This window comes from Pseudomonas sp. Sample_23, assembly GCF_004307595.1.
Taxonomy (GTDB): Bacteria; Pseudomonadota; Gammaproteobacteria; order Pseudomonadales; family Pseudomonadaceae; genus Aquipseudomonas; species Aquipseudomonas atacamensis.
This window is the reverse complement of the sequence record NZ_RCNX01000083.1, coordinates 98,084-155,754: the sequence shown is the minus strand read 5'-3', so window position 1 is coordinate 155,754 and position 57,671 is coordinate 98,084. Positions and strand designations below refer to the sequence as shown.

Sequence of the window (57,671 nt, the reverse complement as noted above, 5' to 3'; positions counted from 1 at the left end):
ATCGCTGATCGCCCTGATCGTTGGCGTCGTTGTGGTACTGGTGGGCTGGAATTGCTTCTACATCGTCGCTCAGACCGAGCGCGCGGTGCTGCTGCAATTCGGTCGTGTGGTTCAGGCCGATGTCCAGCCGGGTCTGCATGTGAAGGTGCCTTACGTCAACCAGGTGCGCAAATTCGACGCGCGTCTGCTGACGCTGGATGCACCGACGCAGCGCTTCCTGACTCTGGAAAAGAAAGCCGTGATGGTCGATGCCTACGCCAAGTGGCGGGTGAAAGATGCCGAGCGCTTCTACACCGCGACTTCGGGTCTGAAGCAGATCGCCGACGAGCGTTTGTCCCGTCGTCTCGAATCGGGCCTGCGTGACCAGTTCGGCAAGCGCACCCTGCACGAAGTGGTGTCGGGTGAGCGTGATGCGCTGATGGCTGACATCACTGCGTCGCTGAACAAGATGGCGGAAAAAGAGCTGGGTATCGAAGTCGTCGATGTCCGGGTCAAGGCCATCGATCTGCCGAAGGAAGTGAACCGCAGTGTGTTCGAACGTATGAGCACCGAGCGTGAGCGTGAAGCTCGCGAGCACCGCGCCAAGGGTAACGAGCTGGCCGAAGGCATCCGTGCCGACGCCGATCGTCAACGCCGCGTGCTGCTGGCCGAAGCCTATCGTGAATCCGAAGAGGTTCGCGGTGACGGTGACGCCCAGGCTGCTGCGATCTACTCCAAGGCCTACGGCCAGGACCAGGAGTTCTACGGTTTCTACCGTAGCCTGCGTGCCTACCGTGAAAGCTTCGCGAACAAATCCGACGTCCTGGTCCTCGACCCAAGCAGCGACTTCTTCCGTTATCTGGAAAAAGCCAAACCTTGATACGACGTTGACCTGAATCAGTCCGCCCGGCGGCTAAAACCTCGGGCGGGGTGATCCTTTCGGAAAACGTGTGTATGATGCGGCAGCCGGGAAATTCCCGGCTTTTTTGCGTCTGCACGTTTGATTGCTGTTTTTGTTGCAGACGTCGGGTTTGAATAGCCCGAGCGTTTTTCGAGGAAAGTGATGGGCGAAGCCGCCAGCCGGCCTTTCGCTGCGTCGTTCATGCGCGTGCGTTTTGAACGCCCCGATCATTTTCTGCTTCACTCAAGGCTCGCCCTCGTGCTGGCCGCCCGGATCAAAGGGGAATGGCGTAATGGCAACGGTAGACCGCTGGCTGCTGCCAGATGGCATCGAAGAAGTACTGCCACCGGAGGCGGCGCGCATTGAAGTCGCGCGTCGTCAGGTGTTGGATCTGTTCCAGAGCTGGGGTTACGAGTTCGTCGTGACTCCCCATATCGAGTACCTGGAATCCCTGCTGACCGGCGCGGGCCAGGACCTGGATCTGCGTACCTTCAAGGTCATCGACCCGCAATCGGGCCGGCAGATGGGTTTCCGCGCCGACATCACGCCGCAAGTGGCGCGCATCGATGCGCACACCCTGCGTCGCGAAGGCCCGAGCCGTCTGTGCTACGCCGGCAGCGTCCTGCATGCCCAGCCGCGTGCATTGTCGTCCTCGCGCAGCCCGATCCAGCTGGGCGCCGAGCTGTACGGCGACGCCAGCCCGAGCAGCGATGTCGAAGTCATCAGTCTGATGCTGGCCATGCTGCAGCTGGCCGATGTGCCGGACGTGCACATGGACCTCGGCCATGTCGGCATATACCGTGGTCTGGCGCGTGCCGCTGGTCTGTCCGGTGAAGTCGAGCAGCAGTTGTTCGATGCCCTGCAGCGCAAGGCCATCGATGAAGTGATTACCCTGACCGAAGGCCTGCCGGCTGATCTGTCGGGCATGCTGCGCGCACTGGTTGATCTGTGTGGCGGCCGTGAAGTGTTGAGCGCTGCCCGCGAGCGTCTGGCCAATGCGCCGGCGCCGGTGCTGGCGGCGCTGGAAGATCTGCTGGCGATCGCCGAGCGTCTTTCCGTGCGCTTCCCGCAGCTGCCGCTGTATTTCGACCTCGGCGAGTTGCGCGGCTACCACTACCACACCGGTGTGGTGTTCGCGGTGTTCGTGCCGGGCGTTGGCCAGTCCATCGCTCAGGGCGGTCGTTACGATGACATCGGTGCCGACTTCGGTCGCGCCCGTCCGGCGACTGGTTTCTCTACCGATTTGAAAACCCTGGTGACCCTGGGGCGTGCTGAGATCGAGCTACCGTCTGGCGGTATCTGGATGCCTGACAGTACGGATGCGGCACTCTGGCAGCAGGTTTGCCAGTTGCGCAGTGAGGGTCAGCGTGTCGTTCAGGCCTTGCCTGGACAACCTTTGGCCGCCGCCCGTGATGCGGACTGCGACCGGCAATTGATTCAGCAGAACGGGCTTTGGCAAGTATCGCCACTGGCTTCTTGAGTTTTCCTGCCGGCCATCGCCGGCACCAAGTTTGCGCGAATGAGGACAAGTGTTATGGGTAAGAATGTCGTAGTCCTGGGCACCCAGTGGGGTGATGAGGGCAAAGGCAAGATCGTTGATCTGCTGACCGAACATGCTGCCGCCGTAGTGCGCTACCAGGGTGGCCACAACGCGGGTCACACGCTGGTGATCGACGGCGAGAAAACCGTCTTGCACCTGATTCCATCGGGCGTGCTGCGCGAAGGCGTGCAATGCCTGATCGGCAACGGCGTGGTGGTTGCACCTGACGCTCTGCTGCGCGAGATCACCAAGCTGGAAGAGAAAGGCGTACCGGTGCGCGAGCGCCTGCGTATCAGCCCGTCCTGCCCGCTGATCCTGTCCTTCCACGTCGCGCTGGACCAGGCCCGTGAAAAGGCCCGTGGCGAGCTGAAGATCGGTACTACCGGTCGCGGCATCGGCCCGGCTTACGAAGACAAGGTTGCCCGTCGTGGCCTGCGTGTCGGCGACCTGCTGAACATGCCGCGCTTCGAAGACAAGCTGCGTGAACTGGTGGACTACCACAACTTCATGCTGGTCGGTTACTACAAAGAGCCAGCCATCGAGTTCGAAAAGACCCTGGCCGAGTGCAAGGAATACGCTGAGCTGCTCAAGCCGCTGATGCTCGACGTGACCGCTGAGCTGCACGACCTGCGTCGTGCCGGCAAGGACATCATGTTTGAAGGCGCGCAAGGTTCTTTGCTCGACATCGACCACGGCACCTACCCGTACGTGACCAGCTCCAACACCACCGCTGGCGGCGTGGCGACTGGTTCGGGCGTGGGTCCGATGTTCCTCGACTACATCCTGGGCATCACCAAGGCTTACACCACTCGCGTCGGTTCCGGCCCGTTCCCGACCGAGCTGTTCGACGAAGTTGGTGCGCACCTGGCCAAGCAAGGTCACGAGTTCGGCGCCACCACTGGCCGCGCCCGTCGTTGCGGCTGGTTCGACGCCGTCATCCTGCGTCGCGCTATCGATGTGAACAGCATCTCGGGCATCTGCCTGACCAAGCTGGACGTACTCGACGGCCTGGAAACCATCAACATCTGCGTCGGCTACAAAGACGCGCAGGGCAATGCCGTTGCGCCGACCGATGCTGACAGCTACGTCGGCCTGCAGCCGGTGTACGAAGAAGTGCCGGGCTGGAGCGAATCGACCGTGGGTGCCAAGACCCTGGAAGAGCTGCCGGCCAATGCTCGTGCCTACATCAAACGCGTTGAAGAGTTGATCGGCGCGCCGATCGACATTATTTCGACGGGCCCGGACCGCAACGAAACCATCGTTCTGCGTCATCCGTTCGCTTGATAAGTCGTTGATGTAAAAAACAAAGGCCCCTTAATCGGGGCCTTTGTCGTTTATGCCTGTTGGACGGCATGACCTTTGCTGTGAATCTGTCTACAAGAGTGCCATCAAATTAATGGCGTCAGAAGTAGAGGGATTTAAAGTGTCAGCCGTTCTCTCACTGTTACAAAGCCGTTTGTTGCGGCCGGTGTTCGTTACCCTTGGTATCGCCCTTTTGGTGCAGGTGTTGGTGGCGGTTGCCCTGACGCGGAGCACGGTCACGGCGCTCGAAGCCGATCTGGCCGTGCGCCTGGGCGCCGACAGCCAGAAGCTCTCCGGTGAGCTGGAACAGGCCGGGCGTGAAGTCACTTCGAGTCTTGATGCGCTGTCAGCCAGTACTCGTCAGCGCCTCACGGCTGGCCTGTCCGCGCGCTTAAAGGAAGAGCAGGCGCAACTGCGGGCGACGCTGGAAAAGGATCTGAAGGATTCGGCCAACGACATGGCGCAGTTGCTTGCATCCGTAGCGCCGCGTGCGATGTGGGACAGCGACGTGCCGACGCTGTCGGAGTTCGCTCGTCGCGCCCAGCGCAATCCCAACGTGCTGTTCGTGGTGTATGACGACGCCACCGGCCAGCATCTGACCCGTTATCTCAACCGTGAAAATCCGATCAACAAGGCCTTGCTGGAAAAAGGTCAGGGCGAGCGTGCGCTGGATAAAGTACTCGATGCGGCGAAAAACGATCCTTCGGTTTACTACCTCGAAGCCTCGATCAATCCCAATGGCGTGGAAATCGGCAAAGTGCTGATGGGCGTGTCCACGGCCTCGGTGGAAAGCGATCTGGCCGAGCTCGACAAGCGCTTCCTCGCGCTAATTGCCAGCAGCGATCAATTGGTCGGCGACAGCCTCAAAGGCGCAGCGGCGGACAGCGCCAAGGCAATGCAGGCGCGCCTGCAATCGGCGCAGGGCACCGCTGGCGAAATGAAAGCCAACACCGCACAAACCGTTCAAGACGCTGCCGCGACACTGCGCTGGCGTATCGGCCTTGGCCTGGCACTGGTCGGTTGCGGCGTCCTGCTGTTGCTGGCCGTGGTGCTCGGTCATCGTGTGGTCAACCGTCTGAAAATGCTCAATGCGGCGATGGACGATCTGGCAGCGGGCGAGGGCGATCTGACCAAGCGTGTGCAGATCAACAGCAAGGATGAAATCGGCGACATGGCCTCGGCGGTCAATCGCTTTGTGGATAAATTGCAGCCGATCGTACGCGAGGCGGGCGATGTCGCTCAGCGCACTGGCGTGGAAATCGGCGCGATGACTTTGCGCAACGCTGGCGCCGATGCGGCTGCCGGAATGCAGCGCGATGAAGTTGCAGAAAGCCTTCGCGCGCTGTCGCAAATGGCAGACGAGGCGCAGTCGGAAAGTCAGGCGATGCAGGCGGCGCTGAAGCAGGTTGTCGATATTCGTCAGGCCACCGATGAGAACACTCGTACTTCCGCCAAGGTCGGCAGCCTGATCGAAGCGCTGGCCGGGCAGGTCGATACCGGGGCGAAGGTTATCGAGCGACTGGCGCAGCAGAGCGAGCAGATTGAGGTGGTGCTGACGGTGATTCACGGCATCGCCGAACAGACCAACCTGCTGGCATTGAATGCTGCGATCGAGGCGGCGCGCGCCGGTGAAACCGGGCGTGGGTTTGCCGTAGTGGCGGATGAAGTGCGTGCACTGGCGAGCAAAACGCAGAGCTCGACGGGCGATATTCAAGCGCACATCGTTGCTCTGCAACAGGGCGCACGTGAGGCGGTTGAGGCGATTGGTCAGGCCGGACGGCAGGCCAGCGAAGGTTTGCTGGTCTTGCGCGACAGTGCGCGGTTGCAGCAGTCGGTGCAGGCTTCGGTTGAGCAGGTGCATGCGGCGATCGGTCTGGCGACGCAAGCAGCAGCGCATCAGGCGCAGGGTGCACAGGCAGTGCGTGGGCGCGTCGAAACGATTCATGCACAGGCCGAGAAAGCGGCGCAGGCAGTGGTGGAAACCACGGCCAGTGGCAAGGTGCTGGATGGTCTGGCGGCGCAATTGAAAGCCAGCCTGGGGCAGTTCCGCGCTTAGTGGTATCCGGGCTGGCCTCTTCGCGAGCAGGCTCGCTCCCACAGGGAAACTCAACCCATTTGTGAGAGCGAGCCTGCTCGCGAATACGGTATCAGCGGCTCAGATACATCCGCGTTGTCAGCAGATAAACCGGCAACCCCGAGACCACAATCAACAACGCCGCATAAGGCGCCGCCGCGGCAAACTCGACATTCGCTGTATGCGCCCAGACTTCGGTCGCCAATGTATTGAGTCCGGTTGGGCTGAGCAGCAACGTTGCCGTCAATTCCTTCATCGCATCAAGAAATACCAGCGCAAACGCTGCGCCCAGTGCCGGGAAAATGATCGGCAAGGTCACCCGGCAAAACGCGGTGAACGACGATGCGCCTAATGTCCGCGCCGCTTCTTCCAGCTGCGGTGCAGCCTTGTTCAGCGCAGTACGGATCGGCGCCTGCGCCAATGGCAGGAACAGCAGCGCATAGGCGATCAGCAGCAAGCCCGACGTCTGATACAGCACCGGCACGTAATGCAGGGCGAAATACACCAGCGTCAACGCAATCACCAGCCCCGGCAGCGCGTGCAACAGATAAGGCAGGCGTTCGGCCCAGATTGCCAATTGGCCTTTATAGCGCACCACCAGCAGCCCGACCGGCACTGCCAGCGCCAGGCACAACGCCGCGCCGCCCAACGACAATGCCAACGACGACAACAGCGCCTCAGTGATCGCTGCTACCGGGAACGCCGCCGACGAACCGACCGCCAGCCAGTAGGCCAACATCCCCAGCGGAACGCCGCTGCCGATAATCGCCAGCAACAGGCAATACAACTGACCTGCCGCCGCCCATGGCCCAAGCTTCACTTGCTCAGCCTGTCGCGCCGCGCCTTGGCCGGTGCGCACATGCCGGCCCTTGCCACGCACCCGCAGTTCCAGCCACAACAGCAGCAGACACAGCGCCAGCAACACCGCCGAAAGCATCGCGGCGTTGGCATTGCTGAATTCCAGTTCGAATTGCTGGTAGATCGCCGTGGTGAAGGTTTGCAAGCCGATGATCGACAGCGCGCCGAATTCCACCAGCATGTGCAGGGCAATCAGCAGCGAACCGGCCAGCAGCGATGGCCACAGCAGCGGCAGGGTGACGCGGAAAAATACGCCCCAGCGATTCTGTCCCAACGTGCGGGCGGATTCTTCGAGGGAGGGATCGAGATTGCGCAGGGTCGCCGCAACTGGCAGGAAGATCAGCGGATACTTCGACAGGCTCATCACCAGAATCGCCCCGCCGAGGCCTTCGAATTGCGCGCTGAGCGAGACCCAGGTGAAGCTGCTGACAAAAGCCGGCACCGCAAACGGCAGGCACAGGATCACGCCCCACAGGCGCCGCCCCGGCAGATTGCTGCGCTCCAGCAGCCACGCCAGCGACAGACCTATCACGGCGCAGGTAACCGTCACGCCGACCATCAGTGCCAAGGTGTTGCGCAACAGGCCGAACACATACGGGCGCCACAGCAAATGCAGCGCCTCGGCCCAGCCGGCCTGCCAGGCTTTCAGTCCGACATAGGCCAGTGGCAGCAGGCTCATGACCACCAGTAGCAATACCGGCAGCACCAGCCAGATTGACGGCCGTTTGCGTCGTGGCACGTAACCCCCGCGCGCGGCGGGGGCCGATAACGATGCTGCCATCAGTTCAGGCCAACTTCGCGTTCCAGCTCCAGCGCTTCTTCAGCATTGCCCAGATCCGCCGGAGTGACGTTCGGCGCTTCCAGTTCGCTGAACGGCTTGAGGCCGCGATCCGATTCCATGCCTTTGTGCAGCGGGTATTCGGCGGTGGTCTGAGTGATCACGCGCTGACCTTCTTCGCTGGCCATGAAGGCGAGGAATTGCTGGGCTTCTTTTGGATGTTTGCTGGATTTCAGCACGGCAGCGCTGGACACCGTGATCAAGCCGCCAGCGTCGCCGCCGGTGAAATAATGCAGCTTGGAGTCGAGCTTGCCTTTCTCGCGTTGCAGGGCGAACCAGTAGTAGTTGTTCACCAGTACGGTAGCGACTTCGCCGTTTTCCACAGCTTTGAGTGCGACCATGTTGTTGCTGTAGGTCTTGCCGAACGCGCGCAGGCCGGTCAGCCATTCTTCGGCGGCGTCACGACCGTGCAGCTTGATGATTGCTACGGCCTGTTCCTGGAAGGCGCCACTGGTCGGCACGAAGCCGACCTTGCCCTGCCACTGCGGCTCGGAGAATTCCATCACCGATTTCGGCAGGTCTTTTTCATCGATCAGTTTCGGATTGAACGCGACCACGCGCACGCGCGCGGTAACGCCGATCCAGGTACCGTTGGCGGCGACGTATTTTTCCGGCAAAACCGCTAGGGTGGCGTCATCGGCCTTGGCCAGCAGACCCTGTTCGCCGAGGTTGTTCAGCGGCGGCGACTCTTCGGTGTAGATCACATCGGCGGGCGAGCGGTCGCCTTCTTCGATGATCTGGCTGGCGAGCTGGTTGCTGCTGCCTTTGCGCACGTTGACGTGGATGCCGGTCTTGGCTTCGAACGCCTTGGCAATCGCGTCGCCGACTTCCTTGTGCTGGCCGTTGTAGAGAGTCAGGGAAACCGCATCGGCAGCCTGGGTGAGGGGAGTGGCGAGTGCCAGGCCGAGGAGGGTGAAGGTCAGGCCTCGGCGCAGGGTATTTCGAAACGTCATTCGCAGGGTTCCTCACTGTCGCATTGCAAAAACTTGCAACAATGATAAACGATATTGTTTCTCAAGTGCGCCTTATGGGGCGACTGGCGATCCTGTAGGGATGGCGAAATTCAGGAAGGCAGAAACGCAAAAACCCGCTTTCGCGGGTTTTTGTGAAATCCAAGGCCTGAACCTTGAATTTGAATTGGTGCCCAGAAGAAGACTCGAACTTCCACGACCGTAAGGTCACCAGCACCTGAAGCTGGCGTGTCTACCAATTTCACCATCTGGGCAATCATCGCAAGCGTTGCCGCTGTTGATGTGGCGCACTATACGGAGGCCTTTTTGATCTGTAAACCCCTGATTTGGTTTTAATAAATCAGTGTGAGCAAAAGCTTTCCCGCAAATGCAAAAAAACCGCTTTCGCGGGTTTTGTGTGAGTGTTGAAACTGATCTAGTCTCAAACTCGAAATTGGTGCCCAGGAGAAGACTCGAACTTCCACGACCGTAAGGTCACCAGCACCTGAAGCTGGCGTGTCTACCAATTTCACCACCTGGGCATCATCGAAAGCGCTTGTGCGTCGTCGATGGCGCGCACTATACGGAGCGTCTTTTTAACTGTAAACCCCTGCCGCAGAAAAAACTGAATTTTTTTACCAGCGGCGTTCAAAACGGTGTCCGAGCGTCGATACAAGGCCTTGCACAGCCTTATAGAAGCGGAAATTTCCCGTTTCCCGGCGCCTATGCCAAACTAACCCGCATATAGACAAGGTGAAAACTCTCTAATGGCCGATTGGCAGTCCCTCGATCCCGAGGCCGCTCGTGAAGCGGAAAAATACGAAAACCCTATTCCCAGCCGCGAACTGATCCTGGCGCACCTCGCCGATCGGGGTTCGCCTGCTGCCCGCGAGCAACTGGTCGAAGAGTTTGGTCTGACCACAGAAGACCAGATCGAGGCCCTGCGCCGCCGCTTGCGCGCTATGGAGCGCGACGCTCAACTGATCTACACCCGCCGTGGCACTTACGCGCCGGTCGACAAGCTCGACCTGATCCTTGGCCGCATCAGTGGTCACCGTGACGGTTTCGGCTTCCTCGTGCCGGACGACGGCAGCGACGACCTGTTCATGAGCCCGGCGCAAATGCGTCTGGTGTTCGATGGTGACCGTGCGCTGGCCCGGGTTTCCGGGCTCGACCGTCGTGGTCGCCGTGAAGGCGTGATCGTCGAGGTGGTGTCCCGCGCTCACGAAACCATCGTCGGTCGCTACTTCGAAGAAGGCGGCATCGGTTTCGTGGTTGCCGACAACCCGAAGATCCAGCAGGAAGTGCTGGTGACGCCGGGCCGCAACGCCAATGCGCAGATCGGTCAGTTCGTCGAAGTGAAAATCACCCACTGGCCAACGCCGCGCTTCCAGCCGCAAGGCGATGTGGTCGAAGTGGTCGGCAACTACATGGCGCCGGGCATGGAAATCGATGTTGCCCTGCGCACTTACGACATTCCGCACGTCTGGCCTGAAGCGGTTGTGAAAGAAGCCGCCAAGCTCAAGCCGGAAGTTGAAGAAAAAGACAAAGAGAAACGCATCGACTTGCGCCATCTGCCGTTCGTCACCATCGACGGCGAAGACGCCCGCGACTTCGATGACGCGGTCTACTGCGAAGCCAAACCGGGCAAGCTGCGCCTGTTCTCCGGTGGCTGGAAGTTGTACGTGGCGATTGCCGACGTTTCCAGTTACGTGAAGATCGGCTCGGCGCTGGACAACGAAGCTCAGGTTCGCGGCAACTCGGTGTACTTCCCCGAGCGCGTGATTCCGATGCTGCCCGAGCAACTGTCCAACGGCCTGTGCTCGCTGAATCCTCAGGTTGATCGTCTGGCCATGGTTTGCGAGATGACCATCTCCAAGTCCGGCGAAATGACCGACTACTGCTTCTATGAAGCGGTGATCCATTCCCACGCTCGTCTGACCTATAACAAGGTCAGCGCGATGCTGGAAACGCCGAAGGCGACCGAAGCGCGCAAATTGCGCGGCGAGTACACCGACGTCGTGCCGCATCTCAAGCAGCTCTACGCCTTGTACAAGGTATTGCTGGCCGCCCGTCACGTGCGTGGCGCGATCGATTTCGAAACCCAGGAAACCCGGATCATCTTCGGCTCCGAGCGCAAGATCGCCGAAATCCGTCCGACCGTGCGCAACGATGCGCACAAGCTGATCGAGGAGTGCATGCTGGCCGCCAACGTGGCCACTGCCGAATTCCTCAAGAAGCACGAAATTCCTGCGCTGTATCGTGTTCACGCCGGTCCGCCGCCAGAGCGTCTGGAAAAACTGCGCGCGTTCCTCGGTGAGCTCGGCCTGTCGCTGCACAAAGGCAAGGACGGTCCGTCGCCGAAGGATTATCAGGCTTTGCTCGCGAGCATCAAGGATCGTCCGGATTTCCACCTGATCCAGACTGTGATGCTGCGCTCATTGAGCCAAGCGGTGTACAGCGCTGAAAACGACGGCCACTTCGGCCTGAATTACGAAGCCTACACCCACTTCACTTCGCCGATCCGTCGTTATCCGGACCTGCTCACGCACCGCGCGATCCGCAGCGTGATCCATTCGAAACAGGACACCCCGCACGTTCGTCGTGCCGGTGCGATGACCATTCCGAAAGCGCGCATCTATCCGTACGACGAAGCGGCGCTGGAGCAGCTTGGCGAGCAGTGCTCGATGAGCGAGCGCCGTGCCGACGAAGCGACCCGCGACGTGGTGAACTGGCTCAAGTGCGAGTTCATGAAGGATCGCGTTGGCGAATCGTTCCCGGGCGTGATCACCGCAGTGACCGGTTTTGGTCTGTTCGTCGAGCTGACCGATATCTACGTCGAAGGCCTGGTACACGTCACCGCATTGCCGGGCGATTACTACCACTTCGATCCTGTGCATCACCGCTTGGCGGGCGAGCGCACCGGTCGCAGTTTCCGTCTTGGCGACACCGTTGAAGTACGCGTCATGCGCGTCGACCTAGACGAGCGCAAGATCGACTTCGAGATGGCCGAGAAAACCATCAGCGCGCCGATTGGTCGCAAGAAACGTGGCACCGAAACCGCTGCGCCTGCTGCCAAGGCTGCGGAAGAAAAGGCTCCAGCGAAAACCGCCAGCCGTCGTCCGGCCAAGGAAAAGGTCGCCGAGGCCTATCGCCCGAGCGACGCCGTGGCGAAAAACGCTGAACTGCGCAAAAGCCGTGAATTGAAGAAGGCCTTGCTGGCCGATGCGAAAAACGGTGGTAAAGCGGCGTCCGGGGGAAAGACCGGACGGTCGGCGCCTGACAGGGCGACCGACGGCAAGCCAGCCAAGCCGAGCAAACACCGTAAGGGCCCGCCAAAAGCGGGTTCCGCTCCAGCCAAAAGTGGCGGAGCGCGTAAACCGAAGGCGAAGTCATGAGTCAGTTAGAAAAAATCTACGGCGTTCATGCGGTAGAAGCGTTGCTGCGTCACCACCCCAAACGCGTCAAGCAGATCTGGCTGGCGGAAAGCCGCAACGATCCGCGCGTGCAGACGCTGGTCGAGCTGGCCAATGAAAACCGTGTTCAGGTCGGCCAGGCCGAGCGCCGCGAAATGGACGCCTGGGTTGAAGGCGTGCACCAGGGCGTGGTCGCGGAAGTCAGCCCGAGCCAGGTCTGGGGCGAGGCGATGCTCGACGAGTTGCTTGATCGTACCGAAGGCGCGCCGCTGTTGCTGGTGCTCGACGGTGTGACCGATCCGCACAACCTCGGCGCCTGCCTGCGCTCGGCCGATGCGGCCGGTGCGCTGGCGGTGATCGTGCCGAAGGACAAGTCGGCCACGCTGACCCCGGTGGTGCGTAAAGTTGCCTGCGGCGCCGCGGAAGTGATTCCGCTGGTGGCCGTGACCAACCTGGCGCGCACATTGGAAAAACTCCAGCAACGCGGTTTGTGGGTAGTCGGCACCGCAGGTGAAGCCGAGGTCAGCATTTATGACCAGGACCTCACCGGCCCGACCATCCTGATCATGGGCGCCGAAGGCAAAGGCATGCGCCGCCTGACCCGCGAGCATTGCGACTATCTGGTGAATCTGCCGATGGCCGGCAGCGTCAGCAGCCTCAACGTGTCGGTCGCCACCGGCGTGTGCCTGTTCGAAGCCCAGCGCCAGCGCGGTGCGAAGGCCAAGGCTGCCGCGAAGAAATAAGCTTCACGCAATCAACTGTGGGAGCGAGCCTGCTCGCGAAGAGGAGTGTCAGTCGACGTCATTGTTGCCTGACAGGCCGCATTCGCGAGCAGTCTCGCTCCCACATTCGTTTACGGTGTCTGGAAGATCGGTGGTTGTTCAAATAATCACCAATTGCCTTGCGCCCCCGCAGTCCCTTCTCTACAATTGCGCCCCTTGCTGTGACGGCAGGCACGCATGTGCCCCGCGCCAGCAAGTCCATAAGTGTCATTCACTCCTTGTCTGACCGTTTTTGAGCGGCAGGCTACAACCCGTAAGGAGCATTCATGCGTCATTACGAAATCATCTTTCTGGTCCACCCGGATCAGAGCGAGCAAGTCGGCGGCATGGTTGAGCGTTACACCAAGCTGATCGAAGAAGACGGCGGCAAAATCCACCGTCTGGAAGACTGGGGCCGTCGTCAACTGGCCTACGCAATCAACAATGTTCACAAGGCTCACTACGTGATGCTGAACGTTGAGTGCACTGGCAAGGCCCTGGCCGAGCTGGAAGACAACTTCCGCTACAACGATGCAGTGATCCGTAACCTGGTCATCCGTCGCGACGAAGCCGTTACCGGCCAGTCCGAGATGCTCAAGGCTGAAGAAAACCGCAGTGAGCGCCGTGAGCGTCGCGACCGTCCTGAGCACGAAGGCGCCGAAGGCACCGACAGTGATGACAGCGACAACAGCGATAACGCTGACGAGTAATCCACGGACCTTATTAAGGAGCCTATCAAATGGCACGTTTCTTCCGTCGTCGTAAATTCTGCCGCTTCACCGCTGAAGACGTGAAAGAGATCGATTACAAAGATCTCAACACTCTGAAAGCCTACGTATCCGAGACCGGCAAAATCGTTCCAAGCCGCATCACCGGTACCAAAGCTCGTTATCAGCGTCAGCTGGCCACCGCTATCAAGCGCGCCCGCTTCCTGGCCCTGCTGGCCTACACCGACAGCCACGGCCGCTGAGACCGGGCAGTCGACAAGTAGCAAAGGATTGAATGCATGCGCGCCTTAGCTGAGTTCATCATGCGAGGCCGAATGCAGGCCACTCTCGTGGTGGCCGGATGTGCAACATTGCCGTTGTTGTATTGGTTGGGTGCTGCCGCCGGGAGCCTTGTGCTGCTGCGGCGCGGATTGACGGACGCCCTTGGCGTTCTGTCACTGGGACTGCTGCCGGCATTGATCTGGTGGCTGTATGCCGACGACCCACGGGCACTTCTGGTGCTGCTGGGGTCTTCGGGGCTTGCGTTGGTTTTGCGCGCAAGCGAATCCTGGGTCCGCACGCTGCTGGTCAGCGTAGTGATCGGAGTGGTGTTTTCAGTGGTGCTCGGGGTCGCGTTTGCGGCCCAGATCGAGATGCTTGCACAGGCCCTTATAAAGGTCATGCCGGCACTTCTTGGTGAGACCTACAAGCAATTGTCGGTCGATGAGCAAGCGCGTTTCGCGTCCCTGATTGCACCAGTCCTGACCGGACTGATTGCGGCCTTGTTGCAGATCGTCAGCGTGCTGAGCCTGATTGTCGGGCGGCATTGGCAGGCGTTGTTGTACAACCCGGGTGGTTTCGGTCGCGAGTTTCGCGCCATCCGCATCCCGCTGGGGCCGGCGATGTTACTGCTGGCGTTGATGCTTCTGGGCCCGAATCTCGGTGCACAGATGGCCATGTTGACGCCGTTGTGCAGTGTACCGCTGGTGTTCGCCGGGCTGGCCCTGATTCACGGGCTGGTCGGGCAGAAGCGACTGGCCGGTTTCTGGCTGGTGGGGTTGTACGTCACGCTGCTGTTGTTCATGCAGCTGATCTATCCGTTGCTCGTGGTTCTGGCCATTGTCGACAGCCTGATTGATTTTCGCGGTCGTCACGTGTCGAAAGACACCGACAGCGCGAACGGTGAAGGTTAAAAGTTAGAGGATTTTCACATGCAACTGATCCTTCTGGAAAAAATCGCCAACCTGGGCAACCTGGGCGACAAAGTAAACGTTAAGGCCGGTTACGGCCGTAACTACCTGCTGCCTTTCGGCAAGGCTACCGCTGCGACCGCTGCCAACCTGGCTGCGTTCGAAGAGCGTCGCGCCGAGCTGGAAAAAGCCGCCGCAGACCGTAAGGCATCGGCTGAAAGCCGTGCTGCCCAACTGGCCGAGCTGGAAGTGACCATCACTGCCACCGCTGGCGACGAAGGCAAGCTGTTCGGTTCGATCGGTACTCACGACATCGCTGACGCACTGACCGCTTCCGGCGTTGAAGTGCAGAAGAGCGAAGTTCGTCTGCCGAACGGCACCATCCGCAACGTGGGTGAATTCGACGTGGCCGTGCACCTGCACGCCGAAGTTGAAGCCACCGTACGCGTTGTCGTGGTAGCAGCTTAAGCAACACGGATCGGCTGGCGGCTTGTCCGTCAGACGGTTAACATCGGGCACGATCCTGTTTACAGGTCGTGCCCTTTGTCTTTCTGAATTCCCTGCTTTTCACTAATACTCAAGTGGCCATGAACGATATCTCCGCTCCCGAGCAATACGATCTGCAAACCGCTGCCCTGAAGGTGCCGCCGCATTCCATCGAGGCTGAACAGGCCGTACTCGGTGGTCTGATGCTGGACAACAACGCCTGGGAACGCGTGCTTGATCAAGTCTCCGATGGCGATTTCTATCGACATGACCACCGTCTGATTTTCCGCGCGATCGCCAAACTGGCCGATCAGAACTCGCCGATCGACGTCGTGACCCTTGCCGAACAACTGGATAAGGAAGGTCAGACGTCGCAAGTCGGCGGCCTCGGCTATCTTGGCGAACTGGCGAAAAACACCCCGTCCGTCGCCAACATCAAGGCCTATGCGCAGATCGTCCGCCAGCGTGCGACGTTGCGCCAATTGATCGGCATCAGCACCGAGATTGCCGACAGCGCCTTCAACCCGGAAGGTCGCACCGCTGAAGAAATCCTCGACGAAGCCGAACGGCAGATCTTCCAGATCGCCGAAGCGCGGCCCAAGACCGGCGGCCCGGTCGGCGTCAATGAGCTGCTGACCAAGGCCATCGACCGCATCGACACGTTGTTCAACACCGCCGACGCGATCACCGGTCTGTCTACGGGTTACACCGACCTCGATGAGAAGACCAGCGGCTTGCAGCCCTCCGACCTGATCATTGTCGCCGGCCGACCGTCGATGGGTAAAACCACCTTCGCGATGAACCTGGTGGAAAACGCCGTGTTGCGCAGCGAAAAAGCGGTGCTGGTTTACTCGCTCGAGATGCCAGGCGAATCGCTGATCATGCGTATGCTGTCTTCGCTCGGCCGAATCGATCAGACCAAGGTGCGTTCCGGCCAACTCGAAGACGACGACTGGCCGCGCCTGACATCGGCGGTCAATCTGCTCAACGACCGCAAACTGTTCATCGATGACACCGCCGGCATCAGCCCTTCGGAAATGCGCGCGCGCACTCGTCGTCTGGTGCGTGAGCACGGCGATGTCGGCCTGATCATGATCGACTACCTGCAACTGATGCAGATTCCCGGGTCCAGCGGTGACAACCGCACCAACGAGATTTCCGAGATCTCGCGATCCCTGAAAGCCCTGGCCAAGGAATTCAACTGTCCGGTAGTGGCGCTGTCGCAGCTCAACCGTTCCCTCGAACAGCGCCCGAACAAACGCCCGGTGAACTCCGACTTGCGGGAATCCGGAGCGATCGAGCAGGACGCCGACGTAATCATGTTCGTTTACCGCGACGAGGTGTATCACCCGGAAACCGAGCACAAGGGCATCGCCGAAATCATCATCGGCAAGCAGCGTAACGGCCCGATCGGTTTCATTCGGCTGGCGTTCATCGGTAAATACACGCGCTTCGAAAACCTCGCACCGGGCAGTTACAACTTCGACGACGACGAATGACAGCAGGCCGGATCATCCGGCTGCTGCCGTGGCCTGCTTCAATCGGCCGAAACTGCCGTCTCGCTGCTGGCAGGCTTTTCAACTGCCTCACCGGGGCGAATTTCCTCGCGCGTCAGTGACTGGATCAGCGTCGCTTCGCTAATGGCCAACTGTGCAGTGACGTCATTGGTTTGCGCGTCGTATTCGGCCCGGGTCAGTACTTTTTTCGCGAATTGCTCGTCCAGTGCCGCCTGTCTCTGTTGATAAGGCTGACGTGCGGCGTCGAACCGGGACGGATATTTGTGCGTGATGAAGTCCTGCCAGAATTCCATCGACACCAGAGCCTGAAACTCTTCGGGAGAGCCGTTCAAGGCGATGACTTTACGGTAGGCGACTTCCAGCATGGGCGGTGTGACGCCGGCCATGCCGATAAAGGACAGCGTCTGCGGCTGAAACGGCAACTGCAGCCGATCCTTGAGGCCAAAGCGGTAGGCCATGGTCATTTCATGCGGGTCGCTCAGGCGCAGGCGCTGGGTATTGCGCTCACGCGCTGGAGCCTGTGGATCGTTGGCGATTGTCCTGCTCGCAGCGATATCTGCTGCGGCCAGTTCATCGACCTGCCTTAGCCTGAACAGACTTCTGGACAGATCCACCAGGCGAGTGCCATCCCCGTCTTGCCTTGCCTGCACTCTGGCCGTATGCGTCATGGTCAGCACTTGCAGGTCAGTAAACGTGGCGGCGGCAAGGTCAGTGCAGCCGGCTTCGCAGGCGCGATCGAAAACATCTCTGCGCAGAGCGCGTGATTGCACGTTGTTCTCGCTGATGGCATCGACCACGTCCCAGACCTGCCGACGGAAATCGGCGTGGTGGCCGAGTCTGGAAATGATGTTGAAAAAGCCATCCGAGCCGTCCTGTGCTTTCAGTCTGTCCAGCTGCGCGGTGCGTTTCGTCGCCTCGGTTGCCGTCATACCGACGGTCAACTGCGGATAGGCCGACGCCGCGTTCATTAGCGCCGGCTGTGGGCGGGCTGCCGGGGCAGAAGTGGTCAGCAGGTTCAGAGGATTGTAAAGCGATGTTGCGGAGTGGCGCAGCCGCTCACTGTAGCCGGCCAGGCGTTCTCGGGTGTATTCGTTCAGGGGGTTATCGCTTATCTGAGTGCCGCTGTTGACCTGAATCGAATGCCTCAGGCGATCCGCTGCCGGTGCGACGACAAAGCTGGGCAGGTTCGTGATCCGGTTGTTGTTCAGAAGTATCCTGCCCAACAGGGGCTGATCGAACAGTCCGGCTGGCCAGCTTCCGATGCCGGTGTTTGACATGTCGACTTCGCGGATATCAGTGATCGCGCTGAAATCCGGGCTCACGTTCAAGTGCGGGTTGTCGTGTATCCACAAGGCCCTCAAGGTCGTTCTTCCGGCCAGTATCTGCGCGGTCTCGGCGGTGAGTTCGAGTTGATTCCCCTGCAGGAACAGACGGGTCATCCCGTGCATTTCGCCGATGGCCGGCGGGAGATCCCTGAGACGATTGTTGGCCATGTTCAGCCAGCGCAAATGGCGGAAGCGGGTCAGAAAACCTTCCGGGGATTCGGTGAGATTCATGTTGTTGAGTTTGAGCGAGCCGACATGGCTGAAGTCGGTGTTCAGATCCGGCAGGGTCGGCAACGTGAGGCCGCTCAAATCCAGTTCCAGACCTATCGGCGTGCCGTCGAAGGCGTGTTTCTGCGGCGTTTCACGTCGCCAGCAACTGATGATCCGATCCCGTGCCTCGATGCGCTCATTGCGGGTTTGGGTGTTGATCTGCAACTGATTGACGCGGATATAGCGCAGAGGATTGCTGCCTCCCGAAAAAACCCAGTTATCCAGCTGGTTTTTCAACACGGCGAAATCCTGCTCGAGCTCCAACAGCCTGGTCGCGACAGTGGCCTTGTCATGGTTCCAGATAAACTCCCGGCATTCCTTGATGCTTTTGCTCGGAAACAGTTTTCGGTAGCGCTGCGCGCGCGAGTTCTCACTGTCGAATACAGCGGGGTGGGCCGGAGTCATCAACTGCGGATGCAGTTCGTTGAGTTTTCGCCAGTAGCGATCGAACTTCCTCCAGTAAGGCGAAGGGAAGTCATTGCCTTCAAGCAGCGTGTGGTTGTTGATCCGCGCGACCACAGCCAATTGATCGGCTGGCGGGTTGATGTGTGCGTCGGGGACTTCGCGCAGTTTATTGTTGCTGAGGTCGAGGCCGGTCAAGGTGATCTTGTCAGCCAGGCCGGTGGGCCACTCGCTGATGCCGGTGTTCTTCAGGCCCAGTGTCTGCAGCCCGGACATCGCACTGAAATCGGGCAGCATCTGGAGTGGGTTGTTCGACAGGTCGATGCTGACCAACTGGTGCAATGCACTCAATGCACCAGCGCTGTTCTCATCGAGTTTTATCTGGTTTGAGGTCAGATTCAGGTGGGTGAGCCGGCTCATCACGCTGATCTCTGCGGGCAATTTTTCCAGACCGCAATGGCTGATCGTCAAATTCTCCAGATTCGGCAACCGCGACAGGAACGTGTCGGCAGTGTCGGACCAGACGACGCTATCAAGAGTGAGCAACGTCAACCGACTGAAGTCGGCAGTCAGTGGCGGTAGCGGTCCTTTCAGTGGTGGCAGCGCAAGGTGCGGCGATTGCTGGAGCCAGCAGTCCTTGATGATCCGGGCAATGTGTTCTGCCCGAGCCTTTTCCCGGCCGGCTACGCTGGATGTTCCCGGCTGGCTGTCGGCGACGTAGGCCAGCAGTTGCGCATCGAGCGCCTTGAACTCTGCGAAACGCTGGCTGATCGTGGCTTCCGCACTGTCCCCCAGGCCAATCAGGTATTCCCGGGCGGTTTGTGGCGTTTTGTCCGGATACATCTGCAGCAGCATGGCGACTTCAGGGATGTCGCCATCAATCCGGAATGCACCTGTGCGTGCGCTGGTGATGAGTGCCGGATATTCGGCCGTAACCCGCTGCCAGTAGACTTCCAGCCGCCGCCAATAGCCGCTGGCAAAGGGGTTGCCTTCGATCAGGGTGATGCGGTTGATGTTGGCTATGGCGAGCAATTGATCACTCGCCGGGCTGATGACTGTCTGCGGAATTTCACGCAATCGGTTATTGCGCAGATCGAGCGACTCCATCGCCAATTGATGCTGCAATCCGGTTGGCCAGTCATCCAGTTGTGCATTGCGCAGACCCACGGACTTGAGCTCAGGCATGCCGCTGAAATCCGGGGCCTTGCCCAGCGGGTTGTCCGACAGGTCGAGTTTTTCCAGTTGGCTGAGCGAAGCCAGCTCGCTGGCGGTCTGGTCGCTCAGTTCAATGTGGTTCGCTCGCAGGTCCAACTCCTTGAGGGCTGGCATTTGCGCAAGGTTCGCCGGCGGCCTGGCGAGCGCCGAGGCATTGATTTTCAGACGCTCCAGGGCAGTGAACCCCTTGAGGAAGTTTTCGCCCCCCTCCGACCAGGCGACCGCCTGCAAGTGCAGCGTGCGGACATGGCTGAAATCTGCGGACAGCGGAACAATGCCTGCGTCGCCAAGATCCAGTTGCAACGTTGTTCCTGTCTGACGTTTCCAGCAGCGCTTGATCTCTTGCGCGGCGCGCTCCACCGAGGGATTGGTCGCCCCGCCGGCCAGCTCACTGGTTTTCAACCAGGTCGCCAGCTCCAGCTTCAGGGTCTTGTATTCATTCTCGAGGCGCGTCAAAAAGCTTGGTACATCGTCACCCTGGGTGCGCAACAGCGTGCGGATTTGCTCGCTGTCCAGAGATGGATAGAGTTTTCGCAGTCGCGACTGGGGCGTTCGCAGTCGATTGACCGCGGCATTGAGCCGCTCGCGCAGCCCCGGTGAAGCAGGTTGGTCGGCACTGCCGCGCTGCATCCCGCCGGCCCCGCCGACCACGATGCCCTGCCAGCCCTGATCGGCATCGAATACGACAGGCTCTGATCTGCCCGGGCGCGTAGCGCTGTAGATGTTATCGACGTCAGCGGCGACAGGATCTTCAGGGCGGACGATGCGCATCACCTCGGTCAGAGGCGTCGAAGCATCGTGATCGTGCAGGACCTGATAGCTGTGATTGTCGATCACTGCGTAGAGTTTGCCGTCATGGCGGTACAGCCCATCGCTGTCGGGTGAGCTATGACTGAAGTCGAACGGCGTGCGAAACGCTTGCAGGCGTGTCACCGATAAAGCGAAGGTGCTCGCCGGCGAGAACTCCAGCGCATGCCACCTGCCACTCTCCGGATCGTGCAGCATCAGCGGTCCGGAGGGCTTCGATTCGCTCGCCAGCCCGGCGCGCCAGAGGCCGCTCGGCGAATCCTTGCTCACCTGCACGAAACCGCCGTCGGCCATTTCCACGTAGTGACGACCCTTGAATGTCCTCAGGCCTTCGGCGTCGGCGTCAGGCAAGCCGGTTGCGACAGCGAGGCGGTAATGCTCGACGGGGTGGCCTGTATTGACCATGGTTTGCAGCGCTGATGCAGCCGCATGCACTGTGACATTCGGCGCCGGGATGATCGCATCAGGATCGTTGCTGTCCGTGCGCCGGTTCGCGCGGATTGGCGGGCCGCTCAACGCGGTTGGGTCAAGACTGGGGCGCGGCGTGAGGAGGGGACGCTGCGGGATGGCATCGGCGGATGTATCCGGTCGAAGATGAAAATTACCGGGGGGACTAACTGGGTGCGGCGTTTTGCTGCGCATGTCTTACGTTCCTTGTAGTGATTGAGCGGTCGCGTCCGCAACGGACGCTGCCGGCCGGTTCGGCGTCATGCCTGATGATGTGTCTCGGGATGGAAAGAGGTGGCGGCGAGGTCGAAAATTTTCTGCGCTGCGTGGCCATCGAGGGCGGCGCGCCAGATAGGTTTGTGTGGCCGCTGCGCCAGTTCTTCCCGGCGCTGCGAACGCACACCCATGCGGCTTTGCTCAAGGGTTTTCAGGTGCCCGCCGGAAACATTGAAGTTGAGATCGGGCGTATCCGGTTTCGCGTAATGAAAGTGCGCGTGCCAGAGGGGGGCGTAGGTGTGCGCATCCGTCAGTAGATAGACGTCGATAAAGTCTCGATTCTGCCCCTTGCCGCGTTTTAACCGGGTCTCGATTTTCTGCGCACGCACTTCGCCCTTGTCGATCAGATACAGCAATCGGTCGGGGCTCAGAAAATGTTTGTCCTTGTAGATCCGGACACGAATGTTTTCGCCCTCGCTGCGCAGGCGTTCACTGGTGTCCTGCAGGCGTTGGATCAGCGCATCTGTTTCGCCATCGGTCGGCTCCTGTCGCCGAAGCTGGAGTGCGATTTCATCCATTGCCCCGGCCTTGCGCTCAAGCATCTCGACAATGTTGTCCGGATGGTTTTTGCGCGACTCTTCGCGCCGGGCTTCGCGCACATGTGCGTCGGTTTGCTCAAGGTGCTGATTGGCTCTGAGAGTCAGGTCGGGCAGGTTTGTGTCCTGCGTTGCGCGGACGGGGTGCCACTCACCAGCTCTTTGTTCATAGGTCTGCACTGGCTGTTGCGGGTCGTGCAGACTGCGTACATCGATGACTTCTTCGTTGTGCGCGGTACGTCGGGACTCGCCGACATGGATCTTGTAAATACCGTGTTTCTTTGCCTTGAAAATGCGCTTGGGTGGCGGTTGGAAGCCGGATCTGTCCTGCTCCGGAACATACTCGAAATCAATGGCCTGATCGTTGATCGGCAGCGCCGGGAGATCAGGCTGGCGTTGATATTGGAACAGGCGATGAGTCAGCGTCTCTTCGAATATTTTCAGCTCGGCAGTGATAGCCGTGCGTGACGTTGCGTGCTGCTCATCGGGTGCCAGATCAAGGCGCTCGTACCAGTAGCGAAGGGCTGTGCATTCCTGGAGCACATCACGCAATATCGCAGGGTGCGAAGTCTCCGGAATTTTACCCAGCGCTCCATACACGAAAGTTACCTGACCAAATCTGGTCGCCAGTTCGGAGGCCTGAGGGTAGTTTCCGCCTGATTGATGGTCGTCCAGCATCAGGCTTTTGGCCAATACCCACGAAGCCACGACGTCGTGAGTGTCCATTGGTGTCAGAGCGTATGCACTGAATTCGTCCGGCGCGACCCGCCATGTGTTCACCAGATTGTCGGCAATGTGCTGGCGCTCTCGCATATGGCCGAGAATTTTCCCCAGGACGTTGACTGTTCGCGGGAGCCTGTCGATGTCGATCAGTGGCCCTCCCAGCGCATGGCGGGTCAAGCCGCATTCGACCAATTGATCGTAAAAGCTCATTTGGATCTTGTGCATCGCAATCATTTTTTTGTCGTAGTCTTCCTTCTTCATGAAGTGCCGTACCGCGGGTTTTTGCTGCTTATGGAATTTTATTGCTTTTGCAAGGGACCTCAGCGCCTGGTGGCTGTGTAATTCACGATCAAGCAGCGCCATCGTTTCGCGCTTGACCGCGTCTGAGCGCTCGCCCCCCGCTTCCCTGATGCTGCGCCACACCTCCTTCAGGTGTTCACTTTTAGCGGTGTCCTGCTCGATTCGCTTGTTGAAGTGGCCAAGTCTGATTCCGACTTCCACCCGCTGCCATAGCTCTGAGGGCGCCACTCCTGTCCCTCTTTGCATCCCGGCTGCCCCGGTTAAAGTGGTCCCTCGCCAGCCGTAGCGAGCGTCGAAAATGATCGGTTCCGACCTGCCTGGACGGGATGCGACGTAGACATCCGTGGCATCGCTGGCGATGGGATCGTCGGGGCGAACGATGCGCATGACCGCCCTCTGCGGCGCTGATGCATCAAGATCATGCAAGACCTGATAGGCCTGATTCTCGATCTGCACATAGAGTTTGCCGTTGAAGCGCAACAGGCCATCGCCGCCCGGCTCGGCCGTGCTGAAATCCAGATCGGTGCGAAACGCCTCGAGCCGGCTCGGGGATAGCGGATAGGTCGATGGCGCCCAGGTATCGACGGGTTGCCAGAGACGGCTCTCGGCATCGAACTGCAACAGCGGACCGGACGGGTGCAATTCGCTGGGCAATTTCGCCCGGTAAAGACCGCTGGCGGGGTCCAGACCGACCTGCACGGTGCCACCCTCAGGCACTTGGACATACTGACGTCCCTTAAGCGTCGAAATGCCTTCGGCATTGGCTGACGGCAACACGACCAGCGAAGTGATCCAGTAATCTCCCAAGGGCCGCTCATGCACAACTGCAGCCGATTCGGCGGCCGCTGTCGTGCTGACCGTTGCCCGCGCAGGCACGGAGGTAATGCGGTTGAGTCCGTGATCGATCGATGTCGATACCGTTGTCGGAGTCGGGCGTGTGGGAATTCTGTGCCCCGGTCCGCCATCGAAAAGCGCCGTGAAACCAGGCCGGGTGATCGAATAATCGGGTCGCGGGTTATGAACCGAGACGGTCGTGATGCCTCTGGTTGGCGGTTTGGGTGCCATTGCCTGTCTTCCTTTTCGTTTAATGCCCCGCTGCTCTTGGGAGTGCGACGGGCGGGCGGCTTCCTTGCCGTTTCGTGCGTCGTGCGTTCAACAAAAACGCGTAATGTGTGGCGGGTTGGCGGCGCGAGAGCAGCGCACAGAGAAACCGACCACCGTCGTCGGAATTGGTCAAAATTTGTGCTATATTCCGCGCCCGCGATTTTTCACTTCAACACCGGTCGTCGACATGCAAGCAGCCAAGCCGTTATTTGACTATCCAAAATATTGGGCCGAATGTTTCGGGCCAGCGCCATTCCTGCCGATGAGCAGGGAGGAGATGGATCAGCTCGGCTGGGATTCGTGCGACATCATCATTGTTACCGGTGATGCTTACGTCGATCATCCGTCGTTCGGCATGGCGATCATCGGCCGGCTGCTGGAGTCGCAAGGCTTCCGCGTCGGGATCATCGCGCAGCCGAACTGGCAGTCCAAAGACGACTTCATGAAGCTCGGCGAGCCGAACCTGTTCTTCGGCGTCGCGGCGGGCAACATGGACTCGATGATCAACCGCTACACCGCGGACAAGAAAATCCGTTCCGATGACGCATACACCCCCGGCGGCATGGCCGGCAAGCGTCCGGATCGCGCCAGCCTGGTTTACAGCCAGCGCTGCAAGGAAGCCTACAAGCACGTGCCGATCGTGCTCGGCGGCATCGAAGCCTCGCTGCGCCGCATCGCCCACTACGACTATTGGCAGGATCGCGTGCGCAACTCGATCCTGATCGACGCCAGCGCCGACATTCTGCTGTACGGCAACGCCGAGCGCGCGATTGTCGAAGTTGCCCAGCGCCTGTCGTGGGGCCACAAGATCGAAGACATCACCGATGTGCGCGGCACCGCGTTCATCCGTCGCGATACGCCACAGGGCTGGTACGAAGTCGACTCCACGCGCATCGACCGTCCGGGCAAGGTCGACAAAATCATCAACCCGTACGTGAATACCCAGGACACCCAGGCCTGCGCCATCGAGCAGGAAAAAGGCCCGGTCGAAGATCCGCAGGAAGCCAAGGTCGTGCAGATTCTGGCCAGCCCGCGCATGACCCGCGACAAGACCGTGATCCGCCTGCCGTCGATGGAGAAGGTGCGAAACGACCCGGTTTTGTACGCCCACGCCAACCGCGTGTTGCACCTGGAAACCAACCCGGGCAACGCCCGTGCGCTGGTGCAGAAGCATGGCGAGCTCGATGTCTGGTTCAACCCGCCGCCGATTCCGATGACCACTGAAGAAATGGACTACGTGTTCGGCATGCCTTACGCCCGTGTGCCGCACCCGGCGTACGGCAAGGAGAAGATCCCGGCGTACGACATGATCCGTTTCTCGGTGAACATCATGCGTGGCTGCTTTGGTGGCTGCACCTTCTGCTCGATCACCGAGCACGAAGGCCGCATCATCCAGAACCGTTCCGAAGAGTCGATCATTCGCGAAATCGAAGAGATCCGCGACAAGGTGCCGGGTTTCACCGGGGTCATTTCCGACCTCGGCGGCCCGACTGCGAACATGTACCGCATCGCCTGCAAGAGCCCGGAAATCGAATCCGCCTGCCGCAAGCCGTCGTGCGTGTTCCCCGGTATCTGCCCGAACCTCAACACCGACCACTCTTCGCTGATTCAGCTGTATCGCAGCGCCCGTGCCCTGCCGGGTGTGAAGAAGATTCTGATCGCTTCCGGCCTGCGCTACGACCTCGCCGTCGAGTCGCCGGAGTACGTCAAGGAGCTGGTGACCCACCACGTCGGCGGTTACCTGAAGATCGCTCCGGAGCACACCGAGGAAGGTCCGCTCAACCAGATGATGAAACCGGGTATCGGCAGCTATGACAAGTTCAAGCGCATGTTCGAGAAGTACACCAAGGAAGCGGGCAAGGAGCAGTACCTGATTCCGTACTTCATCGCCGCCCACCCGGGCACTACCGACGAAGACATGATGAACCTCGCTCTGTGGCTCAAGGGCAATGGCTTCCGCGCCGACCAGGTGCAGGCGTTCTATCCGTCGCCGATGGCCACCGCTACGGCGATGTACCACTCGGGCAAGAACCCGCTGCGCAAGGTGACGTACAAGAGCGACGGCGTGACCATCGTCAAGAGCGAAGATCAGCGTCGTCTGCACAAAGCATTCTTGCGTTATCACGACCCGAAAGGCTGGCCGATGCTGCGTGAAGCGCTGATCCGCATGGGCCGCGCCGATCTGATCGGCCCGGGCAAGGATCAACTGATACCGGCGCATCAGCCAGCCACCGACAGCTACCAGAGCGCCCGTCGCAAGAACTCGACGCCGGCCGGCAGCCACAAGGTCGCCAAAGAGAAGACCACCAAGATTCTCACCCAGCACACCGGTCTGCCGCCGCGTGCCAGTGATGGCGGTAATCCGTGGGACAAGCGTGAACAGGCCAAGGCTGCGGCATTCGCCCGCAACCAGCAGGCGGCCAAGGAGCGCAAGGATGCGGCGAAAGGCAAAGGGCCGAAGCCGACACGCAAGCCGGTCGTGCCGCGCTAAACACTGCTTGAGCTGAACAGAACGCCAACCTTCGGGTTGGCGTTCTGCTGATCGTTCCCACGCTCCGCGCGGGAATGCCTCTCGGGACGTTCCGCGTTCCAGCCGTTACTCGCAGTATTGTCGAACATGGTTGTGACGCGGAGCGTCACCGGCTGCATTCCCACGCAGAGCGTGGGAACGATCAAGTTGCTGCCGCTGGCCTCTTCGCGAGCAGGCTCGCTCCCACAGGGGGAACGCATTCCAAATGTGGGAGCGAGCCTGCTCGCGAAAGCGTCCGATCAAACACAGCAAGAATCAGCGTCCGCAACATTTGCGTGCAACTGAGCCAAACCATTTCCTCGCATCGCCCGGTTTTGGTGCTGTACTGCCTTGAGCATTTCGCGAAAGCGCGCAAGCCTGTGCATGGCATAAGTCTTGCGCGCTTTCCCATACGCCCAAGGCTCGCAGGAGGCACGCCGTGTCGATTCATGTCGCATTGCATCACGTCACGCATTATCGCTACGACCGCGCTGTCGAACTCGGCCCGCAGATCGTCCGCCTGCGCCCGGCGCCCCACAGCCGCACGCGAATTCTTTCCTATGCGCTGAAAGTCTCGCCCGAGCAGCATTTCATCAACTGGCAGCAAGACCCCCAGGGCAATTACCTGGCACGCCTGGTGTTCCCGGAAAAAACCGCAGAGCTGCGCATCGAAGTCGATCTGGTCGCGGAAATGGCGGTGTTCAATCCGTTCGATTTCTTCCTCGAACCGTACGCCGAGCGAATCCCGTTCAGCTACGCCGCCGACGAGCGCAAGGAGCTGGCGCCGTACCTCGAAACCCTGCCGCTGACGCCAACGTTCAAGGCTTACCTGGACAGCATCGACCGCACGCCACTGCCGGCGGTGGATTTTCTGGTGGCGCTCAATCAGCGCCTCAGCGAAGACATCGGCTACCTGATCCGCATGGAGCCCGGCGTGCAGACTCCGGAGCACACACTTCAACACGCCTCCGGTTCCTGCCGTGATTCGGCATGGTTGCTGGTGCAGTTGTTGCGCAATCTCGGTCTGGCGGCGCGGTTTGTTTCCGGCTACCTGATTCAACTGACCGCCGACGTGAAAAGCCTCGACGGCCCGTCGGGCACCGAAGTCGATTTCACCGACCTGCATGCCTGGTGCGAGGTGTATTTGCCGGGGGCCGGCTGGATCGGCCTCGATGCCACGTCCGGGTTGTTCGCCGGGGAAGGGCATATTCCGTTGGCGTGCAGTCCCGATCCGTCCTCGGCGGCACCGATCAGTGGTCTGGTCGAACCTTGCGAGACGCAGTTCAGCCACGAAATGTCGGTCGAGCGAATCTGGGAAGCGCCACGCGTCACCAAGCCCTACACCGATGAACAGTGGCGGGCGATCCAGGCGCTGGGGCGGCAGATCGATGCCGACCTGCTTGAAGGCGATGTGCGCCTGACCATGGGCGGCGAACCGACCTTCGTCTCCATTGACGACCCGGACGGCGCCGAATGGAACACTGCCGCGCTGGGGCCGGACAAGCGTCGGCTGTCCGCCGAACTGTTTCAACGCATGCGCAAGCAATATGCACCGCAGGGGCTGGTGCATTTCGGTCAGGGCAAGTGGTATCCCGGCGAGCAATTGCCGCGCTGGTCGCTCAATTGTTACTGGCGCCGCGACGGTCAGGCGATCTGGCACAACGACGCATTGATCGCCGACGAACAGCAGGACTACGGCGCCGACGGCGAACTGGCCGGACGCTTTCTCGCCAGCGTCGCCGAGCGCCTGAAGTTGCCTGCACGCTTTGTCTTCCCGGCTTACGAGGATCATCTCTATTACCTCTGGCGCGAGGGCGCGTTGCCCGGCAATGTCAGTGCCGAAGATTCGCGCCTGGAAGAACCGCTGGAGCGCGCCCGATTGCGCAAGGTCTTCAGTCAGGGCCTGAACAAGGTGATCGGCCAAGTGCTGCCGCTGGCGCGCACGGCCAAGGGCGATCAATGGCAGAGCGGGCGCTGGTATCTGCGTGACGAGCACTGTCGCTTGGTGCCGGGGGATTCGCCGCTGGGTTACCGCTTGCCGCTGGCCTCGCAGCCGTGGGTGAAAGCGGCGGAATATCCGTTCATCCATCCCAACGATCCGAATCAGGACTTCGCTGAACTGCCGGATCTGGCACAGCTCGGTGTTCACGGCGAACCTGCTGCGCTGGATGAGCGGGTGCCGAAAATCGACGAGTCCGCTGACTGGCTGACCCGTACCGCATTCTGCGCCGAGGCCCGCGAAGGCCGGCTGTATCTGTTCATGCCGCCGCTGGAGCGGGTCGAGGATTATCTGGAACTGGTCTCGGCCATTGAGGCCACCGCCGAAGAATTGCATTGCCCGGTGTTGCTTGAAGGCTATGAACCGCCGAGTGATCCGCGCCTGAGCAATTTCCGTGTCACTCCGGACCCGGGCGTGATCGAGGTCAACGTGCAGCCATCGGCGAGCTGGGACGAGTTGGTCGAGCGCACCGAGTTTCTCTACGAACAGGCACGGCAAACCCGCCTGACCACCGAAAAGTTCATGATCGACGGGCGCCACACCGGCACCGGCGGCGGCAATCATTTCGTCCTCGGCGGCGCGACACCGGCGGACTCACCGTTTCTGCGGCGCCCGGATCTGTTGCGCAGCCTGATCAGTTACTGGCACAACCATCCTTCGCTGTCGTACCTGTTTTCCGGGTTGTTCATTGGCCCGACTTCCCAGGCTCCACGGGTTGATGAGGCGCGCAATGACGCCTTGTACGAACTGGAAATCGCCTTTGCGCAAATGCCGGAACCGGGCGAGGAATGTGCACCGTGGCTGGTCGATCGACTGTTGCGCAATCTGCTGATCGATGTCACCGGCAATACCCATCGCGCCGAATTCTGCATCGACAAACTGTACTCACCGGACGGCGCCACCGGGCGTCTTGGCTTGCTGGAACTGCGCGCTTTTGAAATGCCGCCCCATGCGCGCATGAGTCTGGCTCAGCAGTTGCTGCTGCGGGCGCTGGTCGCGCGCTTTTGGCGCGAGCCTTATGCGCCGGCGAAACTGGCACGCTGGGGCACCGAGCTGCACGATCGCTTTTTGCTGCCGCACTTTATCGAAGAGGATTTCGCCGACGTCATCGTCGAACTCAACAACGCCGGCTATCCGTTGCGTGCGGAGTGGTTCGCGGCGCATCTGGAGTTTCGTTTTCCCAAGGTGGGCGACTACGCCGTCAATGGCATCGAGCTGGAGCTGCGTCAGGCGCTCGAACCCTGGCACGTGCTGGGCGAGGAGGGCTCGGCGGGCGGCACGGTGCGCTACGTCGATTCATCGCTGGAGCGCTTGCAGGTCAAGCTCAACGGCTTGCCGCCACAGCGCTATCTGCTGACTTGCAATGGCGTCGCGGTGCCGTTGCACCCGACCGGGCGGGTGGGTGAGTTTGTCGCCGGGGTGCGCTTTCGGGCGTGGCAACCAGCCAACTGCCTGCATCCGACCATACCGGTGCACGCGCCGTTGGTGTTCGACCTGCTCGATACCTGGATGGGGCGTTCGCTGGGTGGTTGCCAGTACAACGTCGCCCATCCCGGTGGGCGCAATTACGAGACCTTGCCGGTCAATGCCAATGAAGCGGAGAGCCGGCGCATGGTGCGGTTTTTCCGCCTCGGACACACGCCCGGGAAACTTCCCGTACCCAAGGTAGAAATCAATGACGAGCTACCGCTGACCATCGACCTGCGCCGTTACTAGAGCCTACGCAACACGCGGATTTTTCGTATATCCGCGTGTCATGTGCCTGCGTTAGTCTGACCGTTCCCTGCTGTCTGCCGAGCTTTCCATGCCTGACCTGTTAGACCGCTACCCGCTGACTGCGGGCACCTATCACGAACTGCTCGACGGCAGCGGCGCAGTGCGTGCGCATTGGCAGCGCCTGTTCGATCAATTGCAGCGCAGCAGCCCGGCGCAACTTGTGCAGCGCCAGGCCTTGCTGGCGCGGCAGATTCAGGAAAACGGCGTCACCTACAACGTCTATGCCGATCCCAAGGGCGCTGACCGACCGTGGGAGCTGGATCTGCTGCCCCATGTGATTGCGGCAGATGAGTGGCAGCAGTTGTCCGCCGGCATCGCTCAGCGTGCGCGCTTGCTCAATGCAGTGCTGGCGGATCTGTACGGTCCGCAGCGGTTGATCAGTGAAGGCCTGCTGCCCGCCGAGCTGGTGTTCGGGCACAACAATTTTCTCTGGCCCTGTCAGGGCATTGCCCCGCCCGAGTCAGCCTTTCTGCATTTGTATGCCGTGGATCTGGCGCGCACGCCGGATGGTCGCTGGTGGGTCACTGCCGATCGCACGCAGGCGCCGTCCGGGGCCGGCTATGCGCTGGAAAACCGCACCATCGTTTCCCGCGCCTTTCCCGATTTGTACCGTGATCTGAAGGTTCAGCATCTGGCCGGTTTCTTCCGCACCTTGCAGGAAACTTTGGCCCGTCAGGCACCGCAGGGCGATGACGCACCGCTGGTGGTGCTGCTGACACCGGGGCGGTTCAATGAAAGTTATTTCGAGCACCTGTATCTGGCCCGTCAGCTAGGTTATCCGCTGGTGGAGGGCGGCGATCTGACGGTGCGCAATGCCACGGTGTATTTGAAAACCCTCAGTGGCCTGCGCCGGGTGCACGCGATCATGCGCCGCCTCGACGATGATTTCTGCGACCCGCTGGAACTGCGTACCGACTCGGCGCTTGGCGTCCCCGGTCTGCTTGAGGCGGTGCGTCAGGGGCGGGTGCTGGTGGCCAATGCGCTAGGCAGCGGGGTGCTGGAATCGCCGGGGCTGCTGGGGTTTTTGCCGAAGATCAATCAATACCTGTTCGGCGAAGAACTGATCCTGCCGTCGATCGCCACCTGGTGGTGCGGTGAAGCGCCAGTACTGGCGCAGGCGTTGGAAAAACTTCCGGAGCTGCTGATCAAACCGGCGTTCCCGTCGCAGAGTTTCGCGCCTGTTTTCGGCCGTGATTTGAGTGACAGTCAGCGCCTCGAGCTGGCGCAGCGTATGCAGGCACGGCCTTATGCCTACGTCGCGCAAGAACTCGCACAACTGTCGCAGGCGCCGGTCTGGCAAGCCGAGGACGGTCATCTGCAACCCCGCGCGATCGGCATGCGCATGTATGCGGTGTCCAGCCACGACAGCTACCGCGTGTTGCCGGGTGGTCTGACACGAGTGGCGGCCGACGCCGATGCCGAGGTGGTGTCGATGCAGCGCGGCGGGGCAAGCAAGGACACCTGGGTGCTCAGCGATCGTGCGCCAAGTGGCGAGCAGTGGAAGGCGCAGCGCAATGTCGGCGTGCACGATCTGGTGCGGCGCGATCCATATCTGCCGTCGCGGGTGGTTGAGAACCTGTTCTGGTTCGGCCGCTACTGCGAGCGCTGTGACGACAGCGCGCGGCTGCTGCGCATCATGCTCACGCGTTACGTCGATGGCGATGATCCGCAGGCGCTGCAAGCAGCGGTCGATCTCGGCGAGCGGCTGGCGCTGTTGCCGGATGAGGGCGAACTGCCGGAGCGCCTGCTCGCTGCGTTGCTGGGCGAGGATTGGTCGTTCAGCCTGCGCTCCAACTTGCAACGCTTGCAGTGGGCTGCGTCGCAAGTGCGCGGCAAGCTGTCCCGGGAGAACTGGCAGGCGCTGGTCGAATTGCAGCGCGAGGCGCTGGAGCTGGAAGTCGATGAACCGGACTTCGGCGAACTGCTGGATTTCCTCAACCGTCTGGTGATGTCGCTGGCAGCGCTGTCGGGGTTTGCGCTGGATGACATGACCCGCGACGAAGGCTGGCGTTTTCTGATGATTGGCCGGCGCATCGAACGCCTGCAATTTCTCAGCAGCAGCCTCGCCGCATTTCTGCGCGGTGCGGGTGCTTTCGATCAGGCCGGGCTGGAGTGGTTGCTGGAGTTGGGTAACAGCAGCATCACCTATCGCTCGCGCTATCTGGCGGTGGCGCAACTGATTCCGGTACTGGATTTGCTGCTGCTGGATGAGCAGAACCCCCACGCGGTGCTGTTTCAGCTGAAACTGGTCACCCGCACGCTGAAACGCCTGAACGACGATTTCGCCGCGCCTCGGGAAACCGCGCTGCCGCAACTGGTCGAGCGCCTGGCGCGGTTTGATCTCGGTTGTCTGGAAAATCCTTTGTTCGGCAAATCCAGCGTACGTGCCGCGCTGGAGGGTCTGGCCGATCTGTTGCAGGAAATCGCCGAAGCCAGCGGCCAAGTATCGGATCGTCTGGCGCTGCGCCATTTCGCCCATGTCGATGATGTTAGTCAGCGTACGGTGTCCGTGTGATGAGCGCTCAATATCAGATCTTTCACGACACCTGTTATCACTACGACAGCCCGGTCTCCCTCGCGCAGCAACTGGCGCACCTGTGGCCGCGCGAATGCAGCTGGCAGCGCTGCACCGAGCAGCAACTGTTGATCAGTCCCGAGCCGACCATGCGCCGTGATGAACTGGACGTATTCGGCAATCCGTTGACGCGTCTGGCATTTGAACGGCCCCATGACCAATTGCAGGTCAACGCCCGGCTGACGGTCGAGGTGCTGGCGCGGCCGGCGCTGGATTTCAACCATTCGCCCGCGTGGGAGCAGACCCGCGATGCGCTGACTTACAGCAGTCAGCCGTTGTCCGCCGACTTGCTCGAAGCCTGTCGCTACCGGTTCCAGTCTCCTTATGTGCATTTGAAGCGCAGCTTCGTCGAGTTCTCGCAAAGCTGTTTTCCGCCAGGGCGACCGTTGTTGCTCGGGGTGCAGGCGCTGATGCAGAAGATCTTCAGCGAATTTACCTTCGATGCCGAAGCCACCCAGGTGGCGACGCCGCTGGTGGAAGTGCTGGAGCGTCGACGCGGCGTGTGTCAGGACTTCGCTCATCTGATGCTGGCCTGTGTGCGCTCGCGCGGTCTGGCGGCGCGTTATGTCAGCGGCTACCTGCTCACCCAGCCGCCGCCGGGGCAGCCACGCCTGATCGGCGCCGACGCCTCGCATGCGTGGGTATCGGTGTTCTGTCCGGTATCGGGCTGGGTGGATTTCGATCCGACCAACAATGTGCAGCCGGCGCTGGAGCACATCACGCTGGCGTGGGGAAGGGATTTCTCCGATGTGTCGCCGCTGCGTGGGGTGATTCTCGGTGGCGGTAATCACGACCCGGAAGTGCGGGTTACGGTGATGCCTCAGAATTGATGGGTTTTCAGATGTGGAAGCGAGCCTGCTCGCGATAGCTTCAGGTCAGCTAATAGATTTGTAACAGATACACCGCTTTCGCGAGCAGGCTCGCTCCCACAGGGATTTTGGTGTGTCAGGGAACGAAGGGCTGTGAGGGCCGGCAGCAAAACTGCCAGCCCCGTCACAAATCCGCAGGGTCTGATTCGATCATCAAACCCGGTGGGGCTCAGGCGTCGGGCGTCTGATCTTTCGGTGCATCGGATGCATCAACATCATCATCGGTCGCCACTTCACCGTCAGGGTTCAGTGCCGCTTCTTCAGCGGTTTGCTTCTTGCGCTGAAGCTTTTCCTCTTTCTTCTGTTCCTTTGCCAGGTCTCGTTGACGTTTGGCGAAGGAGTAATTGGGTTTGGCCATGGGCGATCCTCTGGGGTCGAAGGTGAGGTTGAGCGGCGCGTATTCTGCCCTGTATCGGTGTCCGGGGGTTAACCGGGTTTTTGGTCGACCCACTTGGGCGTGACGGTCGGCTGCCACTGATCGAGGGCGTCGAGCAGGGAATCTGGCGATTCGCTCACTTGCAGCATGTCACGGTGTGGCGCGCGAACGAAGCCTTCGCCGACGATATGATCGAGAAAAGCCGTGAGTTTGCTGTAGAAACCGTTCACTTCCAGCAGCCCCAAAGGCTTGCCGTGATAGCCGAGCTGGCCCCAGGTCCAGACTTCGAACAGCTCTTCCAGCGTGCCAAGGCCGCCGGGCAGGGCGATGAATGCATCGCTGAGTTCGGCCATCCGCGCCTTGCGCGCATGCATGCCGTTGACCACTTCCAGGCGCGTCAGGCTTTTGTGGCCGATCTCCTTGTCCATCAGGCTTTGCGGAATGATGCCGATCACTACGCCGCCAGCGGCCAGCGCGGCATCAGCCACAATGCCCATCAAGCCGACCGCGCCGCCGCCGTAGACCAGCGTCAGATTTCGCTCGGCCAATGCCCGGCCAAGGGCCACGGCAGCTTCAGTGTAGGCCGGCACGGTACCGGCATTGGCACCGCAAAACACACAAACGGATTTCAGCGACATGCGTTACTCCTGAGTCGATCAGTCGCACAGGGTAACGGCTGGCACGCTGCGCTCCAAGGACTAGACTTCGCGTTCAGGTGATTCAAAAGTACCGCTGGCGCCACAGGCGTAGGCGGCGAGCAAGCTGCACAACAGACCGTTAAAGAACATGACTGGCACTCCGTTTCAGTAGGTGGGCCGATCATAGGCCTGGGCCAACGAAATGGCCGTTAGATTGTGTCGATGAGTGTCATAGCCTGAAAGTTGTATACAATTTTTGACTCAAGTCATATGAACTTGCGATGATTTCAGGCAGTCTTTCCACCACTAGTGTTTTTGTTAACCCTGCCTTGGAGATTCACCATGTTTTCCAAAGTTGTTGCGGTATCCCTGCTGGCGCTGGCCAGCAGCCAATTGATGGCTGCCGAGTGCAAAACCACCGTTGATTCCACCGATCAGATGTCCTTCAACACCAAGGAAATCGTGATCGACAAGAGCTGCAAGACCTTCACCGTCGAACTGACCCACTCCGGCAACCTGCCGAAGACCGTCATGGGCCATAACCTGGTGATCAGCAAAGAAGCTGACATGCAGCCAATCGCTACCGCTGGCCTGGCCGCCGGTATCGACAAGAATTACCTGCCGGAAGGTGATGCCCGCATCATCGCCCACACCAAGATCATCGGCGCCAAGGAAACCGACTCGGTGACCTTCGATGTGGCCAAGGTGGCTGACGGTGGCTACGGCTTCTTCTGCTCGTTCCCTGGGCACATCTCGATGATGAAAGGCACCGTCGTCGTCAAGTAATCAGGGCCAATGTGGGAGCGAGCCTGCTCGCGAAGAGGCCATCCGCTTCACCGAAAGACTGATGGCCAAAGAAAAAGCCCGCTGAGGCTCACTCCTCAGCGGGCTTTTTCATGCCTTTGAAAAATCAAGGCGCAAACGGCATGACCCGCTTGTGATGAGTCTTGTTGTACGTATCGACAATGATCTTCGCCGCCTCGTCACGCACCGTTTCCCCGTGCAGAAACGCATCGATCTCGGCATAGGTCACGCCATGCGCTGCTTCGTCCGGTTTGCCCGGCGAAAGATCTTCCAGGTCTGCCGTCGGCACTTTCTCGACCAGCGTCTCCGGCGCGCCAAAGCTGCGGGCAATCGCACGCACTTGATTTTTCACCAGGCCGCTGAGCGGGGCGAGGTCGCAGGCGCCATCGCCGAACTTGGTGAAGAAACCCATCACCGCTTCCGCCGCGTGGTCGGTGCCAATCACCAGACCGCCCGCCACCCCGGCAATCGTGTACTGCGCCACCATGCGCATCCGCGCCTTGGTATTGCCCAGCACGAAGTCGACCGACGCCGCCGGTTTGCCTTCGAACGCCGACACCTGAGCTGCCAGCGCCTTGACCGCCGGGCCGATGTTCACGGTGTGGATTTCGTCAGGGGCGATGCAGTCGAGCGAGGCCTTGGCGTCGTGCTCGTCAAACTGGGTTTCGTAGGGCAGGCGCACGGCGATGAATTTGTAGCGGTCGTCGCCGGTTTTTTCGCGCAGTTCACGCACCGCGCGCTGGGCCAGGAGGCCGGCGGTCAGTGAATCGACGCCGCCGCTGATGCCCAGCACCAGGGTCTTGAGCCCGGAATTGACCAGACAATCCTGAATGAACGTCAGGCGCCGGGCGACTTCGGCCTGCAGGGCCTGGTCGTCGGCGAACGGTGGTTGCACCTTGAGCTGCTCAGCAATCTCACGCTGTACGGCTTGCATGAATTCACTCCTTGCTAGATAGACTGGATTCGGCAGGAACCTGAAACACATGTCGCAAATAGGCGACGAAATTCGGATCTTTGCAGTGGGTCTTGCCAGGCTCGTCGGAGATCTTCGCCACCGGCTGGCCGTTGCAGGCGGTCATTTTAAGCACGATGCTCATCGGTTCGACACCCGGGATATCGCAGGTGAGGTTGGTACCGATGCCGAAGCTCACATTGATGCGACCGTGCAGCGCGCGGAAAATCTCCAGCGATTTGGGCAGGGTCAGACTGTCGGAAAACACCAGGGTCTTGCTCATCGGGTCGATGCCGAGCTTGTGATAGTGCGCGATGCACTTTTCACCCCACGCCACCGGGTCCCCGGAATCGTGGCGCAGGCCATCGAAGAGTTTGGCGAAGAACAGATCGAAATCGCCAAGAAACGCATCGGTGGTGATGCAATCGGTGAGGGCAATGCCGAGCAGGCCACGGTACTCGCGAACCCAGCAATCGAGCGCGGCGATCTGGCTGTCGATCAGGCGCGGGCCGAGTTGCTGATGGGCCATGATCCACTCGTGGGCCATGGTGCCCAGCGGTTTCATGTCCAGCTCGCGGGACAGATGTACGTTGCTGGTACCGACGAAACGCCCGGGGAAATCATGCTTGAGCACGTTGACCACTTCGGCCTGCACGCCAAAGGAAAAGCGTCGACGCGTGCCGAAATCGGCAACCTGCAATTGCGACAGCTCATCGGCCGAGGCATTGGCGGTCAGCCAGTCGAACTTGCGATACAGCTGTTCGCGTGCCTGCTCCAGCGAAGTCTCCCGGTAGCGATAGCGATTGCGCACTTCGCTGACGATCGCCAGCAGCGGCACTTCGTAGAGGATCACATGCAGCCATGGCCCGCGCAGACGGATGAACAGTTCTCCGTTCTCGATGCCGGTATGCAAGTAACGCAGGTTGAAGCGGAACAGACCCAGGAAACGCAGGAAGTCCGGTTTCAGGAAGGTGATGCGCTCGAGAAAACTCAACTGATCGGCACTCAGGCTCAGCTCGGCCAGTCGCTCGATCTGATGACGGATCTCGGCCAGATACGGGCGCAGATCCTCAGCGTTGCGGCAGCGGAACTCCCATTCGACTTCGACGTTCGGGTAGTTGTGCAGCACCGCCTGCATCATCGTCAGCTTGTAGAAGTCGGTGTCGAGCAGGTTCTGCACGATGCGATCGGCAAACACACTCTCGCTCATAAACGGGTCTCCAGTTGCGCCGCGCCTGGCGCGGTCTATATCGATGGCGCTAGTGGCGCATATCGGCGGTGGGGATTGCCAGCATTTTTTCAGAGCGCCGCAGATCCACTGTGGGAGCGAGCCTGCTCGCGAATGCGGTGTGTCAGTTAAAGATGATGTGGCTGACCCGACGCTTTCGCGAGGAGGCTCGCTCCCACAGGGATCCCGGTTGACCTCACAGCGGGCTATCGATTTGTTCAAGCATCCATTTCACAAAATCCCGCACCTTCGGCACTTCCGCCGCGTGCTCCGGGTAGGCCAGGTAATAGGCATCGCTGCTGGGCATCGCATGCTGCCAGGGAATGACCAGTTTGCCTTCGGCCAATTCCTCTTCCACCAGAAACCGTGGCAGCAGCGCCACGCCACAACCGACCTGGGCGGCGCGGATGCACATGTAAAAGGTTTCGAAACGCGGCCCGTGGTAGCTGTGTTCGGTGTGGTAGCCCTGACTGTCGAACCAGTCGTGCCAGGCCTGCGGTCGCGAGGCATTTTGCAGCAGCACCAGGTCGGTGAGTTGCGTCGGGTCAGTGAATGGCGTGTCCGGCAGGCTGCCCGGGGCGCAGACCGGCACCAGTTGTTCGCCGAACAATTTCAGGCATTCGGTGCCCGGCCGCGATGCCTGGCCGAAATAGAAGGCCAGATCGCTGCGCCCCTGTAACAGATCATCGGCTTCCTGCTCGTTGCACAGGTCCAGATGAATCGACGGATGGCGCAGGCGCCAGCCTTTCAGGCGCGGCACCAGCCAACGGGCGCCGAAGGTCGACGGGGTGGAAACGCGCAGGACTTCGGTTTCGCCGCCGTAGGAACGCAGGTAATGCGTCGACATCTCCACTTGGCTGAGGATTTTTCTGACCTCGACCAGATACAAATCCCCGGCCGGCGTCATCTGCAAGCGCCGACGCACGCGGCGGAACAGCAAGTGCTGCAACAGTTCTTCAAGCTGCGCGACCTGTTTGCTCACCGCACTCTGGGTCAGGTTCAGCTCTTCGGCGGCGCGGGTAAAACTCAGGTGCCGGGTCACGGCCTCGAAGCATTGCAGCGCGGTGATCGAGGGCAAGTGGCGTTTGTTCAGCATGGCCAGTCCTTTTTCTTGTCTTTCGCTAGGCAGCATGAATAAACGGAATGATATCTGGCGTAAAGGTCGTTTGTTGCATCGCCGCAGTGAGGCTACAACTAAAGGCCTGCCCGGCCATGCAAAGGATGGCCGCACACATTCTGTTTTTGCTTGAGGAGAGACCGATGGTAGCCGCATTGCTTGATCGTCTGGGAGTCAACCCGACCCTGTACCAGAACGGCAAAGTGCCGGTGCATTCGCCCATCGATGGCAGCGTAATTGCCTCGGTGAACTGGGAAGGCGCTGCCGAAGTCGAGCAGCACATCAGTCGCGCAGATCATGCATTCGAGCATTGGCGCAAGGTGCCGGCGCCGCGTCGCGGCGAACTGGTGCGCCAGTTCGGCGAAGTGTTGCGCGAGTACAAGGCCGACCTTGGCGAGCTGGTATCGTGGGAGGCCGGCAAGATCACTCAGGAAGGTCTGGGTGAAGTGCAGGAGATGATCGACATCTGCGACTTCGCCGTCGGCCTGTCGCGCCAGCTGTACGGTCTGACCATCGCCTCCGAGCGCCCGGGCCACCACATGCGCGAAACCTGGCATCCGCTTGGCGTGGTCGGGGTGATCAGCGCGTTCAACTTCCCGGTCGCAGTGTGGGCGTGGAACTCCACCCTGGCGCTGGTCTGCGGCAACCCGGTGGTGTGGAAGCCGTCGGAGAAAACTCCGCTGACCGCGCTGGCCTGTCAGGCGCTGTTCGATCGCGTAGTGAAAAATTTCAGTGATGCCCCACCGAGCCTGTGCCAGGTGGTGATCGGCGGTCGCGATGCCGGCGAAGCGCTGGTCGATGATCCGCGTGTCGCGCTGATCAGCGCCACCGGCAGCACGCGCATGGGCCGCGAAGTGGCGCCGAAAGTCGCCGCGCGTTTCGCCCGCAGCATTCTTGAGCTGGGCGGCAACAACGCGATGATCCTCGGCCCGAGCGCCGATCTGGACATGGCAGTGCGCGCGATTCTGTTCAGTGCCGTCGGCACCGCCGGGCAACGCTGCACGACTTTGCGCCGTCTGATCGCCCATGAATCGGTCAAGGAAGAAATCGTCACTCGCCTCAAGGCTGCCTATTCGAAAGTACGCATCGGCCATCCGCTGGAAGGCAATCTGGTCGGCCCGCTGATCGACAAGCACAGCTTCGAAAACATGCAGGATGCACTGGAACAGGCGCTGAGCGAAGGCGGCCGGGTGTTCGGTGGCAAGCGCCAACTGGAAGAGCAGTTCCCCAATGCTTATTACGTGTCGCCGGCCATCGTGGAAATGCCCGAGCAGAGCGACGTGGTCTGCAGCGAAACCTTCGCGCCGATTCTCTACGTGGTCGGCTACAGCGATTTCGAGGAAGCGCTGCGCCTGAACAACGCCGTGCCGCAAGGCCTGTCATCGTGCATCTTCACCACCGACGTGCGTGAGGCCGAGCGGTTCATGTCGGCGGTCGGCAGCGACTGCGGCATCGCCAACGTCAACATCGGCCCGAGCGGTGCGGAAATCGGCGGTGCATTTGGTGGCGAGAAAGAGACCGGCGGCGGCCGTGAATCCGGCTCCGATGCCTGGCGCGCGTACATGCGCCGGCAGACCAACACCGTCAACTACTCGCTGGAATTGCCTTTGGCGCAGGGCATTACATTCGATTAAGCAGCTACAAGCTTCAAGCTACAAGCGTCAAGCAGACCGGCTTGCAGCTTGTAGCTTGTGGCTTGCAGCTGCTCCGACAGGAGCTTGGCAATGCTGTTACGCGAAGAATGTCTGTGGGAAACGCTCACGCCACAACGCCCGGATAACACCGCGCTCAGGGGCGAGGTCAAGGTCGATGTCTGCGTGATCGGCGCCGGGTTCACCGGGTTGTCGGCGGCGCTGCATCTGTTGGAAAAAGGTAAAAGCGTCTGCGTGCTGGAAGCGCATCGCGCAGGGCACGGTGGCTCCGGACGCAATGTCGGGCTGGTCAACGCCGGCATGTGGATTCCTCCGGACGAGATCGAAGCCGGGTTCGGCGAGGCGGTCGGCAGTCAGCTCAACCGCATGCTCGGTGCGGCGCCGGCGCTGGTGTTCAGCCTTGTGGATAAATACGCCATCGATTGCCAGTTGCGCCGCGAAGGCACTTTGCACATGGCGCATAACGCCAAGGGCGAGGCGGATCTGCGCAGTCGCGAGCAGCAATGGAAACGTCGTGGCGCGCCGGTCGAACTGCTGACCGGCAAGGCCTGCGAGCAAGCCACCGGCACGCAGAAAATCGCCGCCGCGTTGCTTGACCGCCGCGCCGGCACGCTCAATCCGATGGCCTATGTCACCGGGCTGGCCAATGCCGTGCGCGGGCTCGGCGGGCAGATGTTCGATCATTCGCCGGTGACTCGCCTCGAGCGCATCGGGCAGAACTGGTCGGTGCAAACCGCCCAAGGTTCGGTACTCGCTGAACAAGTGGTCATCGCCTCCAATGCCTATACCGAAGGCGACTGGACCGAGCTCAAGCGCAATTTCTTTCCCGGTTATTACTACCAGGTCGCCTCGGTGCCACTTACCGAAGACGCTGCGCAAGAAATTCTCCCGGGCGGGCAGGGCTCGTGGGACACCCGTCAGGTATTGAGCAGCATCCGTCGCGACAAGGACGGGCGCCTGTTGCTTGGCAGCCTCGGCAATGGCAATCAGAAACCGACCTGGTTTCTCAAGGCCTGGGCTGATCGGGTGCAGCAGCATTACTTCCCCAATCTGAAGCCGGTCGAGTGGGAATGCACCTGGACCGGGCGCATTGCCTTTACCCCTGATCACCTGATGCGGCTGTTCGAGCCCGCGCCCGGACTGGTAGCCGTCACCGGTTATAACGGTCGCGGCGTCACCACCGGCACGGTGGTCGGCAAAGCCTTCGCCGATTACCTGTGCAACGGCGATCCGCAGGCACTGCCGATTCCCTTCGCACCGATGCAGCCTCTGGCCGGAGTGGGCTTGCGCAGTTGCCTGTACGAGGCCGGGTTTTCCCTGTATCACGCGGGCCAGTGCCTGCGCATCGTCATTTGAGTGTTGAAATTTGTTGCCGCAAGCGGCGCTTTTGCATCCAGCGACTAGCCTGTAATGGTGCGGGTTGTAGCAGTCCCGCACCAGCAGTGTGCAGTTCGGTGACGCGGGCTGTTACAGGCTGGTTGCACGTCGTTTGCCGCTGCGGTTGCAATGATGGCGCGTGCGGGTTGCGCCTGAAAAAACAAATGGTTTCACCTTCCGCGGTTTAGACGGTTGCACGCCCAATGAAAATGGGACCGAAACAGTCGAAATAACAACAACGCAGCGACTTTTTGAAGAATAAAAAACCGATGGCACGGGCCTTGCTCTGAGCTTTGAGTGAAGTGAAGTCGCAGTGCCAACTAAAAAAAACCTTGGAGCACCACCTCATGTCCCAGACGTTTTACAAGAAAGGCTTTCTGGCCCTCGCAGTCGCTACTGCGCTGGGTGTTTCTGCGTTTGCTCAAGCTGATATCAAGATCGGTGTAGCGGGTCCTATGACCGGTGCCAACGCGGCATTCGGCGAGCAGTACATGAAGGGTGCACAGGCGGCGGCCGATGCGGTCAACGCGGCGGGCGGCGTCAACGGGGAAAAAATCGTCCTGGTCAAAGGCGATGACGCCTGCGAACCGAAGCAGGCAGTGACGGTCGCCAAGGACCTCACCAATCAGAAAGTCGCCGGCGTGGTCGGGCACTTCTGCTCCTCGTCGACCATTCCAGCCTCGGAAATCTACGACGAAGCCGGCATCATCGCGATCACCCCGGGCTCGACCAACCCGCAAGTTACCGAACGCGGCCTCAGCGCCATGTTCCGTATGTGCGGACGTGACGACCAGCAAGGCATCGTTGCCGGCGACTACATCGTCGACATGCTCAAGGGCAAGAAAGTCGTTGTGCTGCACGACAAGGACACCTACGGCCAAGGCCTGGCGGACGCCACCAAGGCTCAGCTGGAAAAACGCGGCGTCAAGCCTGTGCTGTACGAAGGCCTGACCCGTGGCGAGAAAGACTTCAGCACCATCGTCACCAAGATCCGTGGCGCCGGCGCCGATGTCGTCTATTTCGGCGGCCTGCATCCGGAAGCCGGTCCATTGGTTCGCCAGCTGCGCGAGCAGGGTCTGAAAGACGTCAAGTTCATGTCCGATGACGGCATCGTGACCGACGAGCTGGTGACCACCGCTGGCGGCCCGCAATTCACCGACGGCGTGCTGATGACCTTCGGCGCCGACCCGCGCCTGTTGCCTGAAAGCAAGACCGTAGTGGACGCGTTCCGCAAGGCCGGCACCGAGCCTGAAGGCTACACCCTGTACGCCTACGCCTCGGTTCAGACCCTGGCGGCAGCGTTCAATGGCGCCAAGTCCAACAAGGGTGAAGAGGCTGCGGCCTGGCTGAAGAAAAATCCGGTGAAAACCGTGATGGGCGAAAAAACCTGGGACTCCAAGGGCGACCTGAAAGTCTCCGACTACGTGGTTTACCAGTGGGACAAGGACGGCAAATACCACCAGCTGGAAAAGCAGAAGTAAGGGGTGAAGCGATCACTCGGCTCACTTGAAACCCTGTGGGAGCGAGCCTGCTCGCGAAGACGCACTGACAAACAACCTCTGCGTTGAATGTTCAACCGCTTTCGCGAGCAGGCTCGCTCCCACAAAGGGGTTCCGTGTGGTCAGGGCTGATCACGCTCCGACATTGCTCCGACGTACATCTGTATTTTTCCTAGAAGAACCGCGCACCCTTGGTGCGCAGGTTCTCACTGCGTGAGATTGCGTTATGGATGGTATTTTCCTGCAGCAACTGGTCAATGGCCTGACCCTCGGGTCGGTCTATGGCCTGATCGCCATCGGCTACACAATGGTCTACGGCATCATCGGCATGATCAACTTCGCCCACGGCGAGGTTTACATGATTTCCGCTTACCTGGCGGCAATCAGTCTGGCTCTGCTGGCTTACTTCGGTATCGAATCCTTCCCGCTGCTGATGCTCGGCACGCTGATCTTCACCATCGTCGTCACGGCGGTGTATGGCTGGGTCATCGAGCGTGTTGCCTACAAACCCCTGCGTAACTCGACCCGCCTGGCGCCGCTGATCAGCGCTATCGGTATTTCGCTGATTCTGCAGAACTACGCACAGATCGCTCAGGGCGCCAAACAACAGGGCGTGCCTACGCTGCTGACCGGTGCCTGGCGTGTTGAAGTCGGTACCGGCTTCGTACAACTGACCTACACCAAAGTCTTCATCCTGATCGCCGCGTTTGTCGGCATGGGGCTGCTGACCTACGTCATCAAATACACCAAGCTCGGCCGCATGTGCCGTGCGACCCAGCAAGACCGCAAGATGGCCTCGATCCTGGGGATCAACACCGACCGGGTGATTTCCTATGTGTTCATCATCGGTGCAGCCATGGCCGCACTGGCCGGTGTGCTGATCACCATGAACTACGGCACGTTCGACTTCTATGCCGGCTTCATCATCGGCATCAAGGCGTTCACCGCAGCGGTTCTGGGCGGCATCGGTTCACTGCCCGGCGCGATGCTCGGCGGGATCATCCTTGGCATCTCCGAGTCGCTGTTCTCCGGTCTGGTCAACTCCGACTACAAAGACGTGTTCAGTTTCTCGCTGCTCGTCCTCGTACTGGTCTTCCGGCCGCAGGGCCTGTTGGGCCGTCCTCTTGTGTCGAAGGTGTAAGCGATGTCTGCAACCACTGAAAAATCCATCGATATCAAAAAAAGTCTGGTCGAGGCGATTCTTGCCGGCCTGATTGCGCTGATCGTGTTCGGGCCGATTGTCGGCGTGGTTCTCGACGGCTACAGCTTCAACCTCGAGGCGACTCGCGTGGCGTGGATCATTGCCATCGTCATGGCCGGTCGCTTTGCCCTCAGCCTGTTCCTGCAAACCCCCAAGGGCCTGAAGATCCTCGACGGGTTCGAGAGCAGCGGTTCCGGCGTGCACGTGCTGCCGGCGGACTACAAATCGCGGCTGCGCTGGATCATCCCGCTGATTATCGTGCTGGCGATCATCGTGCCGTTTGTTTCCAACTCCTACCTGCTCGGCGTGGTCATCCTCGGGTTGATCTACGTGCTGCTGGGGCTGGGGCTGAACATCGTGGTCGGTCTGGCCGGGCTGCTCGATCTCGGTTACGTGGCGTTCTACGCCATCGGTGCCTACGGTCTGGCTTTGGGTTATCAATATCTGGGTCTGGGTTTCTGGACCGTGCTGCCGCTGGCGGCAATCACCGCAGGCCTGGCCGGCTGCATTCTCGGTTTTCCGGTGTTGCGTCTGCACGGTGACTATCTGGCGATCGTGACCCTGGGTTTTGGTGAAATCATTCGTCTGGTGCTGAACAACTGGCTGTCCCTGACCGGCGGCCCGAACGGCATGCCGGCGCCATTGCCGACGTTCTTCGGCCTGGAGTTCGGCAAGCGGGCGAAGGATGGCGGAGTACCGTTCCATGAGTTCTTCGGTCTGACCTACAACCCCGACGTGAAGTATTACTTCATCTACGCAGTGCTGTTCCTGGTGGTGCTGGCGGTGTTGTACGTCAAGCATCGGCTGGTGAAGATGCCGGTCGGTCGCGCCTGGGAAGCCCTGCGTGAAGATGAAATCGCCTGCCGCTCGATGGGCCTCAACCACGTGCTGGTCAAGCTCTCGGCGTTCACCATCGGTGCGTCGACGGCGGGTCTGGCCGGGGTGTTCTTCGCCACTTATCAAGGCTTCGTCAACCCGACCTCGTTCACCTTCTTCGAATCGGCGCTGATCCTCGCCATCGTCGTGCTCGGCGGCATGGGCTCGACCATTGGCGTAGTCATCGCCGCATTCGTGCTCACCGTCGCTCCGGAACTGCTGCGCGGCTTCGCTGAATACCGCGTGCTGCTGTTCGGCATCCTGATGGTGTTGATGATGATCTGGCGACCACGCGGGCTGATCCGCATCAGCCGCACCGGGGTCAAACCACGCAAAGGTGCCATTCACTACGAGAGGACTGCGCCATGAGTGAAGTCGTACTCTCTGTTGAAAAACTCATGATGCATTTCGGTGGCATCAAGGCGTTGAGCGATGTCAGCCTGAAGGTCAAACGCAATTCGATCTTCGCCCTGATCGGACCCAATGGTGCCGGCAAGACCACGGTGTTCAACTGCCTGACCGGTTTCTACAAGGCCACGGGCGGCAAGATCGAACTCAACGTGCGCGGCCAGCAGACCAACGTCATCCAGTTGCTGGGCGAGTCGTTCAAACCGACCGATTTCGTCTCGCCGAAATCCTTCCTCAGCCGCATGTACTACAAGATGTTCGGCGGTACTCACCTGGTGAACCGTGCAGGTCTTGCCCGTACGTTCCAGAACATTCGCCTGTTCAAGGAAATGTCGGTGCTGGAAAACCTGCTGGTGGCGCAGCACATGTGGGTCAACCGCAACATGCTCGCCGGTATTCTCAATACCAAGGGCTATCGCAAGGCCGAGAGCGATGCGCTGGATGTCGCGTTCTACTGGCTCGAAGTGGTCGATCTGGTGGACTGCGCCAACCGTCTCGCCGGTGAACTCTCGTACGGCCAACAACGCCGTCTGGAGATCGCTCGGGCCATGTGCACGCGGCCGCAGATCATCTGCCTCGACGAACCGGCCGCCGGCCTCAACCCTCAGGAAACCGAAGCGCTCAGCGCGATGATCCGGCTGCTGCGCGACGAGCATGATCTGACCGTGGTGCTGATCGAACACGACATGGGCATGGTCATGAGCATTTCCGATCACATCGTGGTTCTCGACCACGGCATCGTCATCGCCGAAGGCGGGCCGGAAGCGATCCGCAACGATCCGAAAGTGATCGCGGCCTATCTGGGCGCCGACGAAGAGGAGCTGGTATGAGTCAACCGATCCTCGAACTGCGCAATCTGGACGTGTTCTACGGCCCGATCCAGGCGCTCAAAGGCGTTTCACTGCAAATCAACGAAGGCGAGACCGTCAGCCTGATCGGCTCCAACGGTGCCGGCAAGTCGACCTTGCTGATGTCGATCTTCGGCCAGCCACGGGCGGCGGGCGGGCAGATTCTCTATCAGGGCGTCGACATCACGCAGAAGTCCTCGCACTACATCGCCTCCAACGGCATCGCGCAGTCACCGGAAGGGCGGCGGGTTTTCCCCGACATGACCGTCGAGGAAAACCTGCTGATGGGTACCATCCCGATTGGCGACAAGTACGCCAAAGAGGACATGCAGCGCATGTTCGAGCTGTTTCCACGGCTTGAAGAACGGCGCAATCAGCGGGCGATGACCATGTCTGGCGGTGAACAGCAGATGCTCGCCATCGCGCGTGCGCTGATGAGCCGGCCGAAGCTGTTGCTGCTCGATGAACCGAGCCTGGGCCTGGCACCGATCGTGGTGAAGCAGATTTTTGCCACTCTGCGCGAGTTGGCCAAAACCGGCATGACCATCTTTCTGGTCGAGCAGAACGCCAACCATGCGCTGAAGCTGTCGGACCGGGCGTATGTGATGGTCAACGGCGAGATTCGCCTGACCGGCACCGGTAAAGAACTGTTGGTGAACGAGGAGGTGCGTAACGCCTATCTTGGCGGGCACTGATTCTTCTCGCGGTTGTACACAGCCCCGGCGACGAAAGTCCCGGGGCTTTTTTATTTTTTGGAATTCACCACAGGTAAATTGGCTAATTCCCGAAATTGTGGAAAACAAATTCCCCAAGCTGCCAAAGCGCGACATATAGACGCTGCAAATGGCTGTTTTTCCACAGTTTTGACTTGTCCCCGGTTACTGTGGAACTGGCTGTGAATAACATGGGTGTATATGGTTGCAGGCCTTGTAATACGTGGCCTCCAGGCTTGTGATTGTTTTTTGATCAGTCAGTTTCAAGCAGGCGCGAGGCGCCATTGTCAACCTTTTTATAGCGAATCCAGGTCGGGTACTGTTGTGTGTAAAAGCCTGTGGATAAGTCTGTGACTAAACTCTGGAAAGACCTCGCGGAGCGCCGTAATTGCTGGCCTCGCGCAATCACCCGGTTGCACCGTCCGTCGTGCAAAATGCCCTGTGCCGCACATCCCCCGCCTCACGGTCAAGCAAAAAACTTTCCATTTCGCCCGCAAAGCCTTGTGTGGCGCGGCTTTGCGCGTTTGCACTTGCCCCCGGAAACTGTGGAGCAGACTGTGGATAACATGCGTGCACATGGCTACAGGCCACGCTGGCTATGGCCTAGGCAGGTCTGGTTGATTTTTGTACAGCTGGCAAGTGTTGCCCGTATCCGCGAGGGCGGGCATGCTGCCTGCTGATTTTCTATTCCAAGGGCTGCCGTGGCGGCCGAAGCAAGGAGAACACGATGTCCGACACCCTGTTTATCACCGGCGCGACGTCCGGTTTTGGTGAAGCCTGTGCCCGGCGTTTTGCCGAGGCTGGCTGGAAGCTGGTCCTGACCGGCCGTCGTGAAGAACGCCTCAATGCCCTCTGCGCAGAACTGTCGAAGCAGACCGAAGTGCATGGTCTGGTCCTCGATGTGCGCGATCGCAAGGCGATGGAGGAGGCAATCGCCAACCTGCCGCCGTCGTTTGCCAAACTCCGTGGCCTGATCAACAACGCTGGCCTGGCGCTCGGCGTCGACCCGGCGCCGAAGTGCGATCTGGATGACTGGGACACCATGGTCGACACCAACGTCAAAGGCCTGATGTACGCCACCCGCCTGCTGCTGCCTCGGCTGATCGCCCACGGCCGTGGCGCCGGTATCGTCAACCTCGGTTCCATCGCCGGCAACTATCCGTACCCGGGCAGCCACGTGTACGGCGCGAGCAAAGCCTTCGTCAAACAGTTCTCGCTGAACCTGCGTTGCGACCTGCAGGGCACTGGCGTGCGGGTCAGCAATATCGAGCCCGGCTTGTGCGAAAGCGAGTTCTCGCTGGTGCGTTTTGCCGGTGATCAGGAACGCTACAACGCCACCTACGCCGGCGCCGAGCCGATCCAGCCGCAGGACATCGCCGAGACGATTTTCTGGGTGATGAACACCCCGGCGCACATCAACATCAACAGCCTGGAACTGATGCCGGTGAGCCAGACCTGGGCCGGGTTTGCCATCGAGCGTAACAAGGCTTGATACCGCGCTGAGGCCATTCGCGAGCAGGCTTGCTCCCACAGGAGAATGCATTTCAAACTGTGGGAGCGAGCCTGCTCGCGAAAAGGCCGGCACAGGCAAAACAGGACGATAAGCTAAACTCCGCACTCAACCAGCCCACTGCATTCGGCGGTGTGCAAGGTTTCATGAGGAGTTCAAGTGAGTAACCGAGGTGAGCAGGCACTGCTCAAACAGTCGACGCTGCTGATGCTGGCGGTGTCGATTGCCGGGATCGTCACCGGTTTTGTTTCAGGTTCGCAATCCATCCTGTTCGATGGCTTTTTTTCGCTGATCGCGACATTCATCAAAATCCTGATGCTGATCACCGCCCGGCTGATCGCCAAGCAAAGCAATCAGCGTTTCCAGTTCGGCTTCTGGCATCTGGAACCGATGGTGTTGCTGATCGAGGGCAGCTTCCTGCTGTTGATCGCCATCTACGCCTTTCTCAACGGCGTGTTCGGCATCATCAATGGTGGTCGTGATATCGAGTTGGGTCTGGTGATCGTCTATGCGGCGGTGTTTACCGTCGTCGAGTTCGCCTACTTCTTTTACGTGCGCCGGCGTAATCGCACGCTCAAATCCAGCCTCATCCAGTTCGACAACATCAGTTGGCTGGTGGACGCGATGCTGTCTGTGGGCCTGTTGATCAGTTTCCTCGCGGCGCTGCTGCTCAAGTCTCAGGGCTATGGCGAGTGGGCGGTGTATGTCGACCCACTGATCCTCATCGTGCTGGCCCTGACCATGCTGCCCCCGGCGTTGAAGATCCTCGGCCCGGCGTTGCGTGATGTGCTGGGTATTGCCCCGGACACTCTGGATGAGCAGGTCAGGCAGGTCATGGAGGTGGCGAAGGTCAAGCATGGTTTCGAGGATTACGTGTCCTACGTGCAAAAGCACGGTCGGGCGCGGTTCATCGAAATTCATGTGGTGTTGCCGGCGGAGTATCCGCTGCGCAATGTCGCGCAGCTGGACGCGCTACGTGAGCAGATATCGGCGCAGTTGGGTGAACCGGATGCGGCGAGGTGGCTGACGATCAGCTTCACCGGGGACAAGAAGTGGATTGCCTGATCTGACCCGGATGTCTGCTGAGAACACAGTAACCCTCTAGCCCCAAAATCCTGCTTTGCACAGGTCAACGCAGATATTCAGCCAAACCGTGATAGCAAGTCGCCAAATGATAAGGCGTAGTCGAAGGCATGTCCTTGCGGCTGACCTCCCCATTTTCATCCCGACACTCATGCCAGCCGCCGGCATGCAGAAACCGCTGCTGCAACGCCTGCAACTGGCGCAGTACTACCGCTTCGCTGTCCGCCCGCAAGGTCAGCGCGCGCAGGTATTCGGCCTGAGCCCAGATGCGCTGGGTCGAATCCCTCGGCCGTCCATTGCCATCCAGATCGAGCATCGCCCGCACCGCGCCGCAGGACTCCAGCACGCCGTACTGCTCGGTAAAGGCAAATGCCCGATCCAGCGCCCGATGCAGTTTCGAATCGCGCAACAACGCCGACGATTCGAGCAGGAAATACCATTCGAACTGGTGCCCCGGTTCGTACCAGTTATCCACAGCCCCCAGTGGCTTCTCCATCAATACGCCATATTGCGGATCGACGAATTGCTTGTGCATGGCTGTGCATAACTCAAGCAGGGCCTTCTGCGTCTGCGGGTCTTCGCGCACCGTCAGAGTGGCGAGGAAGGCTTCGGCCAAGTGCATCAGTGGATTTTGCAGTGGGCCGGTTTGCAGGGTGAGCCAATCACGCTCAAGGCAGGCTTCGTACAAACCGTCGCCGGTGGCGAATCGGCGGCCGATGATTTCCAGCGCGGCGTTGAGTGTCGATTCGGCCAGCGAATCCCGGGACTTGTCCCAATAATGCGCGCAGGCAAAGAGGATGAAGGCGTGGGTGTAGAGATCCTTGCGCTGGTCCAGCGGCTTGCCCTGTGCGTCGATGCTGTAAAACCAGCCGCCGTGCTCGGCATCATGGAAGTGCCGTTGCAGGGAACGGAACAGCGCGGCGGCGCGGACTTCGGCGTTATCCACAACCCCGATCAGGCTGGAGAACAGATACAGCTGCCGTGCGCAGGCCATCGCCCGATAGCGTTGCGCTGGCAACGGCTGGTGTGTAGCGTCCAGCGCCTCATAGGGCAACGCCATGTCGGCATTCCAGCCCGGGCCTTGCCACAGCGGCACGATCACGTCGAGGAAGTGCTGCTGCACTTGGCCAAACAGGGCGGTCAATTCGGGCAGGGCGGTGGAGCGGGAAGCGTGGGGCATGGGCGGGCGTCACGGGCTTGGGCGATTGCGCGACATGGTAGCAGAGAGCACCGCTTGAGAGAGGCGGTGTCTGTCAGGCCGTCTTCGCGAGCAGGCTCACTCCCACAGTGGATTTGCAGCGTACACAAAACCTGTGGGAGCGAGCCTGCTCGCGAAGAGGCCAGTGCAGGCGCTAAAAATCAGCCTGCCAACAACCAGACGCCAGTCGCCGCCGAAGCCGCACCCGCCAACCGCACCAGCGGCGCCGCTGCCTGCGGAAGAACTCGCACCACGCCATAACCGAGCGCATGCAAAACCGCTGTCGCCGCGACAAACCCGGCCGCATACGCCCACGGACTGCTCATGTCCGGCAACTCCAGCCCATGCGCCACGCCATGGAACAGCGCAAACAGCGCCGTCGCGGCCACCGCCATCACCAGTGGCGGACGTACCGCCAGTGCCACGGCCAGGCCCAGCGCCAATACCGAGGCGGCTATCCCGCTCTCCAGCGCCGGCAACTCCAGCCCTTCAAAACCGAGCAAACCTCCGAGCAACATGGTGCCGACAAAAGTGCACGGCAGCGCCCAGCGCGCCGCGCCTTGTTGCTGCGCCGCCCACAAACCGACGGCGAGCATTGCCAGCAAGTGGTCGAGCCCGCCGATCGGGTGGCTGATGCCCGCGACGAGGCCACTGTCGCCATGGCCCGGGTGAGCGAACGCCAGTGCCGGTGTCAGCAGCAACGCCAGAGCGCCAAGAATGCGTTTGAGTGTCATGGATAAGCTTCCTTGTGGATAAGTGGATCAGGCGGCGGTCAGCAGGCCCTGACGTTCGATGAAGGCGATGATTTCTTCGAGGCCCTGACCGGTTTTCTGGTTGCTGAACACGAACGGCTTGCCGTTGCGCATGCGTTTCGTGTCGCTGTCCATCATTTCCAGCGAGGCGCCCACCAGTGGCGCGAGGTCGATCTTGTTGATCACCAGCAGGTCGGACTTGCAGATCCCCGGGCCGCCCTTGCGCGGCAGCTTGTCGCCGGCGGAGACGTCGATCACGTAGATGGTCAGGTCGGACAGCTCCGGGCTGAAGGTCGCCGAGAGGTTGTCGCCGCCGGACTCCACCAGAATCAGATCCAGCCCGGGAAAACGACGGTTCAGTTGATCGACCGCTTCGAGGTTGATCGAGGCGTCTTCACGGATCGCCGTGTGCGGGCAGCCGCCGGTTTCCACGCCGATGATCCGCTCCGGCGCGAGGGCTTCGTTGCGCACCAGGAAATCGGCGTCTTCGCGGGTGTAGATGTCGTTGGTGACCACGGCGAGGTTGTAACGCTCGCGCAGGGCCAGGCACAGGGCCAGGGTCAGCGCGGTCTTGCCGGAACCGACCGGGCCGCCGATGCCGACGCGCAGAGGTTGTGTATCCATTTCATTCTCCAAAATAAACAGCCCTAAGAGCGGAAGAGACGGCTGTACTGGCGCTCGTGGGCCATGCACGCCAGGGACAGGCCAAACGCGGCGCTGCCGATATGTTCGGGATTTATGCGGGTTGCATCGTGCTGCGCCTGTTGCAGCAGCGGCAGCAGTTCGCTGGTCAGGCGCTGGGCGGCTTGCTGGCCCAACGGCAGGGTTTTCATCAACACGGCGAGCTGGTTTTCCAGCCAGCTCCACAGCCACGCGGCAAGAGCGTCCTGCGGGCTGATGCTCCAGGCGCGTGCTGCCAGCGCCCAGCACAAGGCCAGGTGCGGTTCTGTGGTCTGGTCAAGAAAGTCGCGGGCAGGCTCGTCGAGTTCCGGCAAGCCGTTCAACAACTGCTGCAAGGAGTAACCCATCTGCCGGCTCTCCAGATGCAACTCGCGGGTTTCGCGACTGGCGCGGTGGCTCTCGCAGAGTTGTCGTAGCTCGGCCCAGTTTTCATCTGCTGCGGCTTGGCAATGCGCCAACAGCAGCGGCGCTTCGAAGCGGGCGAGATTGAGCAGCAGTTGATCGCTGATCCAGCGGCGGGCGGCGTCAGGGTTGTGGACCCGGCCGTTATCCACCGCCATTTCCAGACCCTGGGAATAGCTGTAGCCGCCAATCGGCAATTGCGGACTGGCCAGACGCAGCAGCGCCCAGGCCGGATTCACAGGCGCACGCCGAACTGGTGGAGTTTCGGCGCGTAGTTGAAGTCTTCATCGCCGTGGCGGGAGTGATGATGGCCGCCGCCGTAAGCGCCGTGTTCCGGCTGGAACGGCGCTTCGATAGCCTCGACCCGGGCGCCGAGCTGTTCGAGCATCGCTTTGAGCACGTAATCGTCGAGCAGGCGCAGCCAGCCATCGCCGACTTGCAGGGCGACATGGCGGTTGCCGAGGTGATAGGCCGCGCGCGTCAGTTCGAACGCATTGGCGCACGTGACGTGGAGCAGTTGTTCGGGACGGGCGCAGACGCGCACGACACGGCCGTCTTCGGCCTGCAGACATTCGCCGTCATACAGCGGTGGCTGGCCGCGCTCCAAAAACAACCCGACGTCTTCGCCTTCGGCACTGAAACAGCGCAAACGGCTTTTGCTGCGCGCTTCGAAGGTCAGGTGCAGCTCGGCGGCCCAGGCGGGTTGAGGGTCGATTCTGCGATGAATCACCAGCATCGGAAAGCTTCCAGCAATGAACGTTGATTGGGCTAGAGCAAGCGCCGCGCCAATCGGGCGATCTGTAGGAAATAGCTGTCGGCGCGTGCCTGATCTTTCAACAGGCGCGGCGATTCTGGAAGGTTTTGGTGCATGAAGGATTTGTCATGCACCAAAGCGAGGCCATGACGGATGTTCAATGTGGGAGCGAGCCTGCTCGCGAATGCGCCGTGTCAGACAGATGTATTCAGCTGACTCAGCGCTTTCGCGAGCAGGCTCGCTCCCACGGGGCTTTGCGCTGTGTCAGATAGAGAAGGGATTACTCGGTACTGCCCAGCCCTTGCCAGTGCTTGAGGCCGATGAAGATGAAGCGCAGTTGCTGGGTGATCTTCGCCTGCGGGGTCAGGTGCTCCGGCAAGGCCTCGGCGGGTGGGTCGATGATGTCGGGGAGGGTGGCGAACACCGATTTGACGATCAGGTCGGCCATCACGCTGAGGCCGGCCAGATCCAGATGTTGCAGCTTGGGCATCAGCGCCAGGTCCGCCGCGAGGTCGGCGCTGATGTTCTCCCGCAGGCGTCCGATTGCCTGGCGCACCGGCAGCGAGCCGCCGTATTGTTCGCGGGCGAGAAACAGGAATTGCGAGCGGTTGGCGTTGACCACATCAAGGAAGATGCGCACCGAAGCGTCGATGATGCCGCCCATGACGAATTCATTGTGCCGCACCAGGCGGATGGTCTCGCGGAAGGTCTGGCCGACTTCACTGACCAGCACCAGCCCCAACTCGTCCATATCGGCGAAGTGCCGGTAGAAACCGGTGGGCACGATGCCGGCGGTCTTGCTCACTTCGCGCAGGCTCAGGCTGCCGAATCCTCGGCCGCTTTCCATCAGGTGGCGGGCAGCGTCCATCAGGGCGTTGCGGGTCTGTTGTTTCTGTTCGGCGCGGGGCAGCATCGCAGGGTGTGTTCTTCGGCAGGACAAGCGCCGCACTCTAGCAAATCGGCTTTGTCGGCGTCGAACGGGGAGTCATGCAGCGAGGGATTCACAGAAGCTGAAAAGTCAAAAGCCCAATCCGCTGATTGGGCTTTTTCGCTGGGCCGTCATAGGCTCAGCTCACGGCGCTGTTGCGTTCGATCACACGGTCACCACCACCTTCGGCGAGGGCTTGACCTTGTGGAGTCTTGTCGTAGCCGTCTTCCACCAGGCCTTTTTCTTCGAGACGATTGCGGCCGTTTTCGGCTACAGCCTGGCCTTGTGGCGTCTTGTCATAGCCATCTTCAACCAGACCTTTTTCTTGGAGGCGGTTGCGACCGTTTTCAGCCAGAGTCTGACCTTGTGGGGTTTTGTCATAGCCGTCTTCAGCCAGAGTCTGGCCTTGTGGGGTTTTGTCGTAGCCGTCTTCAGCCAGAGTCTGGCTGAACACCGAGTGGCTGTCTTTGACTTGCGGAGTGGCCTGATCAGCAGCGGGCAGGGCGAAAGCAGTGCTGGCTAGCATCGACAGGGTAAGGCTGAGCAGTAATTGGCGTTTCATGATAGTGGCTCCTTGGGAGGGCGATAAAGTGGGTACGAGGGCAATGCTACTCTCGATAAGTCGATATAAAAGTTCATAAACGCAATGGTAATAATCAACAGAATTGATTGTTCGGCGCGAAGGCTCTAGATCGCGCCTTTGCGGGCGACGGTTTTGCACCGTCGTGGGTATTTTCGACTCACTCGTGCCTCGCAAAAGTGCGGGTGGCGGTAACACTGCTCGACCGATCGGTCAGTTTTGCCAAGCTTTTTATGGCTTAAACTGCCTTTCAATTAAACCTGCGGGCCTTTCGCCAGTCACAGACTGCATAGGGGCCGCTTCGGTCTGCCGTTTCAGCTGTGCGTCGGGATGTTCGGCGTGCGGTCGTGATCAGGAGCTTTGTGCATGACGCGCACTGGAAAAATCTTCAGCTGGACCTTCGCCATCCTCGCGCTGCTGCTGGCAGCCTTGATTCTGATCATCGCGTTTTTCGACTGGAACCGGATCAAACCCACGATCAACGCCAAAGTTTCGGAAGAACTGCACCGGGCGTTTGCCATCAATGGCAACCTCGCAGTGATCTGGCAGCGCGAGCCGGAAGAAGGCGGCTGGCGCTCTTGGGTGCCTTGGCCGCACGTGGTCGCCGAGGATCTGAGCCTGGGCAACCCGGACTGGTCGAAGCAGCCGCAGATGGTCACGCTCAAACGCGTCGAGCTGCGCATTTCGCCGCTGGCCCTGCTGGCCCAGCGCGTGGTGATTCCGCGCATCGACCTGACCGAGCCGAATGCCGAACTGCAACGTCTGGCCGATGGCCGCGCCAATTGGACGTTCAAATTCGATCCCAAGGACCCGAACGCCGAGCCGTCGAGCTGGGTGGTCGATATCGGCGCGATCGGCTTCGACAAGGGCCACGTGACCCTCGACGACCAGACCCTGAAGACCAACCTTGATGTGCTGATCGACCCGCTCGGCAAGCCGATTCCCTTCAGCGAGATCGTTGGCGACAAAGCGGCGAAAACCGCTCAGGACAAGGGCGGCGCACCGCAGGACTATGCCTTTGCGCTCAAGGTCAAAGGCCAGTATCACGGGCAGAACCTCACCGGGCAGGGCAAGATCGGCGGGTTGCTGGCCTTGCAGGACGCGAGCAAGCCGTTCCCGTTGCAGGCCCAGGCGAAGATCGGCGATACCCGTATCGAACTGGCCGGTACCCTGACTGACCCGCTGAATCTCGGCGCCCTCGACCTGCGCTTGAAACTCGCTGGCGACAGTCTCGGCAATCTCTACCCGCTGACCGGCGTGACGCTGCCGGACACCCCACCGTATTCCACCGACGGCCACCTGATCGCCAGGCTGCATGACGAGGCCGGGGCGACATTCACTTATGAAAAATTCAACGGCAAGATCGGCGACAGCGATATTCACGGCGACTTGACCTACGTGGCCAGCCAGCCACGGCCGAAACTCACGGGTGCGTTGCTCTCCAATCAGCTGCTGTTCGCCGACCTTGCACCGTTGATCGGCGCTGATTCCAACACCGAGCAAAAGGCCCGTGGCGGCGCGAGCAAGCAGCCGGCAGACAAAGTCCTGCCGGTCGAAGAATTCAAAACCGATCGCTGGCGTGCCATGGACGCCGATGTCGAGTTCACCGGCAAGCGCATCGTCCACAGCGAGAAGCTGCCGTTCAACGACCTCTATACCCATCTGAAACTCAACGACGGCGAACTCAGCCTGGAACCGCTGCGCTTTGGCGTCGCCGGCGGCACCCTGGATGCGCTGATCCGCCTCAATGGCCGCACCGAGCCGCTGGAAGGCCGGGCGCGTTTGACCGCACGCAAATTCAAACTCAAAGAGCTGTTCCCGACCTTCGAGCCGATGAAAACCAGTTTCGGTGAGCTCAATGGCGATGCCGACATCAGTGGCCGGGGCAACTCCGTGGCCAAGCTGCTCGGTGGCGCCAACGGCAATCTGAAGATGCTGATCAACGACGGTGCGATCAGCCGCGAGCTGATGGAACTGGCCGGGCTCAACGTCGGCAACTACGTGGTCGGCAAGATCTTTGGCGACAAGGAAGTGAAGATCAATTGCGCGGCGGCGGACTTCGACATCAAGACCGGCCTGGCCACGACACGGCTGTTTGTCTTCGATACCGAGAACGCAATCATCTACATCGATGGCACGGCGAACATGGCCACCGAGCAACTCGATCTGACCGTGACCCCTGAGTCGAAAGGCTGGCGTCTGATCTCCCTGCGCTCGCCGCTGTATGTGCGCGGCAAGTTCATCAAACCGGATGCCGGCGTCAAAGCCGTACCGTTGATGCTGCGTGGGGCGGGGATGGTTGCATTGGGCGTGATTGCCGCACCGGCGGCGGGGTTGCTGGCGCTGGTGGCGCCGAGCGGTGGCGAACCGAATCAATGTGCGCCGTTGCTGGAACAGATGAAGCAGGGCAAGGCGCCGGTGACCGTTAAACCCAGCAAGTAA

The 57,671-nt window shown here is 60.5% G+C and carries 42 protein-coding genes and 2 tRNA genes (1 of these 44 cut by a window edge); 26 read left to right on the top strand and 18 right to left on the bottom strand.

All coding sequences use genetic code 11. The features are described 5' to 3' along the window. From hflC to D8U82_RS20710, 4 genes are all read left to right on the top strand, one after another. On the top strand, positions 1–859 hold the 3' portion of the coding sequence (gene hflC, locus D8U82_RS20725) for a protease modulator HflC (protein WP_016771945.1). Its footprint begins 11 nt before the window's first position; only the last 859 of its 870 coding nucleotides appear in the window; the start codon falls outside the window, past its left edge; it ends in the stop codon at positions 857–859. 313 nt (positions 860–1,172) lie between these two features. Then, on the top strand, positions 1,173–2,360 hold the full coding sequence (locus D8U82_RS20720; protein WP_016771944.1) for an ATP phosphoribosyltransferase regulatory subunit: 1,188 nt from the start codon (positions 1,173–1,175) through the stop codon (positions 2,358–2,360). 54 nt (positions 2,361–2,414) lie between these two features. Beyond that, positions 2,415–3,704: an adenylosuccinate synthase gene (locus D8U82_RS20715; protein WP_016771943.1), complete on the top strand. Its 1,290-nt coding sequence runs from the start codon at positions 2,415–2,417 to the stop codon at positions 3,702–3,704. Positions 3,705–3,843: 139 nt separating this feature from the next. Then, positions 3,844–5,778: a methyl-accepting chemotaxis protein gene (locus D8U82_RS20710; RefSeq protein ID WP_130902872.1), complete on the top strand. Its 1,935-nt coding sequence runs from the start codon at positions 3,844–3,846 to the stop codon at positions 5,776–5,778. Between the two features lie 91 nt (positions 5,779–5,869). Here the strand turns inward: D8U82_RS20710 and D8U82_RS20705 are convergent, their stop codons facing one another. The 4 genes from D8U82_RS20705 to D8U82_RS20690 form a co-directional block, all read right to left on the bottom strand. Then, a complete protein-coding gene (locus D8U82_RS20705; RefSeq protein ID WP_130902871.1) occupies positions 5,870–7,435 on the bottom strand; it encodes an iron ABC transporter permease in 1,566 nt (521 codons plus the stop codon). Then, positions 7,435–8,445: an extracellular solute-binding protein gene (locus D8U82_RS20700; RefSeq protein ID WP_016771941.1), complete on the bottom strand. Its 1,011-nt coding sequence runs from the start codon at positions 8,443–8,445 to the stop codon at positions 7,435–7,437. Before D8U82_RS20700 ends, D8U82_RS20705 begins: the two co-directional genes overlap by 1 nt. A gap of 185 nt (positions 8,446–8,630) precedes the next feature. Beyond that, positions 8,631–8,717 (bottom strand) — tRNA-Leu (locus D8U82_RS20695). 180 nt (positions 8,718–8,897) lie between these two features. Continuing rightward, positions 8,898–8,984 (bottom strand) — tRNA-Leu (locus D8U82_RS20690). A gap of 225 nt (positions 8,985–9,209) precedes the next feature. Here D8U82_RS20690 and rnr point away from each other — a divergent pair. The 7 genes from rnr to dnaB all read left to right on the top strand — a co-directional run bounded on the left by rnr (position 9,210) and on the right by dnaB (position 16,501). Beyond that, the gene (gene rnr / locus D8U82_RS20685) at positions 9,210–11,840 is read left to right on the top strand and encodes a ribonuclease R (RefSeq protein WP_122610363.1); all 2,631 of its coding nucleotides are present in this window, start codon (positions 9,210–9,212) and stop codon (positions 11,838–11,840) included. Then, the gene (gene rlmB, locus D8U82_RS20680; protein WP_024011372.1) at positions 11,837–12,601 is read left to right on the top strand and encodes a 23S rRNA (guanosine(2251)-2'-O)-methyltransferase RlmB; all 765 of its coding nucleotides are present in this window, start codon (positions 11,837–11,839) and stop codon (positions 12,599–12,601) included. The genes rnr and rlmB overlap by 4 nt, the downstream gene beginning before the upstream one ends. A 305-nt stretch (positions 12,602–12,906) precedes the next feature. Continuing rightward, a complete protein-coding gene (rpsF, locus tag D8U82_RS20675; protein WP_016771938.1) occupies positions 12,907–13,329 on the top strand; it encodes a 30S ribosomal protein S6 in 423 nt (140 codons plus the stop codon). A gap of 29 nt (positions 13,330–13,358) precedes the next feature. Further along, on the top strand, positions 13,359–13,589 hold the full coding sequence (gene rpsR / locus D8U82_RS20670) for a 30S ribosomal protein S18 (protein WP_002551829.1): 231 nt from the start codon (positions 13,359–13,361) through the stop codon (positions 13,587–13,589). A 36-nt stretch (positions 13,590–13,625) separates the two neighbouring features. Continuing rightward, complete coding sequence (locus D8U82_RS20665; RefSeq protein WP_016771937.1) at positions 13,626–14,519, top strand: hypothetical protein; 894 nt, start codon at positions 13,626–13,628, stop codon at positions 14,517–14,519. Between the two features lie 18 nt (positions 14,520–14,537). Beyond that, positions 14,538–14,984 (top strand): 50S ribosomal protein L9, encoded by a 447-nt coding sequence (gene rplI, locus D8U82_RS20660; RefSeq protein ID WP_003221136.1) that lies wholly within the window; start codon positions 14,538–14,540, stop codon positions 14,982–14,984. Between the two features lie 119 nt (positions 14,985–15,103). Next, positions 15,104–16,501 (top strand): replicative DNA helicase, encoded by a 1,398-nt coding sequence (gene dnaB / locus D8U82_RS20655; protein ID WP_016771936.1) that lies wholly within the window; start codon positions 15,104–15,106, stop codon positions 16,499–16,501. Positions 16,502–16,539: 38 nt separating this feature from the next. On the opposite strand, the gene D8U82_RS20650 is transcribed toward dnaB, so the two are convergent. Both D8U82_RS20650 and D8U82_RS20645 read right to left on the bottom strand, forming a co-directional pair. Then, positions 16,540–21,054, bottom strand: a complete 4,515-nt coding sequence (locus D8U82_RS20650; protein ID WP_241668074.1) for an NEL-type E3 ubiquitin ligase domain-containing protein — start codon at positions 21,052–21,054, stop codon at positions 16,540–16,542. A gap of 191 nt (positions 21,055–21,245) precedes the next feature. Continuing rightward, the gene (locus D8U82_RS20645; RefSeq protein ID WP_130902870.1) at positions 21,246–23,885 is read right to left on the bottom strand and encodes a hypothetical protein; all 2,640 of its coding nucleotides are present in this window, start codon (positions 23,883–23,885) and stop codon (positions 21,246–21,248) included. Positions 23,886–24,111: 226 nt separating this feature from the next. Here D8U82_RS20645 and D8U82_RS20640 point away from each other — a divergent pair, with 226 nt between their 5' ends. From D8U82_RS20640 to D8U82_RS20620, 4 genes are all read left to right on the top strand, one after another. Continuing rightward, a complete protein-coding gene (locus D8U82_RS20640) occupies positions 24,112–26,415 on the top strand; it encodes a YgiQ family radical SAM protein (RefSeq protein ID WP_016771932.1) in 2,304 nt (767 codons plus the stop codon). Positions 26,416–26,872: 457 nt separating this feature from the next. Further along, positions 26,873–30,148, top strand: a complete 3,276-nt coding sequence (locus tag D8U82_RS20630) for a transglutaminase family protein (protein WP_130902868.1) — start codon at positions 26,873–26,875, stop codon at positions 30,146–30,148. 88 nt (positions 30,149–30,236) lie between these two features. After that, on the top strand, positions 30,237–32,723 hold the full coding sequence (locus D8U82_RS20625) for a circularly permuted type 2 ATP-grasp protein (RefSeq protein WP_130902867.1): 2,487 nt from the start codon (positions 30,237–30,239) through the stop codon (positions 32,721–32,723). Then, positions 32,723–33,613 (top strand): transglutaminase family protein, encoded by an 891-nt coding sequence (locus D8U82_RS20620; RefSeq protein ID WP_130902866.1) that lies wholly within the window; start codon positions 32,723–32,725, stop codon positions 33,611–33,613. The genes D8U82_RS20625 and D8U82_RS20620 overlap by 1 nt, the downstream gene beginning before the upstream one ends. A 208-nt stretch (positions 33,614–33,821) precedes the next feature. Here the strand turns inward: D8U82_RS20620 and D8U82_RS20615 are convergent, their stop codons facing one another. Continuing rightward, positions 33,822–34,010 (bottom strand): hypothetical protein, encoded by a 189-nt coding sequence (locus D8U82_RS20615; protein ID WP_016771927.1) that lies wholly within the window; start codon positions 34,008–34,010, stop codon positions 33,822–33,824. A gap of 68 nt (positions 34,011–34,078) precedes the next feature. Then, on the bottom strand, positions 34,079–34,666 hold the full coding sequence (locus tag D8U82_RS20610; protein ID WP_130902865.1) for a TIGR00730 family Rossman fold protein: 588 nt from the start codon (positions 34,664–34,666) through the stop codon (positions 34,079–34,081). Positions 34,667–35,008: 342 nt separating this feature from the next. Between D8U82_RS20610 and azu the strand changes: the two genes are divergently transcribed. Further along, the gene (gene azu / locus D8U82_RS20605; protein WP_130902864.1) at positions 35,009–35,452 is read left to right on the top strand and encodes an azurin; all 444 of its coding nucleotides are present in this window, start codon (positions 35,009–35,011) and stop codon (positions 35,450–35,452) included. Between the two features lie 124 nt (positions 35,453–35,576). On the opposite strand, the gene nadE is transcribed toward azu, so the two are convergent. The 3 genes from nadE to D8U82_RS20590 all read right to left on the bottom strand — a co-directional run bounded on the left by nadE (position 35,577) and on the right by D8U82_RS20590 (position 38,746). Further along, entirely contained in the window at positions 35,577–36,404 is an 828-nt protein-coding gene (gene nadE / locus D8U82_RS20600) for an ammonia-dependent NAD(+) synthetase (protein ID WP_016771924.1), read from the bottom strand. Positions 36,405–36,408: 4 nt separating this feature from the next. Beyond that, a complete protein-coding gene (gene pncB, locus D8U82_RS20595) occupies positions 36,409–37,632 on the bottom strand; it encodes a nicotinate phosphoribosyltransferase (RefSeq protein WP_042608959.1) in 1,224 nt (407 codons plus the stop codon). A 214-nt stretch (positions 37,633–37,846) separates the two neighbouring features. Further along, positions 37,847–38,746 carry a LysR family transcriptional regulator gene (locus tag D8U82_RS20590; protein ID WP_130902863.1) on the bottom strand — a complete coding sequence of 300 codons (900 nt, stop codon included), beginning with the start codon at positions 38,744–38,746 and terminating at the stop codon, positions 37,847–37,849. A 164-nt stretch (positions 38,747–38,910) separates the two neighbouring features. Between D8U82_RS20590 and D8U82_RS20585 the strand changes: the two genes are divergently transcribed. From D8U82_RS20585 to D8U82_RS20545, 9 genes are all read left to right on the top strand, one after another. After that, positions 38,911–40,401 (top strand): aldehyde dehydrogenase family protein, encoded by a 1,491-nt coding sequence (locus D8U82_RS20585; RefSeq protein ID WP_130902862.1) that lies wholly within the window; start codon positions 38,911–38,913, stop codon positions 40,399–40,401. Positions 40,402–40,491: 90 nt separating this feature from the next. After that, positions 40,492–41,775, top strand: coding sequence for an FAD-binding oxidoreductase (locus D8U82_RS20580; protein WP_130902861.1), 1,284 nt, complete (start codon positions 40,492–40,494; stop codon positions 41,773–41,775). Between the two features lie 368 nt (positions 41,776–42,143). Continuing rightward, complete coding sequence (locus D8U82_RS20575) at positions 42,144–43,277, top strand: ABC transporter substrate-binding protein (RefSeq protein ID WP_016771919.1); 1,134 nt, start codon at positions 42,144–42,146, stop codon at positions 43,275–43,277. A gap of 244 nt (positions 43,278–43,521) precedes the next feature. Next, positions 43,522–44,436 (top strand): branched-chain amino acid ABC transporter permease, encoded by a 915-nt coding sequence (locus D8U82_RS20570; protein WP_016771918.1) that lies wholly within the window; start codon positions 43,522–43,524, stop codon positions 44,434–44,436. Between the two features lie 3 nt (positions 44,437–44,439). Next, positions 44,440–45,741 carry a high-affinity branched-chain amino acid ABC transporter permease LivM gene (gene livM, locus D8U82_RS20565; protein ID WP_016771917.1) on the top strand — a complete coding sequence of 434 codons (1,302 nt, stop codon included), beginning with the start codon at positions 44,440–44,442 and terminating at the stop codon, positions 45,739–45,741. Then, positions 45,738–46,610: an ATP-binding cassette domain-containing protein gene (locus tag D8U82_RS20560; protein WP_016771916.1), complete on the top strand. Its 873-nt coding sequence runs from the start codon at positions 45,738–45,740 to the stop codon at positions 46,608–46,610. Before livM ends, D8U82_RS20560 begins: the two co-directional genes overlap by 4 nt. Next, on the top strand, positions 46,607–47,323 hold the full coding sequence (locus tag D8U82_RS20555) for an ABC transporter ATP-binding protein (RefSeq protein ID WP_016771915.1): 717 nt from the start codon (positions 46,607–46,609) through the stop codon (positions 47,321–47,323). Before D8U82_RS20560 ends, D8U82_RS20555 begins: the two co-directional genes overlap by 4 nt. A gap of 745 nt (positions 47,324–48,068) precedes the next feature. Beyond that, on the top strand, positions 48,069–48,833 hold the full coding sequence (locus D8U82_RS20550) for an SDR family oxidoreductase (protein WP_016771914.1): 765 nt from the start codon (positions 48,069–48,071) through the stop codon (positions 48,831–48,833). 177 nt (positions 48,834–49,010) lie between these two features. Continuing rightward, entirely contained in the window at positions 49,011–49,916 is a 906-nt protein-coding gene (locus D8U82_RS20545) for a cation diffusion facilitator family transporter (protein WP_130902860.1), read from the top strand. Positions 49,917–49,980: 64 nt separating this feature from the next. On the opposite strand, the gene D8U82_RS20540 is transcribed toward D8U82_RS20545, so the two are convergent. The 7 genes from D8U82_RS20540 to D8U82_RS20510 form a co-directional block, all read right to left on the bottom strand. Then, on the bottom strand, positions 49,981–51,114 hold the full coding sequence (locus tag D8U82_RS20540) for an AGE family epimerase/isomerase (protein WP_125926258.1): 1,134 nt from the start codon (positions 51,112–51,114) through the stop codon (positions 49,981–49,983). A gap of 179 nt (positions 51,115–51,293) precedes the next feature. After that, on the bottom strand, positions 51,294–51,866 hold the full coding sequence (locus D8U82_RS20535; RefSeq protein ID WP_016771911.1) for a HupE/UreJ family protein: 573 nt from the start codon (positions 51,864–51,866) through the stop codon (positions 51,294–51,296). 27 nt (positions 51,867–51,893) lie between these two features. Then, entirely contained in the window at positions 51,894–52,508 is a 615-nt protein-coding gene (gene ureG / locus D8U82_RS20530; RefSeq protein WP_016771910.1) for an urease accessory protein UreG, read from the bottom strand. 23 nt (positions 52,509–52,531) lie between these two features. Continuing rightward, on the bottom strand, positions 52,532–53,206 hold the full coding sequence (locus D8U82_RS20525; protein WP_125926257.1) for an urease accessory protein UreF: 675 nt from the start codon (positions 53,204–53,206) through the stop codon (positions 52,532–52,534). Continuing rightward, complete coding sequence (gene ureE, locus D8U82_RS20520) at positions 53,203–53,703, bottom strand: urease accessory protein UreE (RefSeq protein ID WP_122699778.1); 501 nt, start codon at positions 53,701–53,703, stop codon at positions 53,203–53,205. Before ureE ends, D8U82_RS20525 begins: the two co-directional genes overlap by 4 nt. A gap of 298 nt (positions 53,704–54,001) precedes the next feature. Then, entirely contained in the window at positions 54,002–54,634 is a 633-nt protein-coding gene (locus D8U82_RS20515; protein ID WP_016771906.1) for a TetR family transcriptional regulator, read from the bottom strand. 154 nt (positions 54,635–54,788) lie between these two features. Further along, positions 54,789–55,211 carry a hypothetical protein gene (locus D8U82_RS20510; protein ID WP_016771905.1) on the bottom strand — a complete coding sequence of 141 codons (423 nt, stop codon included), beginning with the start codon at positions 55,209–55,211 and terminating at the stop codon, positions 54,789–54,791. 384 nt (positions 55,212–55,595) lie between these two features. Here D8U82_RS20510 and D8U82_RS20505 point away from each other — a divergent pair, with 384 nt between their 5' ends. Then, positions 55,596–57,671: an AsmA family protein gene (locus D8U82_RS20505; RefSeq protein ID WP_130902859.1), complete on the top strand. Its 2,076-nt coding sequence runs from the start codon at positions 55,596–55,598 to the stop codon at positions 57,669–57,671.

Coding starts and splice junctions, on each gene's coding strand:
- D8U82_RS20720 (WP_016771944.1), top strand. CDS start 1,173: ATGGCAACGGTAGACCGCTGGCTGCTGCCAGATGGCATCGAAGAAGTA.
- D8U82_RS20715 (WP_016771943.1), top strand. CDS start 2,415: ATGGGTAAGAATGTCGTAGTCCTGGGCACCCAGTGGGGTGATGAGGGC.
- D8U82_RS20705 (WP_130902871.1), bottom strand. CDS start 7,435: ATGGCAGCATCGTTATCGGCCCCCGCCGCGCGCGGGGGTTACGTGCCA.
- D8U82_RS20700 (WP_016771941.1), bottom strand. CDS start 8,445: ATGACGTTTCGAAATACCCTGCGCCGAGGCCTGACCTTCACCCTCCTC.
- rnr (WP_122610363.1), top strand. CDS start 9,210: ATGGCCGATTGGCAGTCCCTCGATCCCGAGGCCGCTCGTGAAGCGGAA.
- rlmB (WP_024011372.1), top strand. CDS start 11,837: ATGAGTCAGTTAGAAAAAATCTACGGCGTTCATGCGGTAGAAGCGTTG.
- rpsF (WP_016771938.1), top strand. CDS start 12,907: ATGCGTCATTACGAAATCATCTTTCTGGTCCACCCGGATCAGAGCGAG.
- rpsR (WP_002551829.1), top strand. CDS start 13,359: ATGGCACGTTTCTTCCGTCGTCGTAAATTCTGCCGCTTCACCGCTGAA.
- D8U82_RS20665 (WP_016771937.1), top strand. CDS start 13,626: ATGCGCGCCTTAGCTGAGTTCATCATGCGAGGCCGAATGCAGGCCACT.
- rplI (WP_003221136.1), top strand. CDS start 14,538: ATGCAACTGATCCTTCTGGAAAAAATCGCCAACCTGGGCAACCTGGGC.
- dnaB (WP_016771936.1), top strand. CDS start 15,104: ATGAACGATATCTCCGCTCCCGAGCAATACGATCTGCAAACCGCTGCC.
- D8U82_RS20645 (WP_130902870.1), bottom strand. CDS start 23,885: ATGGCACCCAAACCGCCAACCAGAGGCATCACGACCGTCTCGGTTCAT.
- D8U82_RS20640 (WP_016771932.1), top strand. CDS start 24,112: ATGCAAGCAGCCAAGCCGTTATTTGACTATCCAAAATATTGGGCCGAA.
- D8U82_RS20625 (WP_130902867.1), top strand. CDS start 30,237: ATGCCTGACCTGTTAGACCGCTACCCGCTGACTGCGGGCACCTATCAC.
- D8U82_RS20620 (WP_130902866.1), top strand. CDS start 32,723: ATGAGCGCTCAATATCAGATCTTTCACGACACCTGTTATCACTACGAC.
- D8U82_RS20615 (WP_016771927.1), bottom strand. CDS start 34,010: ATGGCCAAACCCAATTACTCCTTCGCCAAACGTCAACGAGACCTGGCA.
- D8U82_RS20610 (WP_130902865.1), bottom strand. CDS start 34,666: ATGTCGCTGAAATCCGTTTGTGTGTTTTGCGGTGCCAATGCCGGTACC.
- azu (WP_130902864.1), top strand. CDS start 35,009: ATGTTTTCCAAAGTTGTTGCGGTATCCCTGCTGGCGCTGGCCAGCAGC.
- nadE (WP_016771924.1), bottom strand. CDS start 36,404: ATGCAAGCCGTACAGCGTGAGATTGCTGAGCAGCTCAAGGTGCAACCA.
- pncB (WP_042608959.1), bottom strand. CDS start 37,632: ATGAGCGAGAGTGTGTTTGCCGATCGCATCGTGCAGAACCTGCTCGAC.
- D8U82_RS20590 (WP_130902863.1), bottom strand. CDS start 38,746: ATGCTGAACAAACGCCACTTGCCCTCGATCACCGCGCTGCAATGCTTC.
- D8U82_RS20585 (WP_130902862.1), top strand. CDS start 38,911: ATGGTAGCCGCATTGCTTGATCGTCTGGGAGTCAACCCGACCCTGTAC.
- D8U82_RS20580 (WP_130902861.1), top strand. CDS start 40,492: ATGCTGTTACGCGAAGAATGTCTGTGGGAAACGCTCACGCCACAACGC.
- D8U82_RS20575 (WP_016771919.1), top strand. CDS start 42,144: ATGTCCCAGACGTTTTACAAGAAAGGCTTTCTGGCCCTCGCAGTCGCT.
- D8U82_RS20570 (WP_016771918.1), top strand. CDS start 43,522: ATGGATGGTATTTTCCTGCAGCAACTGGTCAATGGCCTGACCCTCGGG.
- livM (WP_016771917.1), top strand. CDS start 44,440: ATGTCTGCAACCACTGAAAAATCCATCGATATCAAAAAAAGTCTGGTC.
- D8U82_RS20560 (WP_016771916.1), top strand. CDS start 45,738: ATGAGTGAAGTCGTACTCTCTGTTGAAAAACTCATGATGCATTTCGGT.
- D8U82_RS20555 (WP_016771915.1), top strand. CDS start 46,607: ATGAGTCAACCGATCCTCGAACTGCGCAATCTGGACGTGTTCTACGGC.
- D8U82_RS20550 (WP_016771914.1), top strand. CDS start 48,069: ATGTCCGACACCCTGTTTATCACCGGCGCGACGTCCGGTTTTGGTGAA.
- D8U82_RS20540 (WP_125926258.1), bottom strand. CDS start 51,114: ATGCCCCACGCTTCCCGCTCCACCGCCCTGCCCGAATTGACCGCCCTG.
- D8U82_RS20535 (WP_016771911.1), bottom strand. CDS start 51,866: ATGACACTCAAACGCATTCTTGGCGCTCTGGCGTTGCTGCTGACACCG.
- ureG (WP_016771910.1), bottom strand. CDS start 52,508: ATGGATACACAACCTCTGCGCGTCGGCATCGGCGGCCCGGTCGGTTCC.
- ureE (WP_122699778.1), bottom strand. CDS start 53,703: ATGCTGGTGATTCATCGCAGAATCGACCCTCAACCCGCCTGGGCCGCC.
- D8U82_RS20515 (WP_016771906.1), bottom strand. CDS start 54,634: ATGCTGCCCCGCGCCGAACAGAAACAACAGACCCGCAACGCCCTGATG.
- D8U82_RS20510 (WP_016771905.1), bottom strand. CDS start 55,211: ATGAAACGCCAATTACTGCTCAGCCTTACCCTGTCGATGCTAGCCAGC.
- D8U82_RS20505 (WP_130902859.1), top strand. CDS start 55,596: ATGACGCGCACTGGAAAAATCTTCAGCTGGACCTTCGCCATCCTCGCG.